Genomic DNA, 57257 nt, shown 5'->3' with positions numbered 1-57257 from the left:
GGAACCGAGACTATAGATGAAGTCAAAGCCGGGGTTCTTGCAGCACGCGAAGACAAAGCACGTGAACTAGGAGTCTCTCCGAACACCCGATTCGCTGAGTACAAGACTAAAGTCCCTACACGGTTCAAGCGAACCAGGTTCCCTAAGCCCAGGCCGGGAGACGACACCGTTAAGCATGACGAACGCACCTCGAAGGCAATCGCCGTATGCGAAAAAGAAGGCGCTGAGTTCTGGTCTATGGGTACATACAAAGGGTCCGTATGGGGTGTCAAAGACGGCAAATATGTAGAGATATGGGGAATGTAGTTGAGCGATGAATACCATGAAATAGTTGTCTACACCAAAGACAATTGCCAACCCTGCAAGGCAACAAAAATCTATCTCATGAAACACGGTATCCCGTATACCGAGATCAACCTTAGTAAGAACCACCTGATGATTGAAACGCTGGTGGAACAGGGACACACAGGTGTCCCGGTTGTCGAGTGGAACGTGAACGGCGAGCAAGGATCATGGTCCGGGTTCCGCCCGGACGATATCGAAGCATTGGCTTATCTCGTGAAGGGCGAAGAGTAGTGGATGACGATTACTTGTGTGACTGCCAGGACGACTCGGGGGATATCTGCTGGTGCTACGCGGATGACGGCTGGATGGACGAACTCGAAGACGATTACTACGACTACGGGATTGATTACGACTATGTAGGGGATTGTGAGTGAATCAAGTCAAGCTGACTACGGCTACGCCTGATGGCGGTACGGCAATCGTCACTGTCGAGTGGGACTCCGACCCGGTGTATGTGGTGGGAATCCTTATGGATCTCGGCTCACAGCGCGGGTTGAACGCGCTGGCGGATGCAATCGAGAATGATCAGGAGGTTGTGACGTTTTGAGTAACATCAACCCTTCGCACTACCGGTCGAAAACCGGCGCACAATTGATCGACATGATTGAGGATCTGCCCCATAATCGGGCAAGCGACGTGAAGTACACCGTGCGTGCCGGCGAGAAGAACCCGGATACCTTGGTTGAAGACTTGGGCAAGAGTCTTTGGTTCAAGCTTCGAGAGTTGTACCGGCTAGGGGTTACCACGTTCAACCCGGCAGCGCCGGATGCTGAGAACCAGCTCCGAATGTTCCTGGGTTGGGGTGATGCCACGAAGGCCAAGTCTCCGATGGAGAAGGCGTACGAAGAGATTCAGATCGGGTTCCAGGGAGCTCAATGGGAGGTCACCCCTAAGACGCAGCCTACGCCGCGTGTATGGGAGCGGTTCGCGGACATCCCGCGTGGAGTCTTCAGGGTTACGGATGCTGGCGGGGACATTTGGCTTGTCAGTGAGCCGCCGCACCGAGACGAGTGGGGACCGTATACGGAGGTCCTTGATTGACGAAACGGATCTTTATCGTCTCAGATATTCAGTACCCGTTTCATGATCGGAAAGCGCTCCGCACGGTAATCCAGTGCATCGGGGATATCCAACCCGATGAAGTCGTGTTCATCGGTGATGTCATGGACTTCCCGGCACAATCCCGGTGGTCGAAGGACACCCGGGCAGAGTTCGAGCGGGATCTTCGACAAGATGTAGACGAAGGTAAGCGGAAGATCTTCGAGCCGCTCCGAGCGGTGTATGCCGGCCCGGTCGGCTTCCACGAAGGTAACCATGATGAACGCCCGAGAACCTACCTCAACAAGTACTCTCCGGCGCTGGCATCGGTCAAAGCGTTCAACATCGAAACGCTTATGGACTTCGATTCGTTCGGGATCACGCTGTTGCCAGACTTCTACGAGATTGCTCCCGGGTGGGTTTCCACCCACGGGCATCTAGGCGGTATCCGCTTGTCTCAGGAAGCCGGTAAGACCGCGTTGACCGCGGCCAAGCGGTTCGGTAAGTCTGTGGTTATGGGTCACACTCACAGGTTGGGTGTCCAGCCGTACTCGTTCGGGTACGACTCGAAGGTCACGAAGACCGTGTACGGCTTCGAGGTGGGCAACTTGATGGACATGAAGCTTGCTGGCTACCTGAAGGGTGCAGCCGCGAACTGGCAACAAGGATTCGGGATCTTGGATATCGACGGACAGCACACTAAGCCGATGGCTGTTCCGATCGAGAACCGAAAGTTCATTGTTGACGGTTCCGTGTGGGCTATTAATTGACATTTAACGGGAGATTATGAACAACGAGGAACTAGACAAGGTCTTCAAGAAGGCTTCTGAATGGGTCACGTACTCGTGGCCGGGAGTTATCGAATCCGATGACTTGGCGCAAGAGCTTTGGCTCTGGTATCTAACCCGTCCGTCTGTCGCGGAGAGGTTTCAGCGGGCAACCCGGCGAGAATGCCTACAGCTTGCGGCTAGTCACGGGCACCAGATTGCAGCCGGGATCCGGACGGATAACGCGCGGTTCTCCAATCAGGTTCAGTACTCGGTGGGAGACATCAAAGACGCGCTAGCCGGCCGCTCACGCTGGCCGGAGATTCTCGAAGACATCACCCGGGGTATGGAAGCGTTGCGGGAACGCAACGACAACTACGCGGATGCTATCGAAAAGATCAAGCGCCCGGATGGCGAGACTATGACGCCGGCGGAGCGGAAGCGGCGTGAGCGCGCTATCGAAGCGCTGACCGAGGAAACGAACGCGGGTATCCGTCAGTTGTTCGACGGGTACACGCCGGAACCGGGTAAGACCCTGGGTGACGGACCCGGCAGTAAGCGCCGGGTGTTCCCGAATGACGTGAGCTCCAAGAACATCTTTGATTCCGAGTTCAACGGCATCCCGGGCATTGACATGTACCGGTCTTGGGTAGAGCCGGAGATGTACCCGGACGAAGGTCCGGCATTGGTTGACAACTGGTCTGAGTACGACCGAGAGGACTGCTGGAATGCATAACACTAACTCGGTGACCGTGTCCGCGGGCACGTCGCTTCCTTGGATTCTGTTCGGTGTGTTCCTGGCCTTCAAGCTGACTAACAACCTTGATTGGTCCTGGTGGTGGGTTACCGCACCGTTGTGGATTCCGTGGGCTTTCGCGCTTGTGTTGTTCGGGCTCGCGGGGATCATTAGGTTCGCGACTAAGTGACCGAGACGCAGCATCGAACGATGGAAATTACCGGTTTGGTGTATTCCCGACTCGGTTACCGAATCGAAGTCACTGACGTTGAAACCGGAGAGAAGTTCCGGTGGTTGCCAACCGACTTGATCAAGACGCTTCGCGGATACAAGTTCGATGGTGAATGGACGACGTACCGCCGGAGCGGTGTAGACATCGCAAAACTGGATAAGGAATAACTTGGAATTTACAGATACTGGGCGGCTTGTGTACGAGCGGACCTACTCCCGTACGAAGCCAGATGGAACTAAGGAAGACTGGCCGGAGACAGTTCGCCGGGTGGTTGACGGGAACCTAGCTCTGGTACCGGAGCGGTACCACGAGCCAGACGAGCGAGACCAGCTCGTATCGATGATGGAAGAGCTCAAGATCCTTCCTGCCGGCCGCCACTTGTGGGCTTCCGGCGTGAAAGGTGCTCAACATCTCTTCAATTGCTGGGTGAGTGGCTGGGACGAAAACCCTTGGGACCACTTTGAATTCACTTTTTTGCGGTTGATGGAAGGCGGAGGAGTCGGGGCGAACTACTCGAACCGGTTCCTTACCGGGTATGACCCGGTGCAGCTTCCTCTGTCAGTCCAGATCGTTTGTGACCCGTCGCATCCCGACTATCAGGCCATGAAGGCCGCGGGGCTTCTCTCCGAGCGGTACTCGCCGGAATGGGTTGGCTCATTCGTGGTGGAGGACTCCCGCGAGGGTTGGGCCTCCGCGCTGGTGGATCTCATCCAGACCCACTACCGCAAAGACGTCCAGAACTTCCACCGTGTGTACGACGTGACACACGTCCGGCCTGCCGGATCGAAGCTGAAGACGTTCGGAGGTACAGCAAGCGGCCCCGCTCCGCTTGCGAAGATGCTTCGTCAGGTCGGAGAGATCTTCTCGAACATCTCGGGTACGCCGCTCGATGGCATTACCGCGATGGAGATTGATCACGCTCTAGCCGAGTGCGTTGTGTCCGGCGGTGTGCGCCGGTCCGCTCGTATGGCAATGATGCACTGGCGAGACCCGCAGATCTACCGGTTCATCAACATCAAGGCTGATACGGGTTCGCACTGGACTACGAATATCTCAGTAGAGGTTGACTCCGAGTTCTGGGAGGCACTAACCCACCCGAGTGATGAACAGGGTTCGTTCGCAGACATGGTGATGCATGCCATCTCTACCGGCATGGTTCGGAACGGAGAGCCAGGTTTCTGGGACTCGTCACTGTCGAATGAAGACGAGCCTAACCCGGTTATCTGCACGAATCCTTGTGGAGAGATCACCCTAGAATCATCCGAACCTTGCAATCTCGGGCATGTGAACCTGGCCGCATTTGTTCAGGAAGACAGCACGGTAGCTTGGGATAAGTTGTTGGAAGCTCACTGGCTTATGACTCGGTTTCTGATTCGAGCAACATTCGCTCATGTGAATGACCCTAAGTCCCGTGAGGTTCTTGACCGTAACCGGCGTATCGGCGTAGGCCACCTGGGCGCAGCTTCTTATCTCGCTATGCGAGGGGTCAAGTACTCACAAGCGGGTGATACGAAGGAATACGAGGGGTATAGCTTCGCTATGACGCTGCAATCCCTCAAGGACGTAGTTGATCGAGCGGCCGGCGATTACTCCCATCAGCTCCGGATTCCCAAACCGGTAAAAACCACGACGGTTGCACCGACCGGGACGATTGCCAAGCTTGCCGGAGTCTCCGAGGGAATCCACCCGATTTTCTCGAAGTACTTCATCCGGCGTATCCGCTTCTCGAAGCTGGACGAAGACCAGATGCAGCAGGTTTGGAACCTGGTAGACCAGGGCTACACCTTCGAGGAAGACCAGTACGCGGACAACACGGTTGTTGTCTCGATCCCTACCAAAGACACTCTGGTTCAGGCGGTAGAGGACATCCACGGCGCTGAGATTGCCGAAGACGTGGTTGAAGGCGCTGATGACCTCACGCTTGGGGAAATGCTCGCAGTGCAAGCGCTGTACCAAGCCTACTGGGCCGACAACGCGGTGTCTTTCACAGCGAATATCGATCCGGATTGGATAACACCGGAAGGTGTTGCCCGCGCCCTCAAGTACTTCAGCGGACGGCTTAAGGGTGCCACGATTTTTCCGGAATCCTCGATGCCTCAAGCGCCGTATGAGCGAATCACCCGCGAAGAGTATGAAGCGTTTACCGCTACATCTATTGCCGATGGCGTGGACGAAGAGTGCCGGGGCTCTTCTTGCCCGATACGATAGGAGATAAGTTGAAGGTTTACACCGATGCGTTCCTGAATGCAGTTGCTAAGCACCTCGCTACTACCGAAGACCTCGATATTGCGGAGGTGTACTCGTTCGAAGAGAGGGTGATGTCCAGTGGAGGATGCGAGACATGCGCTTTTGACTGGGTAGTAGTGGATGTCACTTACAAGGACTCGCAGGGGCGTAAGCGGGAGTTCCGGTTCGATGATGATTTCGCAACGCTGGTTCGAGCCCTCACGGACTAGTCATGGATGACGTACGAGTAGTACTCGTCACCGGTTCCCGAAACTTCGAAGAGTTCCACATACTTAACGAGGCGCTACATGCCCAGCTGGACATAGCAATCCAGCAAGGGGAGCGGCTGATTGTCCGGCACGGGGATTGCCCCTCCGGGGCTGACGCCAAAGCTAGCCAATGGTGTAACTACTACCGTTGCAGTTATGTAGAGGAACAGAAGCGCCCCGCTGATTGGGATACCTACGGCAAAGCCGCTGGACCTAAGCGCAATACCGAGATGGTTCACGAGGACCCGAAGCCGGATGTGTGTCTCGGCTTCCCTCGCGGGGAATCCCGTGGCACCCGGCATTGCATGTCCGAAGCTCGAAAGGCAGGGATCCCGGTTATCGAATGCTGACAGGTAAGCAAGCGTGGACCTTGCTATTCGCCTTCGTTGCAGTCCACGAACTCACATGCAAACCCGGACAGCTGCTATCTGAGGAAGTAGATAGACAGCTGATCTCTAACCGGTGGACAACCGTTGCGTTCGGTGCGGTAACAGCCGCACATCTATACAACGTGTTGCCACCCCAGATTGACCCATACCACCAGTTTGGACGACTGGTGACTTTCATCCGAGGAAAGGTTATTTCTTGACCGACTACAACCCGTTTGATTCTGCCCCTGCTGATGAGGCCCAGGCCGCGGCGAATCCCGCTCCGATGACCGCCACCGTGGAGACTTCTGCGGATGGCAAGGTCACTGCGACCTTCAAGGGCAAGGGGTACGGGGACCCGTGGATCGTGGTTCATGCCAAGGACGTGTCTGACGCTCTTGATCAGATGATGGGTGACAACGGCAAGAAGCTTCTTGAGCTGATGGCGCAGACTGCCAAGGCTTCGAAGTACTTCGTTGAGCAGACCGGCGGTAACAAGCCGGAGAACGCGGATCGGCAGAGCTCCAAGACGAACGAGGCGGCTCAGAAGCCGCCGGCCGACTTCCCGGCGATTCCGGAGGGTTACGTGTACGTCACCGGTGTCAGCCAGAAGAACGGCAAGGTGTGGCACGCCTACGAGGATTCGAACGGCAATCGTCGTTTCATCAACCAGGACAAGGACGGCTCTTACAAGCTTCAGGCAGCGAAGTAGCCATACCCGGTAAGTAGACATTTAACGGCCCGGGTCACCCCCGGGCCTTTCGAAGGAACCTTATGAGTAGCGTCATTATCAATGACAATAAGATCCTAATCAACGGCGTGGATATCTCCGCCAAGCTTGCAGCGCTCGAAGCGGAGAACGCTTTGCTTAGGGCAGCGCTCCGGGCGGCGGAACCTTCGCACGCCCTACTGATCACTTCTAACCACTAGCCATTCGACGGACAGCGGAGCTGTCCATACGCGCCCAAGCTCTCGCTTGGGTCGGAGGTAGCGCAATGAGCTTCTACAACTCTTTCCCCGAGACTGTTTCTGTACAAGACCGAATCTCGGCTATGGATGCAGTAATCGCAAAGCTTGACGCGGAAGTCAATACGCTCAAGCGCAAGACCGACAACCGTAAGAAGTTGAGCCCCCGAGAGGTGGAGCTCATTCGACGGCTTGCCTCTCAGGGCTTCTCGCATCGGACGCTGGCGGATTCGTTTGATGTCAACAAATCCACCGTTTCCCGCACCGTGAACAACACCTATCACAAGGAGGATTGATATGCGTCCAGGTTCTCGTGAAGAGACGATGGCTGCAATCGAGTACGCCTCTCGTAGCTCAATGTTCTATCAAGGGATTCGTGATCGCCAACTAGCCGACGCCTATGCAAAAGTAGCCGACTTGCTAAGTAAGCGACTGGGGGACTAGTTGCCGGGCGGAACCCTCATCTTCGATATCGAGACACATTCCGCCGAACTCATGTATTCGATGGAGCCGGAAGAGTTCGTCCGGCTCATCGGGTATGCATGGAACGACGGAGACGTAGTACTAACCACGGACGTTGACGAGATCCGCGAACAGATCCGAAAAGCCCGATGGATCATCGGACACAACATCCACTCGTTCGATCTACGGGCAGTGTTCGGCATCAAGTCGGACGAGCCGCTAGAGCTCGCGATGCAGAAGCGGGTGTACGACACGTGGACTCATGCCGCTCTGGTGAATCCAGCACCGCATACGTTCATCAACCGGTTCGGGAAGAACACTCTTGCCGACAAGCCGGAGAAGATGAAGCGGTGGTTCTCCCTGGACGAGCAAGCACACCAGCTCGGAGTCCCGGGTAAGACCCATGACCTGAAAGAGCTAGCTCGTGAGTTCGGTGGATTCGGCAGTATCCCTATCGATGATGAGCGGTACCGCGAATACCTGGTAGGTGACGTTCAGGCATCACGGGTTGTTGCTCAAGCGTTGTTGAAGCTCGGTCCGTTGGATGTGTACGCGATGCGTGAGCAAGAGATCTCCGCTCGTGCAGCGGTCATCTCGTCCAACGGGTTCCGGGTTGATGTGCCGGTAGCGACTGCACGGGTTGAAGAGCTCAGGGCTCGTCGTGAAGTGATTCTCTCGGAGCTTCAGAGCAAGTACGGTTTGCCGACCGAGGGCGATTCACCTTGGGACACGCTCGAAGGCAAGGCCGCTATTCTGGCGGCTCTTGCCGATCATGGGATTACTCCGGAGTCCAAGCCTGATTGGCCGAAGACTCCGGTTTGGGAGAAGCGGAAAGAGAAGCGGGCGGAATCGCTTCTGAAAGCCACGGAGCTTGACGAACAAGTCCAGCAGTGGCAACGGGAGCTAGAAGCCGGAGAAGTCCCTACACGGTCGATTAAGGCCCGGGAACGATGGATCATCCGAGATACCGAGAAAGCGGCGGATCTCCGAGCGAATCCGCTTCCGCCAGCGTTCGGGTTGTCACTCGGTGGGGATGCACTCATTGACCTCACCAAAGGTACTCCGGCAGAGGACTTGGGCCGTGCGCTGTCCGAGCTGAAAGGCCAGCGTTCCCTAGCTCAACTCGCGTTGGATTCCACGCATCCTGACGGGTTTGTGCATCCGGATATCACGATGCTCCAACGGTCCGGCCGATGGAGCACCACAGAACCAGGTCTAACGATCTGGACGAGCCGCGGCGAGGGTGCTGTCGAGAAGTCGTACTTCATCCCGGATTCTCCGGATGATGTGTTGCTTGAACTCGACTACTCGAACGCGGATGCCCGGATTGTTGCAGCGTACTCGGGTGACCGGAAGTACGCGGAGCGCTTCGAGCCTGGTGCAGACGGGCACATGATCAACGCCTTATCTGCATGGGGAGAAGAGACCGTATCGAAGGACCCGAAGCATTACCGGCAACTCGCTAAGCCGCTCGGTCACGGGTGGTCATACGGTGGCCGGCCGAATGGATTGTCTCGTGCTTCAGGGCTTCCAGTCGAGACCGCTAAGACGTTCTGTGCTGGTATGGATTCCACGTATTCACAACTGGTTCGCTGGCAGAACCAGGTACGTAAAGAGTCCGCCCGCGGCTACGTCATGAACGAGTGGGGCCGGAAACTCTGGGTGGAGAAAGGCAGGGAGTTCACGCAAGCGCCGGCACTCAAAGGCCAGAACGGTACCCGAGAGATCGTCTGTGACGCGCTTCTCCGGATGCCTCCGAGTGTTCTCCGCCGGGTTAAAGCTCAGATCCATGACGCGATGCTGTTCTCGGTCCCGCGTCACAACTGGGAAGAGTGCCGTGACTATCTCATGGGTTTGATGGAAACCAGCTTCATACCCGCCCGTGGCGGACAAATTATCGAGTTCCCGGTGTCTGCTGGACCGCCCGGGGACAACTGGCAATCAGCAAGCCATGACTAAGAAACGAGATGAAGAGTTGATCATTACCACCGTGAAAACGCTGGCAGTACCGAACTACGGGGAGTTGACCGTAGGGGATATGTACCTTCTGTTGGAAGGATTTCCCTCGAATGCACAGCTAACCGCGCACTTGAACCATGACACGAATGAAGTCAGCTTCATTGCAACGTTTATGATGGAGGTTTAGTAATGACCCTTAATACTGCTGAACTGTTCGAGCTTGCCAAGATCTTCTCTGACGAGTGGGACCGGCACCTTCCCGAGGAAGATGTCTGGGTTTGGGAGGATCAGCCTCCGGTTGATCAGGCCGGACAAGCGGAAGGTGTCCGCGCTGTAGTCGAAGAGCTGGAGCGCCGGGGATGGGCCAAGCGCGCTAACGGCGGACCTATCGATCTGGGTAGCTTCGAGCACAACGAGAAGTTCGCTAACGGCGGTGTGATCACTGCTTCGGTTGACGGTAAGACGTTCCGGGAACTCGGATTCATTGACTCAGTTTCGGTCAAGGCTTCGTCCCCTTATTGGTACTCGGTAGGGTCTATCTCGAAGACCGAAGAGCTTGCCGATTGGGAGAAAGAGCTGGTCAACCAGACCACCTACAGCGACATTCAGACGGAGACCGTGAAGGACTCCTACGAGGGTCCGTGGCATCACTGGGCGGATGTCCCGGACATGGTGGGTTACACCGCGGAGGAAGCCGGAGTTGTGTGGGTCAACCTGCATGGTAAGCGCCACTTCATCCGCAGTGTTGACGGTGGTCTGACGAAGTCGCTCAATGATGAAGCGGCTATGATTATCCTCGCCCCGTTCACGGCGGTTGATACCGTGATCACCTGGACTCCTAGTGCCGATGTTCAGGTGATCCGTAATACGCCCCGCGAGTGGGAATCCCTCGATGACGTCCCCACCGATGTTCGGGTTAAGGACCACACGGGAGATTTTCTCAGCCACGACGGTGAAAAGTGGCTTACATACTCCGACCTGAGTTATGGGGACGGTTGGGATAACTTCAGCGCTACCGCTATGTACGGCCCGTTCACCGAGGTTCTTGATTGAGTCGTCCGACTTGGGATGAGTACTTCATAGGCATAGCGCGGGCGGTCTCCGCCCGCTCTGATTGCCATAGAGACAAAGTTGGAGCTGTAGTTGTACGAGATAAGAGGATTCGAGCTACAGGTTACAACGGAGCACCAGCCGGTAAACCCGGCTGTCTGGAATGCCCTCGAAGAACTTCGGAATGTGCCCCGGGATCATCATACGGAAATTGTGTGGCGGTACACGCCGAAGCTAATGCCCTGCTCTACTGCGACAGAGAAGACCTCGTAGACGCAACCCTCTACATCACCCGCAAGCCCTGCTATGCGTGTTCGAAGCTGATAGCAGGGGCCGGGATCTCCCGAGTTTGCACACCGGAGGACATTTGACACTTACAATTACAGATCTCTTCTGCGGGGCCGGTGGTTCAACTACCGGCCTTTCTTATGTCCCGGGCATGAGTGTCCGGGTTGCTTCTAATCACTGGCCGCTTGCAATCGATTCACACGGTGCTAATCATCCGCACACCGATCATGTGTGTGCGGATATCTCGCAGATCGATCCCCGGAGGTTTCCGAAGACGGATATCCTCTGGGGCTCCCCGGAGTGCACACACCACAGCCAAGCATCCGGTAAGAAGCGGAACCACGGGTCCAACCCGGACGAGAACGGTGAGGTTCTGCCCGATGACGCCGCGGAGCGTTCACGGGCAACGATGTGGGACATCCCGCGATTCGCAGAGCGTCACGAGTACCGAGCAATCATCACTGAGAACGTCGTGGATGCAGCGAAGTGGGTGATGTTCCCGGCGTGGCTGAACGCTATGGATCTTCTCGGATACAACCACCAGATTGTTTACCTGAACTCGATGCACGCTGGGGCGTACGGTGAGCCGGCCCCGCAATCGCGGGACCGGATGTACGTGATCTTCCATCGCAAGGGAGACCTTGCACCGGATGTCGAGAAGTGGACGCGACCTAACGCGTGGTGCTCAGGGTGCGGAACAATCGTTGCGGCTGTTCAATCCTGGAAGAAGCCGGATCAACGCTGGGGCCGATACAAGGCCCAGTACGTCTACCAGTGCCCGAATGCTCAGTGTCGGGCTGTGGTCGAACCCGCGTGGTTGCCCGCGGCTTCGGCTATCGACTGGACGATTCCGGCGGAACGAATCGGAGACCGGAAGCTCAAAGAGTTCAAGGACAAGAAGACCGGTCAAGTCACTCTTAGCCCCTTGGCTCCGAAGACGATGCAGAGAATTCGGGAGGGTGTAGAGAAGTTCTACGGAGTACCCCAGCTGGTTCCTGCGGGTGGTACGTGGCATTCGAACTCGTACCCGGTCACTGACCCGATGCGAACCAGGCTGACTCGGGAGATGGAAGGGTTGCTGGTCCCGGTCGAAGGTCGGGACGGTAAGCAAGCTCAGTCCGCTAGTTCGCCGTTGCGTACTCAGACAGCGCGGAACGAAACTGGTTTGTTCGTGGTCCCTCTCCGAAACCACAACACGGCCAAACCGATTACGGACCCGTTCGATACCTTCGCCGCGGCGGGTAACCATCACGGTGTCGCTGAAGCGCATTCACGAGCGATCGAGGATTGTGGTTTTCGGATGCTGCAACCGCATGAGATCTCTCGGGGTATGGCCTTCCCTGAGGGATACACGATTCTTGGCAACAAGCGTGAGCAAGTACGACAGGCCGGTAACGCGGTAACTCCGCCGGCCGCCCGGGACCTGGGTTGCGCTGTTGCGGAAGCACTTGGATACGAGATTGGAGATATAGCCGCATGATCAAGGGATGCGAGTTTACCGACGAAGCCCGTAAAGAGTTCGGGATCAAGGGAACAGCCGGTTACCCGATTGCGGTCATGGATGAGAACGGACGGATCTTCATTCCGACCGGTGAATTCATGACCGACCATGAGTCGGAAACAACCTTCATCAAGGTTACGGAGTACTGATTTGACTGCTGAACAACCGGACGTGCTCGAAGATCTAGCGACATGGGTGAAAGCGTTCGAAGACGATTTCGGGGTGGTGAAAATGAAGGCAAACCCGTTGTGCGCTCACTGGATGATTCAGGTACCAAGCTCTCTCGCCGCACGAGCGGACAAGGTTCGACGTAGGTGCATCAACCTGGGGTGTGACCACGAAGACTTGCTGGACCCGGACGACGAGCGATTGAAGTTCTCGGGTCCGAACTACGGGAGGTCGTGACGTTGAACCGTCTAACAGCTATTGGCCTGATATGGGAGCTTAACGAAGGCAAGAACATTCTTGTTGTCGGACGGTCCCGGGAGGATACCCGGCGCATGTTCGACACTGTTACCAAAACGGCTTTTGATCAGAAGGTCTCAGATCTGGTCCACCGGTTCAACCGTTCGAACGATGGTGGGGTTATCGAACACGTCTCCGGGCATTGGATGACGTTTGTACCCGCAGATCCGGGAGCGCTCCGGGGTTACGCCCCGGACGTTATCTATCTCAATGCCGCGTATACCGAGGACATTGCAGCGGTAAAGGCCAGTAAGGGGGCGGAGGTGATTTGTTCTTGAACCCGGACAATATGCCACTGCAAATGGTCATCTTCGATGGAGACTGGCACATAGTCATGACCGGCATGGTTGATGCATACACCATCAGCAATGTAACCCACCTATCGAAAGATGTCATTCAGTACACGGTTACCGCGTACCGGATACCGAAGGGGTTACAGGTTGAGTGACCTAACCAAGTCTGAGCGGATCATCGCGTACCGGATCGTTGATGAGATTCTAGGCCGGGATATCCCGGCCGTAGTTCTCCGGAGGCACCTTGAAGGGCCGGATATCCCGGCGATAGACCGCGAGGCGGTTATCGCTCGCGCACAACATATCCTTCGGAACCTCCGGGATGATGCCCGAGACCTTTGGAAAGAAGGGTGATGTACGGAACCACAGAGGTTTGGTTGCTGCCTAACGGGAACATTGCATACCGGATGGACATCTGGTATCGCGAGCTTGGTCCGGACGGTGAGGATTGGGGGAATTTCTTCAAGCTCCCGAAGGGCTCTGACTGCATTGTGTGGAGGAGTCGGCCCCAGTGAGATTCGAGATTCATGGAGATGAGACCGGGGTAACGATCACAACTGACCAGTGCACGTACGAACTGAAGCCGCGCGGGGGTATTGAACTCGACTTCAAGCGTGATCCGCGCTGGCGAGAAACCATCTATTCATACCCAACGCTTCGGGACTATGCGGAGTTCCTGACACTCAGTATGGAACTCGGAGACTACCGAGTCACTCACTACACCGAAGCCCCGATGAACTACGGCGAAGGGACTTGGGTCCATTGAATAAACCGTATATCGAGATTCACGGGAACGATATTGACGGATTCGACGTGAAGATCCGAGGTTTTCAAAACCCGTTCAAGATGGGCCTAGATCGAGCACCGCGTATTGACTTTGAGCGAACACACTGGATGCCCCCATTCCAGTTCGATCAAGTCCCTAGGACCGCGGTAAGTCTAACCGTGGTCGGGTACTCGGTTACAGAACCTCCTGCAGACGAGACAGACGAAGGGTACTGGCTGCATTGATTTGGCTTGCCCTCTGGGCAGGCATCATCGGGATACTTCTTATGGCCCTGTTCATTTTGGGCAGAGCCTTTCTTTATGCCTTCGATAAGAAGCCGAGTACTCCGCTGGTGATCCTGCGCACTCAAACAAAGTGGAAAGAACCTAAGCGATGACTGAGATTGTTGTGACCCGGGGTTACCCGGGTTCGGGTAAGACCACACGTGCCCGTGAATGGGTCAAGGAAGATCCATACAAGCGGGCTAAAGCCCCCTCACGTGATGACCTACGAGCGCTTCTCTGGAACGTCGAAGGGATCGGAACCTTCGAGCAAGAAGAGCACATCACCAAGGTTCAGACCGCGGCGGTTAAAGAGCTTCTCCGCCGGGGACACTCCGTCATCATCGATGACACACACCTGAAAAAGAAGTACGCCCAGCGCTGGGCGGACATCGCTGCCAACATGAACGTTGGCTTCTCGGTGATGGATGTACCTACATCGGTTGATAAGTGCCTGCACCGCAACATGGTGCGGTTCAACGACGGAGGAAGGCTTGTACCCCCGAACGTGATTCGAGAGCTCGGCAAGAAGTTCCCGATTGAGTCGTGGCCGGAGATCAAGCCGACCGATCATACGATGTTTGAGCCGTATGTCCCTGACGAGTCGAAACAGGAAGCACTCATCTTCGATATCGACGGGACGCTAGCGCACATGACCGGGCGCAGCCCTTATGACTACTCCCGGGTTAACGAAGATGTGATAGATCCGGTTGTTAAGTGGATTCTGCACGCGGCGAACAACTATGGTGCCCGTCCACTCATCGTGTCAGGTCGAAAAGCGGAGTGCCGAGAAACTACCCGAGAATGGTTGCTCTCTCACGGCATCTTCCCGAAAGAGCTCTTCATGCGCTCAGACGGTGACAACCGGGACGACTCCATCGTTAAGTACGAAATCCTCCGAGACGAGATCGCACCGAATTACTACGTGTTGGGGGTCTTCGACGACCGTAACCGAGTCGTCGACATGTGGAGGCGGATCGGATTGAAGTGCTTCCAGTGTGCTGAGGGCGATTTTTGACGGAAGAGTGGATAGATATTGACGATTGGAATGGTCTTTACCAAGTTAGTGACCTGGGTAGAGTCCGTTCCCTATCTCGGAAGGTCCCACAGAAGAGATGGCATAACGACGGAAAACGCACTATTCGTACCCGCATCCTGAAGCCCGGTTCTTCTAGGGGTTACCCGCAAGTGGTACTACAGCGGGACGGTAGACGAGTACGGTACCGGATTCACCGACTAGTAGCGGGTACCTTCCTGGCAGATAGCTATTTTGAGGGTGCGATTGTCTGCCACAACGACGGGGATAAGACAAACAACGTTGTTGGAAATCTCCGCTGGGACACCCCATCCGAGAACAATCACGACACAGTACGGCACGGTAACAACAAACAGGCTAACCGGGAACTGTGCCTACGCGGGCACGTTTTACGCGAACCGAATCTAATGACATGCCGTACCCGGGGATGTCTAGCTTGCAACCGTGCGGCGGGGGTTCTGCGATACCGACTCGTCACTTACGGGGAGAGCATTACGCCCGAATCGATGCAACTCATGTCGGATGAGAAGTACAAGGAAATAATGAGGGGTTTCTGATATGGCAGAACTTACCCAAGAGATGCGGGACATTGCCCGAGATATCGCAATAGGTCGTCTGTACGACGATATCGAGTTCTGCGATGTGTGTGAGCGCTACGACGTAGAGGATTTCGGCAACGACGAGTTGAAAGCGATCCACGGTGAGGCTACGAGGATGCTCGGAGTGATTGCGGACTATATAGCTTTTCGGCCCGCATTGCTGGGGCCGTGACAGGTCTATTCGATGGATCGAACACCGATACGGGGATGGAGCTTGGGAGCTTATCCGTAAGGCTCTTCAGACAATGAAGGATCTCGAAAGGGATTGTTGATGTATTGGCTCTGGTACGTGGAAGTCGCTATAGCCTCCGGACATTTCGGGTTAACCCTGGCCGATTGGCACTGGGACAGACTTTGAGCAAGACCGATCACGAACTACCGGAGTACGTGAAATACCACTCGAAAGAGAAACGGACAGCGAAGAAGATAACGCATCGTCTAGAACGAGCGCGGGCTAAACAACTGATTGAGACCTGCCGCTATGACAATGCCGGTTCCCGGCAGATCAAGCCTACACAAGGGTGTATGACGCATTGAAACACGTATACCCAATGTACTTCATTCTCTTCGGGCTAGCGCTGTCATGGCTGCTAGCCCTTTTCATTCACTGGACATAGTTAGGTAGCGACTTTGAATCTTGACAAGCCGAAGAACGACGACTACGCGGGTGTGGTCACCTCGATTAAGGCGATTGTGCCTTTGGCCGGCCGGGACCTGATCGTTGGTGTTCCCGTGTACGGTCACCAGGCAATCGTTCCTAAAGAATGGAACGTTGGGGACCTTGGCGTGTTCTTCCCGGCAGAGGTGCAGCTCTCGGACGAGTACGCACACGAGAACAACTTGTACCGTCACGAGAACCTGAACCGGGACCACGAGACCCGCGGTTACCTGGAGGACAACCGCCGGGTCAAGGCAATCAAGCTTGGTGGGCATCGGTCGAATGCGTTGTTCATGCCGCTCTCGTCCTTGGCGTTCACGGGCATTGATCCGAGTGAGCTCAAGGAAGGCGATACGTTCGACACCTTGCACGGTGTCCCGATCTGCCAGAAGTACGAAGTGAAGCGGTCCAAAGAGCCGAACAACCAGGCTCCGATCCACCGCGATTCCCGGGTGGACAACCGGATGTTCCCTCAGCATCTCGACACCGGTAACTGGTGGCGGATGCAGCACGTAGTCAACGACTTCGATTACGTGTACGTCACTCAGAAGCTTCACGGTACGTCTATCCGTATTGGCCGGCCGCTGGTTCAGCGAAAGCTGACGTTGCGGGACAAGTTCGGCCGGTTCATCGGTGCCAAGATCCAGGAGACCGAGTATGACTCGGTTTACGGCTCCCGCCGTGTGATCAAGGACGCGAACCTTGACCAGAACCACTTCTACGACTCGGACATCTGGACCCGTGAGGGTAGGAAGCTTGACGGTTTGATCCCGGACGGCTTCATCGTGTATGGCGAACTCGTAGGTTGGACACCTTCGGGTGAGCCGATTCAGCGGGGTTATACCTACCAGATGCCCAAGGGTAAGTCCCAGCTGTACGTGTACCGGGTTGTCCACGTGAACCCCCAGGGCATCGTTACTGACCTCTCTTGGAAACAGGTCACGGAGTTCTGCCGAGACTTGGGCCTGAAGTCTGTACCGCTTCTCTGGCAGGGCTTCGCGGGTGAATTCGATGTAGACGAGTACATGAACGAGCGGTACGAGGACTGGAGTATCTACCGAGGCTTCGCGGTCCCGATGGAGCCTGGCAAGCTCGTTGATGAAGGTGTTGTGGTCCGTATCGAGGGTCGTACGCCGCGGCTGTTGAAGGCTAAGTCTCCTGAGTTCCTGGAACACGAAACCAAGATGCTGGACGAAGACGTGATTGACCTGGAGTCGCTCCAGGCAGCGTAAACGAAAGAACCCCCTCCCATAGGAGGGGGTCTTTTGCGTATCAGGGCCGTTCGGGGAACGGAGACTCTCGGAGGGACCATTCCGCGAGATCCGTTGATGCCTGTTCGAGTTCAGCCACCCAATCAAGATCCGTCGCAGCATCCTCAATGTTGATAGGGCGGCGGAATCCGGCATCTACGAGCATCTTACGGCGCTCTTCGATGTCAGACCTACCCCAAATATCCGCATACGTTTCGTCACTGTACGAATCTACCCACCCGGACTTAACCACGGGCATACCCGACAAAGCTTCTTGTCGTGCAAGAAGCGATGTCATCTGAGACCGATAGAGTTCCTGATCCGCCGGCTTGTTGAACAAACCCAACCGGCGGTCTTCCCGGAGGTTCTCGATAGTCTGGTTGACCTGTTCAAGCTCGTGCGAATGATCAGAGCCTTCCCGCCACACTCGGACCTTGATCCGAAGATGACCATGCGTGCGCAGAAACAATGTCTCTACCGCCCGGTCAAACACGTCAGCAACTACCGCCTTACCCGCACACGGACGCGGTGTGTTCGCACACCGGTAGTACCTGTGAACCCGTCCAGCCGATGACTCTTGAATCCGTTGCCCAGCGTTCTTGCCACACTTCGGGCAGAACGCCACACCGAGTTGAGGGTTACTGCTGTGCCTCCGAGACCGTCCGCTCTGGGTACGCTCGGACATCTCGGATTGAATCCGGGCCCAAGTCTCATCATCGAATGACGGAGGGCCAACACGAACCGGGTTACCGTCCTTGTCGAGTGCTGGTTTACCGTCAAGAAGTTTGATGCCCTGAGTAGCCGGACTGGTCAACACCGTGGTTAAAGAGTTGTGCCCCCACCGAGTACCCTTCGGGTTCTTTCCCGCTCGGAGCCGCACCCACTCTTGAGGACTAGGCACGTCATCGGCTACCAGCTTCGAGACGATAGCCGTCTTAGACATACCAGAGAACAGCATCCGGGCAATCTCGTGCAGCTTCTCTTGCGCCTCCGGGTCATGCCCCAGCGCTTTACCCACCCCGGTAGGGTGGTCAACAACCAGGAACCCGTACGGAGGAATACCGTACCCCCAACGGTCGGTAGTCCGAAGGAAAGCGATACGGTCTTGTGCACGTTGCTGGAAGCGTTTGCCTTCCATCTCAGCGAAGAACGAAGCCATGAACAACCAAAGACGGGTCATCATCGAAGTCATCGGGTCTTGCTGGTCTTCAGGCGTGAAGAAATCAAGATAGATGTTGTCATCGATCAGAACCAGGATCTTCCGATGCTCTTTAGCCCACTTCGTCAATGCGAACGAGTCGTCAGCCTGCCGGAACACCCGGTCAGTCTTGGCGAAGATCAGTGCATCCCAGTCCTGGGGCCGGTCCAACCACGAACGGAGGTCCGGCCGCTCCCACGGGGACAGCTTGATAGCGGACACGTCCAGGTCTTCCACGTGGCCTACAACCGTCCACGATTTCGACTCGGCGTAGCCGTCACCTTTGTCTCTCTGGGTGTGGTGACTGGTCTTCTCTTCGCCCTGCACGTGCGAGACGCGGGCGGCTACCACCGCGCGGATACTCACAGAACACCCCCGCGTCCGGCGGTACGTACGCTTACGGCGTGGCTCCATATGAACATGTACAGAGTTTACAGATTCACCACCTGAACTGCGGCACCATGGGATTCGGCCTGATCGATCACTGCCTGCTCATCGAGACCCGGGACGCGCTCGTGCTCGTCGACACCGGGTTCGGGCTGGAGGCCGTGCGGCAGCCCGGCAAGATGGTGGGTGCCGGCCGTTTCCTGCTGGGGGCGAAGCCGGCCGAGGCCGAGACGGCGGTGCGCCAGATCCAGCGCCTGGGCTATGACCCGCGCGATGTCCGCCACGTCATCCTGACCCATCTCGACCTGGACCACTCCGGCGGGCTGTCGGACTTCCCCGAGGCCACCGTGCACGTGCACGGACCCGAATTCCGTGCCGCCACCGCCACACCCACCCTGTCCGAGCGGTTGCGCTACCGGGCCGCGCAGTGGGCGCACGGGCCCAAGTGGATGGTGAACGAGGTCGAGGGCGGTGAGGACTGGTTCGGGTTCACCGCGGTGCGTGACCTGCCCGGGCTGCCGCCGGAAATCCTGGTGGTGCCGCTGGCGGGCCACACCCGCGGGCACGCCGGGGTCGCGATCGACCACGGCAACGGGTGGCTGCTGCACGCGGGCGACTCGTTCTTCGCGGAGTCCAGCATCCATCCCGAGGAGCCGTTCACGCCGTTCTGGTGGAAGGTCTACGAGACCGGAGCCATTGCGGGCGAGGCCTATCGGGCCAATCAGCGGCGGCTGCGGGAACTCAGGAAGCTGCACGGTCACCAGGTGACGATCATCAACTCGCACGACGCGGGCATTTTCGCCCGTACGGCCGGCAGATGACCAGCCCCGACTCTCGGGAACTCCCCGCTCCGCTGCCCCGCGGTTCACGGTGGAGCCGATCGCGGTTACCGGCGGCGGGTGAGCCCCTGTTCGTCTACGGGACTCTGCAATTCGGCCCGGTGCTGACCGAATTGATCGGGCGGGTACCGGCCATGGAACGCGCGCGCTCGATCGGGCGGCGGGCGGCCGCGCTGCCCGGCCGCGCGTATCCGGGACTGGTGACCGCGACCGGCTCCGTGACCGAGGGGTACCTGCTCACCGGGCTGACCGCCGACGAGTGGCGGGTGCTCGACGCTTTCGAGGACGACGAATACGATCTGCTGCCGGTGTCCGTGCACGCGGGGGAGCGGGTCGGATACGCGTGGACCTATGCCTGGACCGCGGAGGTCGAGGACTTCGAGTGGTCGCCCGCGGCGTTCGCCTCCGAGCACCTGCCGCGTTACGTGGGGAAATGCGCTGCGTGGCGGCGAAATCTGGTCCTGCTCAGCGAGACTGTATGACGCCGGACACACTCGTGCGGTAGAAGTTGATCGCATGGATGCAGAGGGCACTGAGCTAGAAGTGGCGGGCGCGCGGTCGCAGGCGCTCGGAGATCTCCTGCGGCGCAGCGCCGCCCGGGTCCCGGACAAGACCGCGCTGGTCTGGCGGGAGCGGCGGGAGAGCTACACCGAACTCGATGCGGCGGTGAACCGGGTCGCGCACAGCCTGGCCGATCGCGGTGTGACGCAGGGCGATCGGGTCGCGATCTATTCACACAACTGCCGTGAGTTCGTGCTCGTGTACTTCGCGCTGGCGCGGCTGGGCGCGATCTCGGTGCCGATCAACTTCATGCTCACCGCCGACGAGGTGGCGTTCATCCTCGAACACTCCGGGGCTGTCGCGCTGATCACCGAGGACGGACTGGCCGGGGAGGCCGAGGCCGCGGTGAAACAGCTGGGCGACAGCGAGATCCGGCTGTTCGGCTGGATCGGGCTGGGCGGGCTGCCCGCGACAGCTGGGTGGGAGGACGTGAGCGCGTGGGAACACCACCCCGACGCCTCGGCGCCGCAGGTGTTCGTCGGCGACGACGACCCCATCCAGATCATGTACACCTCCGGCACCGAGTCCCGCCCCAAGGGCGCGGTGCTGTCCAGCCGCGGGCTCATCGCGCAGTACACCAGTGCGGTGGTGGACGGACGCATGAGCGCCGACGACATCGAGGTGCACGCGCTGCCGCTGTACCACTGCGCCCAGCTGCACTGCTTCCTCACGCCCGACCTGTGGCTCGGCGCGACCAGCATTCTGCTGCCGGGCCCCGATCCCGCGACGATCCTGCGCACCATCGAAACCGAGCGTGCCACGAAGCTGTTCTGCCCGCCGACGGTGTGGGTGTCGCTGCTGCGGCATCCCGACTTCGACGGCTTCGATCTGTCGTCCCTGCGCAAGGGCTACTACGGCGCCAGCATCATGCCCGTCGAGGTGCTGGTCGAACTCTCCGAGCGGCTACCCGGGGTGGGGCTCACCAACTTCTACGGCCAGACCGAACTCGCGCCGCTGGCCACGGTCCTCGCGCCCGAGGACCAGCTGACCAAGCCCGGTTCGGCGGGGCGGCCGGCCCTCAATGTCGAGACCCGCGTGGTCGATGACGACGACATCCCGGTCGGTGTCGGCGTGGTCGGCGAGATCGTGCACCGCTCTCCGCAGGCCATGCTCGGCTACTGGAACGACCCCGCGAAAACCGCGGAAGCCTTCCGCAACGGCTGGTTCCACAGCGGCGACCTCGGCGTCCTGGACGCCGACGGCTACCTCAGCGTCGTCGACCGCAAGAAGGACATGATCAAGACCGGCGGCGAGAACGTCGCCAGCCGCGAGGTCGAAGAGGTCCTCTACGAGCACCCCGAGATCTCCGAAGCCGCCGTGGTGGGCATCCCGCACCCGCACTGGATCGAAGCCGTCACCGCGATCGTGGTGGCCCGCAATGGAACCGACCCCGACGCCGCCACCGTCATCGCGCACTGCAAGCAGCGGCTCGCCGGCTACAAGGTCCCCAAGTACGTGACGTTCGTCGAGGCCCTCCCCAAGAACCCCAGCGGCAAGATCCTCAAACGCGAACTACGCACCGCCCACGCCCATCTCGCCACCGAGGCCTGATCCCGCGATCCCGTCCAGGCGCGCGATATTCGCGCGATCGCCGGGGTCCGCACTCGGGGCCCCGGCGAACCAGGCATCCAGAATCTCGGCCAGCTGCGCCCGTGAGGTGAGCCGCAGACTCAATGCCAGCACGTTGGCGTCATTCCACTTCCGCGCTCCCTCAGCGGTATACGCGTCCACGCACAGCGCCGCCCGCACCCCCGGCACCTTGTTCGCCGCAATGGAAGCGCCGGTCCCGGTCCAGCAGCACACCACGGCCTGCTCGGCCCGTCCCTCCGCGACATCCCGCGCCGCAGCCTCACTGGCCCAGGCCCAGTCGTCCCGTTCGGCGGGCTCCAGCGCGCCGTGCACGGTCACCTCGTGCCCGCGGGCCCGCAGCTCCTCGACCACGGCCGCGGCCACGCCGGTGTCCTCGTCAGCGGCAACCGAAATCCTCATGGATGCAGTATCCGCCGCTGCGGCGAGCGGACGGTCATCGACCGGCCGCGCGCGCCAGTTCCTCGGGGTATCGGGCGCCCGCGACGGCGCCTGAGGGGGCGGCGGCCTCGATCCGGGCCAGGTCCTCGGCGGTCAGCGTGATCTCGGTGGCCGCGACGTTCTGCTCGAGGTAGGTGCGGCGCTTGGTGCCGGGGATGGGGACCACGTCCTGACCCCGGGACTGGACCCAGGCCAGCGCCAATTGACCGGGGGTGACGCCCTTTTCGTCGGCGAGGCTGCGCAGTGCCGCGACGATGGCGAGGTTGGCGTCGAAGTTGCCGTCGGCGAAACGGGGCAGCCGGCGGCGCATGTCGTCGGCGGGGAGGTCGGCGGTCGAGGTGATCGCGCCGGTGAGGAAGCCGCGACCCAGCGGGGAGAAGGGGACGATGCCGATGCCGAGTTCGCGGCAGGCGGGAAGGATCTCGGCCTCGATATCGCGGGTCCAGAGGGACCATTCGGATTGGAGGGCCGTGACGGGGTGGACGGCGTGGGCGCGGCGGATGCTGTCCACCGAGGCTTCGGAGATGCCGAGGTAGCGGACCTTGCCCGCCCGGACCAGCTCCGCCAGGGCGCCCCAGGTCTCCTCGATCGGCACGTTCGGGTCGACGCGGTGCTGGTAGTAGAGGTCGATGTGGTCGACGCCGAGCCGTGCGAGGGATTCATCGCAGGACTGCTTCACGTAGGCGGCGTCGCCGCGGGCGCCCATCGCGCCCTTGTCGCCCCAGACGATGCCGAACTTGGTTGCGAGGACCACCTTGTCGCGGCGGTCGGCGATGGCGCGGCCCACCAGGCGCTCATTGGTTTCGGGGCCGTAGACATCGGCGGTGTCGAGCAGGGTGACACCGAGGTCCAGAGCGCGGTGGATGGTGGCGATGGACTCGGCGTCATTGTCGTGCACACCGTAGGCGTGGCTCATGCCCATGCAGCCGAGGCCCTGCGCGCCGACGGTCAGTTCGCCGAGCTTCCTGGTCGCGATCATGCGGTGAATCCTCCTCGGTAGGACTGGAATTCGCGGCGGGAGCCGCGCACGGACATGACGCTACGACCTGGAGTGTGCTCCAGGTCAACCTGGAAACCGCGGAGTCGCACCCTCACCGGCGGTTCGGCATGTGGTGGTGGAGCAGGACGGTGAGCTGGGTGCCTGCGTCGGTGAAGGGCAGGGCGGATTTCAGTGCCCGGCTCTGCACGATCGCGCCCTCGATCACCGACAGTGCGAAACCCGACAGCGAGCATGCCGTCGCCCGCTCGACCCCGGCCGCCACCAATCCGTCGGCCAGCCGCGCGGTCCATTCGGAGAACGCCTGCCCGGCCGCCGACTGCAGTGTCGGGTCGAGTTCGTCGAGAGCGGCGGCCATCATGAACGAGCCCGCCCGGAACTCGCTGGTCTCCAGCTGGCCGCGCCAGAAGCCGAGCAGTTCGTCCACCCACGCCGCCAGTGAGGGCGCGCCCGGCAGCGCGTCGGACATGCGGCTCACGTGCGAGTAGACCATGCGGGACACGATGCGGGCGGCGGTCGCCACCAATTCGCCCTTGCCGGACGGGAAGTGCTGGTAGAGCGAGTTTCGGGAGGCATTGCTGCGCTTGAGCAGCTCGTTCAGCCCGGCCGCGTGCACGCCGTGCTCCTGGACGGTGGTGATGGTGCTCGCGATCAATCGGGCGCGCGGTCCCGCCGTCATTGCAAATCCCTCCAGCCCTTGTGTGAACCGATCGGTCCATGTTAAACCTTTCCCATGTGGACCGATCGGTTCATATGGGAAAAGAGGAATTCCGCGCATGTCAGCCCAGATCGCCACCGCCACCCCGGTCGCCCACGCCGCGCTGCTCGGCCTGGGCGTGTACCGACCACGCCGGGTGGTCCCCAATGCCGAGATCGTCGACCGCATCAACTCCTCGGACGAATGGATCCGGACCCGCTCCGGCATCGAGGCCCGCCACTGGGCCGAAGCGGACGAGACCATCGTGAGCATGAGCACCGCCGCCGCCGTCGACGCGCTCGAGGCCGCGGGCGTCACCGCACAGCAGATCGACGCGGTCATCCTGGCCACGTCCTCCCAGATGGTGCTGGGACCGTCGGCCGGTGCCGTGGTCGCCACCGAACTCGGCATGCACGACACCGCCGCCTTCGACGTCTCGGCCGGCTGCGCGGGCTTCTGCTATGCGCTGGCCAATGCCGCCAACCTGGTGCGCGCCGGACAGGCCCGGCATGTGCTGGTGATCGGCGTGGAACGGCTCTCGGACCTGCTCGACCAGGAGGACCGGACCTGCGCGTTCATCTTCGCCGACGGCGCGGGCGCGGTCGTGGTGGGACCGTCGGAGGCCGAGGGTATCGGGCCGGTGGCCTGGGGTTCGGACGGCAGTCAGACCGCGGCGATCAAGCAGGACAAGGACTTTCAGCAGTACTTCGCCGAGGTGGCCGAGGCCGAGGCGACCGGCGGCACCACGGTGCGGCCGTACATCCGGATGAACGGTACGGCCGTATTCCGTTGGGCCGTCACGTTCTTGGAGAAGGCGTGCCGCGACGCGCTGGATCAGGCGGGCGTCACCGTCGAGGATCTGGACGCGTTCGTGCCGCATCAGGCCAACAGCCGCATCACCGATGCGCTGGTGCGCACCCTGCACATGCCCGAAAGCATCGCTGTCGCAAGGGATATCGCCGAGACCGGTAACACCAGCGCCGCCTCGATCCCGATGGCCATGGAGCAGCTGCTGCGCTCCGGCGCGTCCCGGCCGGGCGACACCGCGCTGCTGCTGGGTTTCGGTGCGGGCCTGGCCTACGCCGGTCAGGTGGTCAAACTCCCCGCCATCGCCTGACGATCGGCCCGCGGACAACGAAATCCGTTGTGTGAAACGACGGAAACCGTAGCAATGAGAAGCGCCCCCCACGGAAGTCCGTGCGGGGGCGCTTCTGGATGGAGCTGATCGACTAGACGCTCACGCCCACACGCAGCGCGTGCGGCTCGATCGCGCCGCGGACCAGGGCCTGCGCGTCGATGGTCTCGGCCCGGTAGGGCAGGGTCGCCAGCGTGGCGGTCATCTTGGCCACCGGATCCGCGATCGCCTTCGGGGTGCCGAAGATGAAGGTCCACTCGTGCTCGTCGCTGACGTAGGGCACGACGGTCTCGAACAGGTTGTGGAACCGGGTCCACGAGCGCTTCAGGGTCTCGTTGCGCCACATGGTCTGACAGCCGGCCTGCGCGGCGAGCACGCCGCCCTCGGCCAGCAGCGCCTTACAGCGGTTGAGGAAGTCGTCCTCGTAGAGGCGGTTGTGCTGCGCGTCCTCGACCCGCTCGTCCGGCAGGTCGATGCAGATCATGTCGTAGCGCACGCCCGCGGCCTCGGCCTTGGCCAGGAAGTCCCAGCCGTCGGCGTAGTGCATCTTGATCGGGCCGGTCTGTGCGACCGCCGCGGCCAGATCGGCCTGGCTGTAGCCGTAGGGGAGGTGCTCGGCGCACAGCTCCACCTCCAGCTGGTCGATGTCGACGTGGTCGACGAGCGAGGCGCCCGCGGCCACCGACATCTGCGAGGCGACACCCTCACCGGAACCGATGATCAGCACCTTGTCCAGCTTCTCGGCCAGCGCGTAACCCGGGACCAGCATGGCCTCGTGGTAGGTGAGCTGCGAGAACTCGGTGGACTGGCGGTCGTCGTCGGAGAACAGGGAGATGCCCTGCTCGGTGCGCGCGATCACCATGTGCTGGAACGGGGTGTTGGTGTCCACGATGGTTTCCGTGGTGTTCCACACCCGGGTCAGGCCCTCGCCGACCGGCTCGTGGATCCGGCGGGCGGTGTGGCCGCGCTGGATGACCTCGATGTTCACCGAACCCGGAGACAGCTCCTGCTGCAGCAGTTCGACGGCCTTGGTGGCGCCGGAACCGATGCTGCCGCAAGTGAACACGTCGACGAAGATGTCGCCGGACTCAGGGTAGGTGTGGATCGAGGCATGCGACTCGGCCAGGAGGGCCAGGATGGTGACACCCTGCGGCTCGAACTTCTTGCTCACGACATCGCAGATGGTCACCCCCGCGGCGACCAACGATTTTCGAAGCGCGGTTTCGAGTCGTTCGAGGTCGTCGCAGAGGCTGGCGTCGACACCACCGAACTCGGCCAGCACGTGCCAGCCGGTGAATTCTGCCGTGATCATGGCTAAAACTCACTCTCGCTCAGCGCCAGTGACATGGACAGTCAAAGGCGGAAAACCGTTGAAGGACACCGACGAATAGCTCGCCGTATAGGCGCCGGTCTCGAGGATCCGAACGGGATCACCGGCTCGCAACGTGGTCGGAAGGAGGACACGCGTGCGTTGATAGAGTACATCGTCGCCGTCACACGTAGGACCGGCTACCACAGCTTCGTCCTTCGGATCCGCGTCCCGATCGGTTTGGAATCGGTAGGCGATGTACTCGTTCTCGGTCTCGGCCATGCCGTTGTAGCGGCCGATGTCGAGGTATACCCAGCGCCGCCCGTCCGGCGCTACGCGAACATTCACCACTTCGGCGTGGATCACACCGGTGTTGCCCACCAGGGCGCGACCGGGTTCCACGACGAGTTCGGTGTGTTCCGGGAGACAGCGGCTCGCCGCCTCGGCGATGGCCGCGCCCAGCTCCGCGAGTCCGGGAGCCGGATCGGCGTACGAAATCGGAAGGCCCCCACCGATATTCACGGCCGTGACTGGAATGTCCTTGACCGCCAACGCTTCCGCGATGGCGCCTGCCTGCTCGATCCCGATGCCCCAGGCCTTCGGGTCCAGCTGCTGCGAGCCGACGTGGAAATAGGGGCCGACCACGGTCAGGCCGAGATCGTGCGCCCGCACCAGCAGCCGCTTGGCCTCACCCGGCGCGCAGCCGAACTTGGTCCCGAACGGCGTCTGCGACTGCGGAGCCGACGACAGGAACCGGCACTCGACCTCGGAACCCGGCGCGTGCTCGGCGATGCGTTCCAGGTCGTCCTCGGTGTCGAAAGCGTAGCGCCGCACGCCCGCCGCGTAGGCGGTGGCGATCTGGGAAGCCTTCTTGATCGGGTTGCCGTAGCACATGACGGCCGGATCGACACCTTGCGCCAGGCAGAGCTCGATCTCACCGACGCTGGCGACGTCGAACTCCGCGCCCTCGTCGTTCAGCAGCCGGATGATCTCCGGCACGGGACTCGCCTTGACGGCGAAGCGAATTCGTGCCGCGGGAAGTGCGGCGTGCAGTGCGCGGTAGTTCGCGCGGACCTTGTCGAGGTCGATGACCAGACAGGGTGACTCGGGCAGGTTTCGACCGGGCAATCTAAGGGAACTCTTTTCTGTCGGCCGCAACGGCAGGGACTCAGGCAACCTGCGAGACGATACACGCGTTGGGCCTCGAAAAACGAACCGGTGGACGATCGATTACGTCACTCTAACGCCGGGATTCGTTCGGCTGCCCCGCGCGTCGTCTTACGGGAGTGTGACCACGGACCGCCGGGAGCGGCCCGCCGCTCATCCCACCGTCACCGAAAGTCAGCCCGCGGTGACCGAAAGGTCGTCGAAGACCACTTCACCCGCGGCGTCGGACTCGGCCAGATCCACGATGGCGTCGATGGACCAGCCGTGGTCGCCGTTGGGGTCGTCGAGCACCTGCCGGACATCCCAGAATCCCGGCCGCTGCTCGACCCGGAACAGCTGTGGTCCACGGGCGTTCGGACCGGTCCCGATGGTCTGGTATTCGTCGAAATAGGGGCCGAGTTCGGCCGCCCAGTCCAGTTCGTCGCCCAGCTCGGCCAGCGCGTCCCAGCGCCGCAGCGCGGCCAGGTCCACCCGCCGGAACATGGCATTGCGCACCAGCACCCGGAACGCGCGCTCATTGGCGGTGATCGGCCGTACGGTCTCGGCCCCGAACGCCACCTGCTGATCGTCGGACTCCGCACCGGGATTGGTGAGCTGCTCCCACTCGTCGAGCAGGCTGGAGTCGACCTGCCGGATGAGTTCGCCGAGCCATTCGGTGATGTCGTCGAGTTCCTCGGTGCGCGCCTGCTCGGGCACGGTCCGCCGCAGCGCGCGATACGCGTCGGCCAGATACCGCAGCACCACGCCCTCGGAGCGGGCCAGCTCGTAGCCCGACACCAGTTCGGCGAAGGTCATGGATCGCTCGACCATCTCGCGCACCACGGATTTGGGGGAGGGCTCGAACTCCGACACCCAGGGGTGCCCGGCCTTGTAGGTCTCGAACGCGGGCTCGATGAGTTCGGCGGCCAGGGGCTTGGGCCAGGTGACTTCTTCGAGGAGTTCCATGCGCTCCTCGTATTCGATCCCGTCGGCCTTCATCTCCGCGACCGCCTCGCCGCGCGCCCGGTGCTGCTGGGCCATGAGCAGCTGGCGCGGATCCTCGAGGGTGGACTCGATCAGTGAGATCACATCGAGGGTGTAGGTCGGCGACTCCTTGTCGAGCAGTTCCAGTGCCGCCAGCGCGAACGGCGAGAGCGGTTGGTCGAGCGCGAAATCGCGCTGCAGGTCGACCATGAGCCGGGCATGTCGTCCGTACCGGTCGGGTTCGTCGAGCTGCTGGACCACGCCCGCGTCCCGCAGCGCCCGGTACAGCCGGATCGCTTTGAGGATGTGCTTGCGCTGCGCGGCCCGCGGCTCGTGGTTCTCCTCCAGCAGGTGTCGCATGGCGTAGAAGCAATTGCCTTTGCGCGCAATCACATTCAGCAGCATGGAGTTGGTCACGTTGAACCGCGACACCATGGGCTCGGGCGAGGCCGCCACCAGCCGGTCGAAGGTGTCCTCCGACCAGGACACGAAACCCTCGGGCGGCTTCTTCTTCTGGACCTTCTTCAGCTTCTTGGGGTCGTCGCCCGCCTTGGCGATGAGGCGCGCGTTCTCCACCTCGTGCTCGGGAGCCTGCACGACGACCGTGCCCAGGGTGTCGTAGCCCGCGCGCCCCGCCCGGCCCGCGATCTGATGGAACTCACGGGCATTGAGCCGGCGCGTGCGCACGCCGTCGAACTTGGTGAGCCCGGTCAGCATCACGGTGCGGATCGGCACGTTGATGCCGACACCGAGGGTGTCGGTGCCGCACACCACTTTCAGCAACCCGTCCTGGGCGAGCTTCTCGACCAGTCGCCGGTACTTGGGCAGCATGCCCGCGTGGTGCACGCCGATGCCGTGGCGGATGAACCGCGACAGCGTCTTGCCGAAGCCGGTGGCGAAGCGGAACTCGCCGATGGCCGCGGCGATGGCCTCCTTCTCGGTCTTGGACGAGACATTGACGCTCATCAGCGCCTGCGCCCGCTCCATGGCCGCGGCCTGGGTGAAGTGCACGACGTACACCGGCGCGAGGCTGGTGGTCACCAGATCCTCGAGCGTCTCGGTGATGGGTGTGCGCACATACGAAAAGCTCAGCGGCACCGGCCGTTCCGAACCGGACACCACGGCGGTCTCGCGGCCGGTGCGCCGGGTCAGATCCTCGGCGAAGAAGTCGACCTCGCCGAGCGTGGCCGACATGAGCAGGAACTGCGCGCCGGGCAGTTCGATCAGCGGCACCTGCCACGCCCAGCCGCGATCGGGGTCGGCGTAGTAGTGGAACTCGTCCATGATCACCTGGCCGATATCGGCGGAAGCGCCCTCGCGCAGCGCCAGATTCGCCAGGATCTCCGCGGTGGCGCAGATGATCGGCGCGTCCGGGTTCACCGCGGCGTCGCCGGTCACCATGCCCACCCGGTCGGCCCCGAAGACGTCGCACAGCGCGAAGAACTTCTCGCTCACCAGCGCCTTGATCGGCGCGGTGTAGTAGCTGCGCTGGCCCCGGTTGAGCGCGGCGAAGTGCGCGCCCAGCGCGACCAGCGACTTCCCGGACCCGGTCGGGGTGTTCAGGATGACGTTCGACCCGGTGACCAGCTCCAGCAGCGCTTCTTCCTGCGCCGGATACAGATTCAGGCCGGCCGAGCTCGCCCAATCGGCGAAGGTCTCGTACAACCAGTCCGGGTCCACGTCGGATACGGCACGGTCGGGAACCAATTCGGACAGCTGCACGCCGCCCAACGTTACCGGTCGCCACCGCGGACGCCGGTAGCGACCACTACCGCAGCGGCGGGTTCTCCGGTCCGTCGCCGTCGGCGTAGCCGGCCTGCTCGGCCAGGAAGCGCTCGAACTCAGCGCCCAGCTCGTCGCCGGTGGGCAGGTCGTTCTCGCTGGCCAGCAGGCTGGACTGGCGTTCCTGGGCGGTGACGAAGCTGTCGTACTGGCGTTCCAGCGCCGCCACCACGGTCTCCACCTCGGAGTTGCCGGCGATCTGCTCGTTGACCTGTTCGCGCACCCGCGCGGCGGCATCGGTGAGCGCGGCCAGCGGCAGTTCGAGGCCCGCGTTCTCGGCGACGTTCTCCAGCAGCGTCTGCGCGGCCTCCGGGTAGGCGGTCTGGGTCAGGTAGTGCGGCACGTGGACCGAGAACCCGACCGACTCGTGCCCGTGCTGGGCCATCCGGAACTCCAGCAGCGAGGACGCGCTGCCCGGCACCTGCAGCTCACCCGGCCAGCGCTGATGATCGCCGATCAGATCGGAGTCGGAGGCGTGCGCGGTGACGCCGAGGGGACGGGTGTGCGGAATCGCCATGGGAATCGCGCTCAGACCGATAGTCCGGCGCACGCCCAGCTGCTCGGCGAGCAGGCGCACCGCGGTGACGAACCGCTCCCAGCGCAGGTCCGGTTCCAGCCCGGCCAGCAGCAGGAACGGCGTGCCGGCGGTGTCCTTGAGCGCCCACAGGCTCAGTTCCGGCTCGGTGTAGTCGGAGAAGTGGTCGGTCTTGAAGGTCATCAGCGGCCGCCGCGAGCGGTAGTCGAGCAGCTCGTCCATGTCGAACGAGGCGACCAGTTCGTGCTCGAGGCTTTCCTTCAGATGCGTGGTGGCGAGGCGTACCGCGTGCCCGGCATCGGTGAAGCCCTCGAGACCGTGCACCAGCACCGGACCCGAGCCGTCGGCGGACGACAACTGCGGAGCCGGGAACTCCAGCTCGTACATTCGCGACTCGTAGTCCATCGCGTACTCCTTCCTGCGTGGCCCACTTTCGCGACCAACCCACATTGTCCCTCATCCGCATGACAGGTGTGCACCACCCGCATTGGGTGTGCAACACGCTGGGCCCGGACACGCATTCCCGGCAGTGCGCCGCGCGGCGTGGCATTCGGTGTGACGCGGCGTGGCATTCGGTGTGAACAGCCGATTTTCGGCATAGTGGGCGGAGTGATCGCGCCCTTCCGCACCCCCGCATGCAGCAGCCTCAGGACCGCGCGCACCGTGGGGATCGTGGCGCTGGGCGGGTTGCTCGCCGCATGCGGGACCACGGTTACGGGCCATCCGATCGCCGCCCGCAATCCGGTGCCGGCGGCCGGCTCCGACACCGGTCTGACCAAACTGCTGCCGGATCCCTCGCAATTCCCGTCGCGGTACACCGCGATCGTGCTGCCCGCCGAGGCCGCGAGCCAGGCCGCCAATGATCTCGAGGGCTACCTGCCGGGGGCACAGGTGGATCCGAACACCTGCGCACCGGCCACGCCCACCGCGGGCCCGGCCGTGGCCGTCGGCACCGACGACACCACCCGCGCCACCCTCACCGTGGCGCTCACCCGGTCGGGTCGACCGCTGTCGGCACTGCGAGATCAGTTGCAGCGCTGCGGAACCGTGCGTGTCGGGCACTCCGGAGTCACCTCGGTGGTGACCACGCAGCTGGATCCGCCGCCGCCGGTCGATGCCGACGACTCACTCGCGCTCCGCCGCACGGTCGGCACCGACAAGAGTGCGACCGGTCTCACCAGGACCATGCAGACGCTGGTGGGTCAGATCGGCGATGTGCGAATCGCGGTGACGTACATGACCTCCGGGTCCACCTCCGACAGCGAGGCTCTCGACGCCCTGTTCACCTCCGCGGTGCGCAAGGTTCGCAAGGGCTGAGACCCGAGGGAGCCGACCTCTGCCCATTTCGGCTCCCGGGCCCGATCAGCAGACGGGAAGCGGGGTGGCCGACCCCGACGCGGAACCGCTGCCCGCCGAACCGCTTCCGCCCGAGCCGCTGGCCGAGCCGCTACCCGCGGAACCGCTGCCGCCGGAGCCGCTGGCCGAGCCGCTGCCTGCGGACCCGCTGTTCGACGAGCCCGGGAACAGCGAGGAAACCGGCGGGCAGGAACCACCCTGGCCGACGACGTAGACGATGGTCGCCTGGGCCAGGCCCTGCCGGACGCCGATGGTGTAGGTGCCGTCGGAGGTCGGATGCCAGGGCATGTTCGCCGCGGCGCCGGCGCCGTACGAGGTCGGGGTGAGGGTGCCGATGACCGCGCCGTTCACCAGGAAGTCGACCGGGCTGAGCTGGTCGGAGCCGGACAGCGAGGCCTGGATGGAGCAGCCGTTGGCGACAGAGCACGTCTTGTCGCTGGTGAGCCCGGCGACATTGATGTTGTCGACCGCCGCCCCGGCCGGGGCGGCCAGTACCGACCCGGCCACGACCGCGAGCGCCGCGGCCGCGCAGGCGCCGGCGGCGGACCGTCGCAGATCCGGGGAGAGCTGATTACTCATGGGTGAATCCTTTCGGCGCGTTGAAGGGGTCGCGCCGGGCGGACTGTAACAGTGGCGGGCCGCTCAATTGAGCGAAATCGCCACTGCTGCAACATGATTCGGATATTGCATAACAGGGAAGCGGTTACTCGCCGGTTCGGTAGCGCTGCACCAGCTCGGCGCCCAGCCGGGCGAGTTCGGCGCGCACCGACTCCGGCTCGACCACTTCCAGGGCCGCGCCCCAGCCCGCCAGCTGCTGGGCGATCATGAGCGGCGTCGGCGCGGTGATCCGGGCCCGGACCCGCCCGTCGCCGGTCGTGCCGTCCAGAACGCAGTGCCGCCCTTGCTGTTTGCGCAGCACCGGCGCGAGCGCGGCTTGGATCAGCACGGTGGCCGAGAGGGCGGAGCGCTGCCGTTCGACCTCCTCGACCACCTCCGACCAGGCCGTCGACAGGTCGAAATCCTCCGGCCGGCGGGCGATCTCGTCGGTGATCGCCAGGGTGGCGATCCGGTCCACACGGAAGGTCCGCTGCCCGTGTTCGGTTCCGGCCACCAGGTACCAGTTGCCGTCCTTGTCCACCAGGCCCCACGGATCGACCGCCCGCTCGGTCCGCCGCCCGGCTCGGTCGTAGGCGAACCGGATCCGGCGGCGGCGCACCACCGCCCGCTGCAACTCGTCCACCAGCGCGGGCGGTCGCTGGTCCGATTCGCCCCAGCGGGCCGGGTCCACCACGATCGCGCCCGCCGCGGCCTCGGCCTCGGTACGGAAGGGTTGCGGCAGGGCGCGCAACAATTTCCGCAGGGCCGACTTGGTGGCGGGTGTGGCCGTCGCCACCGGGCCCAGCAGCAGGAACAGGGCTTGGGCCTCGGTGGCGGTGAGGCCGCTGAGATCCGTGCGCGCGCCGCCCACCAACGCCCAGCCGCCGCCGCGTCCGGGCTGCGGGTAGATCGGAATCCCGGCCGTGGACAGGGCCTCCAGGTCCCGGCGCGCGGTGGCCACCGACACCTCCAGCTCGGCCGCGACCTCCGCCGCGGTCACCCGGCCCCGGGTCTGCAGGAACAGCAGGGTGGCCACCAGTCGATCCGCGCGCATATCCGGAATTCTGCCGGGAAAAGTGCTCATTCGGTGAGCACTTTGAGCGCGATGATGGATTCAGATCGAGAACCACCCCCGACCCAGGAGAACGACCATGTTGCGTGGAATGGCCACCGTCAACTACTTCGCCGACGATCTGGAGGCGGCCAAGGACTGGTACAGCGAACTGCTCGGTGTCGCACCGTATTTCACCGTGCCGGGCGGGTACTACGAGTTCCGCATCGGCGACTACCAGGCCGAGCTCGGGATCATCAACAGGAAGTTCGCGCCTTCCCACCCGGATGTCCCGGGCGGGCAGATCGTGAACTGGCATGTCGACGATGTGGCGGCCACCTTCGGGCGGCTGCTCGACATGGGAGCCACCGTCTACGAGCCGATCATCGAACGCGGCGAGGGGACCGGGTTCGTGACCGCCTCGGTGGTGGACCCGTTCGGCAATGTCCTGGGCATCATGTCCAATCCGCACTACCTGGAGATCCTGGGTGAGTCCCGGCCGTGATGAATCGTGCTCGGCGTGGCGCGATATTCCTTCCGGCACTGTGTAGGACGCTCCTTCCGGCACTGCGCAGGACCAGTGCCGAGGCGGACTGTAACAGCGTGACCGCGCCCGCTCGGTCAAAATGAAACGAATCCATTTCAAGTTCAGGTCCGGCGGTCCGGGGGCACGGTAGCAGCGGGCACCGACAGCTCGTGGCCGTACCCGCCCGGGGCTCGCCGAGTAGTCCACGGCGCGCCGAAACATCCACAGCCTCAGCGAAACCCGAGGTCGGCCGCCCGGGGCGGTCTGCGGCGCGGCGCACTCTCGACGGCATGAACGCACCGATCGAGCCCACGCCACCCGTCGAGCCCACCCCACCCGTCGAGCCGAAGTCGGCCGTCGAGCCCGAGCCACCCGATCGCCCCGAACCTGCCGCCGATCCTCCCTTCGAAGATCCCGGCGAGCCCGGGGCGCGGCTGCGGGCGCCCGGCGATCTGATCGCGGCCGTCCCGGCCATGCTCGGATTCATGCCCGCACGGTCGCTGGTGGTGACGGTGCTCCGAGCGGATCAGGCGTCGCCGGATATCGCGGCGGTCGAGGTGGTGACCCGGATGGATCTGGACAATCCCGGGCGGAGTGCGATGGGGATGCTGGTCGAACGGGTCGCGGGCATCTGCGTGCGGCACCGGGCCGTCGCGGCGCTCGCCCTCGTCGTCGACGACCGGGCCACGGTGCCGACCCGCAAGCACCGGGGCGTGCGGGCGCGCAAGCACCACGATCTCGTTGCGGCGCTGGAACATCGGCTCGATGTCGACGCCGTGCCGCTGGCGGGGGCCTGGGCGGTGCAGGCCATCGGCGCCGAACTGCCGTGGTGGACGCTGTCCGGACCGTGGTCGCGCGGGCTGCAGCCGGATCCGGCGGCCTCGATGGTGACGCTGCGGCATGTGCTGGAGGGCCGGCCGCTGCGCGGTTCCCGGCGGGAGCTGACCGATATCCTCGCCGTCGACCCGGTGGCACGCGATGCCACCGCCGCCGCCCTGGAGGTGGCGGTCGCCGCCGCGGCCCGGCGGCTGGCCCGGGTTGTGCAGCACGGCGATTCGCGCGTGCAGCTGCGGCTCGAGGTGTGCCGGGTGCTGCGCTACCTGGAACGCGTCGAGGCCGGTGCCCGGCTCGCGCCGGCCGAGGTGGCGGATGTGGCCGTGGCCCTGCGGGATTCGGCGCTGCGCGACATCATGTTCGGGCTCGCCCCGGGCCCGCGCGCCGACGGTGCGGAGGCGTTGTGGCTGCAGCTGGCGCGGGCGCTGCCGGATCCGGATCGCGCCGAAGCGGCGGCGCTGCTGGGCTATTGCGCCTATGCGCGCGGGGACGGCCCGCTCGCGGGCGTGGCGCTGGACGCCGCGCTGGCCGCCGATCCGAAGCACCGCATGGCGACGCTACTGGACCTCGGCTTACAGACGGGTCTGCGACCGGAGCGGCTGGGCCGCCTCGCGGACTCCGGCCGGGAGGCGGCGGCCGAACTCGGCATCCACCTCGGGCCGGAGCCGCGATGACACTGCGGCCGGCGCAACGGACTCAGCGCGCGCTGTGCGCGCGGTCGCCCAGCGAGCGCAGGAAATCCCAGGCGTCGGAGACGATCTCGTCGAGATCGGTGTGCTCGGGTCGCCAGCCGAGTTCGGCGATGGCCTTGGCGCTGGAGGCGATCAGCACGGCGGGGTCACCGGCACGGCGCGGCGCGTCCACCGAATTGATCGGCAGGTCCGTCACCCGCGCGCACGCCGAAATGACCTCGCGCACCGAGAAACCGGTGCCGCTGCCCAGGTTGAAGATGCGGTGCACGCCCGGCTGCGACTGCGCCAGCGCCCGCAGGTGTGCCTGCGCCAGATCGCGAATGTGGATGTAGTCGCGCACCGCGGTGCCGTCCGGCGTCGGGTAGTCGGTGCCGAACACCGAGATCGACTCACGATGACCCAGTGCGGTCTGCAACACCAGGGGGATGAGATGGGTTTCCACCACGCGGTTCTCGCCGAGTCCGGCGTACGCGCCGGCCACATTGAAGTAGCGCAGGCTGGTCGCGGCCAGACCGTGCGCCGCCGCGTACGAGGTGATGGCGTAGTCGATGGACAGCTTCGACGCGCCGTAGGGGTTGGTCGGCTGCTTGGGTGCGTCCTCGACGATCGGCACCTGCTCCGGCTCGCCGTACACGGCCGCGGTGGAGGAGAACACCAGCCGCGGGGTGCCCGCGTCGCGCATCGCCTCGAGCAGCGCGAGGGTCTTCACCACATTGCCGTGCCAGTACTTCTCCGGCGCCACCACCGATTCGCCGACCAGCGACTGGGCCGCGAAATGCAGCACGCCGTCGAAGGATTCGGCCGCGATGAGCTCGGCGCCCGCGGTGGCGATATCGCCCTCGACGAACTTGGCCCCGGCCGGGACGCCGTCGGCATTGCCGGTGGACAGATCGTCGACGACCACGACCTCGTGGCCGTCCTCGAGCAGAACCTGCGCGCAGACGCCACCGACGTAGCCGGCGCCTCCGGTAACCAGAAGCTTCACGTATCAGACCAACTTCACTTGGACGGCGTGCGCCATCTCGTCGGACAGTTCGAATCCCTCATGGCCGGGCACCGAGATGATCACCGCACCCGGTTTGGTCTCCACGGTCACGCGGGCATCGGGCACCACGCCCGCCTCCCGGAGCTGATTGATGGTCTCCGGATCGGTCTGGATGTGCTCCGAGAGCCGGCGCACCACCACGGCCTGCGCCTGCCCGGTCGGCAGATCGCTGAGCCGGACCAGCTTCTCGTCGGCGGAGGCATTGGCCTGCAGGCCCAGTTCGTCCAGACCAGGAATGGGATTGCCGTAGGGGGAAGTGGTGGGGTGGTTGAGCACCTCGACCAGGCGGCGCTCGACCTCCTCGCTCATCACGTGCTCCCAGCGGCACGCCTCGGCGTGCACGTTCTCCCACTCCAGCCCGATGATGTCGACCAGCAATCGCTCGGCGAGCCGGTGCTTGCGCATCACGGCGACCGCCATGGCGCGGCCCTTCTCGGTCAGTTCGAGGTGGCGATCACCGGCGACGGTCAGCAAGCCGTCGCGCTCCATCCGCGCGACCGTCTGGCTCACCGTCGGGCCGCTCTGCTCGAGACGTTCGGCGATGCGCGCGCGCAGCGGCGTGACACCCTCCTCCTCGAGGTCGTAGATGGTACGGAGATACATCTCCGTGGTGTCGACCAGATCCTTCACCTGTTAAACCCCTTCGTCGGCACGAATTCTACCCATGCACGGCGGCTGCACCGGGCGACAGCTTATTTCGCGAACTCATTGTCAACACCCAGGACGGGCAGCGTGTTCCCTGCGGGTTCTCCGTGCGCACACAGCGTCGTCGATACCCTGCCATCCCGGTACGACAGCATTGCGGTGTCCAAAGCCTACGAACTCGTGCGACGCATTAGCGTGGCAGGTATGCCTGGCCGAGTTCGTGGTGACGGAACCCCCATTGGCGATGGAACCGTTGCCGGCGATGGAACCATCGTCTGGTCCGATCGGTTCCTCGATTACACCTGGACCCCGGAGCATCCCATGCGGCCGGTGCGGCTGCAGTTCACCATGGCGCTCGCCGAGGGACTCGGACTGCTCGACGGAGTGGAGCGGATCACACCCGGGGCGGCCGCGGAATCGGAACTGCTGCGGGTGCACACACACGATTACATCGAGGCGGTCAAGCACGCTCAGCAACCCCCCGGACCCGCTCCGACCGCACCGCCTTACGGACTCGGTTCGGCCGACAACCCGGTCTTCCCGCACATGCACGAGGCGGCGTCGGTGATCGTGGGCGGCACCCTGGCGGCGGCGCAGGAGATCGCGGCCGGGCGCACCCGGCGGGCGGTGAGCATCGGTGGTGGTATGCATCACGCCATGCCGGCCTCGGCAGCGGGGTTCTGTGTGTACAACGATGTAGCGGTGGCGATTTCGTGGTTGCTGGACAACGGGTTCGACCGCATCGCCTATGTCGATGTGGATGTGCACCACGGTGACGGTGTGCAGCGGGTGTTCTACGGTGACCCGCGCGTGCTGACCATTTCGGTGCATCAGCACCCGGCGACGCTGTGGCCCAACACCGGATGGCCGGAGGAGACGGGCTCGGGTCCGGCCGAGGGGACAGCCATCAATCTGCCCATCATGCCCGGCACCCGGGACCCGTTGTGGCTGCGCGGTTTCCATGCCGTCGTGCCGGGTGCGCTGGCGGCGTTCCGGCCGCAGATCGTGATCAGCCAATGCGGGGTCGACACCCATCGCGAGGATCCGCTGGCGGATCTGGAACTCACGGTGGACGGTCAGCGCGCGGCCTTCATCGCCATGCGCGATCTGGCCGACCGGTATGCCGAGGGCCGCTGGCTGGCGGTCGGCGGCGGCGGGTACGGGCTGATCCGGGTGGTGCCCCGGGCCTGGACCCATCTGCTGGCAACGGCTCTGGACCGCACCATCGATCCCGCCACCCCGACGCCGTCGCAGTGGCGTGAGCAGGTGGGCGCGTACGCGCCCATGGTCGCCGTGCCCGAGAGCATGGGCGACGGCGCGGATATCGGCTTCGCACCCTGGGACGGTCCCGGGGGCGGCCGCGACACCGGCGACGAGCGCGCCGACCGCGCCCGCCGGGCTCTCGACATATCCGTATTGGCTACGCGCCGGGCGAGTTTCGGCCTGCTCGGCCTGGATCCGGAGGATCCCCGTGACTGACTCCGCCGCCCCGCCCCTGCCCTCGGACACGCCCGGCACACCCGTGAATCCGCCTCCGCCGCCGGAGCATTGGTTCGCCGACGTGCTGGCCTCCGACGGTGGCGTGGTGGGATTGCGGCCGATCACCCCCGACGACGCGGAGGCGCTGGAGCGTTTCCACGAGGGGTTGTCGGACCGCACCCGGTATCTGCGGTACTTCGGTCCGTACCCGCGCATGACGCCGAAGGATCTGTACCGGACCACGCACGTCGACTATCGGGACCGGGTCGGGCTGGTGACCGAGCTCGGCGACGAGATCATCGCGGTGGGCCGCTACGAGTACCTGGCCGATCGGCCGGGACCCCGTGCGGCCGAGGTGGCCTTCGTGGTCGCCGACGGCCATCAGGGGCGTGGGCTGGGTTCGATCCTGCTCGAGCATCTGGCGGGCGCGGCGGCCGAGAACGATTTCGAGACCTTCGTGGCCGAGGTGCTGGCCGAGAACAATGCCATGGTGCAGGTGTTCCGGGACGCCGGATATCAGGTGCAGCGCAGCCGCGACGGGTCGGTGCTGCATCTGGAGTTCGCCATCGACCCCACCGAGGCGCTGCTGTCGGTGCGGGATTCGCGGGAGCGGGCCTCGGAGGCGCGCAGTGTCGGGAACCTGTTGTCGCCCAAGTCCATCGCGGTGATCGGGGCCACGCCGTCGACCAGCCGGGTGGGTGGCGCTGTGCTGGCCAACCTGCTGTCGGGGGGCTACCAGGGGCCGGTGTTCCCGGTGAACCGCAATCGCACAGCCGTGCGCGGGGTGCGGGCGTATCCGACGGTGCGCGACATTCCCGACGAGGTCGATCTGGCGGTGATCGCGGTGCCCGCCACCGAGATCGGGTCGGTGCTCGACGATTGCATGGCCAAGGGCGTCAAGGGTCTGGTGGTGCTGACCGCCGGATTCTCCGAGACCGGTCCGTACGGCTATCAGGCCGAGCGGGAGCTGGTCGACGCCGCGCGGGCGCACGGTATGCGGGTGGTGGGGCCGAGCGCGCTCGGTATCGCCAATACCGATCCGCGGATCGCGCTGAACGCCACCCTCGCACCGGTGCTGCCCGGGCGCGGGCGCATCGGATTCTTCTGCCAGTCCGGACCATTGGGCGCGGCCATTCTCGGTGAGGCGGCCGCGCGGCAGCTGGGACTGTCCACCTTCGTCTCCGCCGGCAACCGCGCCGACGTCTCCGGCAACGACCTGCTCCAGTACTGGGACAGCGATCCGGACACCGATGTGGTGCTGCTGTACCTGGAGACCTTCGGCAATCCGCGCAAGTTCTCCCGCATCGCGCGGCGGGTCGCGCACACCAAACCCATTGTGGCCGTGAACAGCGGCCGCAATGCCGCGCGGGTGGAGGGGGACCGGGACCTGGACCGGTCGCTGGTGCGCAATCTGTTCGCGCAGGCCGGGATCATCCAGGTCGATTCCATCACCGAGCTTTTCGACTGCGCCATGCTGCTGGCCTATCAGCCGCTGCCCGCCGGGCCGCGCCTGGCGGTGATCGGCAACAGCGCCGCGCTGAGCTGGCTGGCGGTCGACGCGGCGCGCGGGGAGGGACTCGAGGTCGATGAGCCCACCGACCTCGGGCCGCAGGCGAGTCCGGCGGACTACCTGACCGCCGTCGCCGCGGCGGTCACCGACCGGGCCGTGGACGCGGTCATCGTCATCTATTCGCCGCCGGTGCCGGCGGCGGTCGTCTCCTTTGCCGAGGCCATTCGCTCCGGCGCCCAATCCGATCCGGCCACACCGGTTCTCACCACCTTCGTCGCCGATCAGGGCATGCCCAACCTGCTCGCCATGCGCGGGCTGGGCGGAATTCTCGAGCGCGGTTCCATTCCCTCCTACGGGGATCCGGAGCGGGCCGCGCGGGCGCTGGCCCGGGCGCGCCGTTACGCCGACTGGCGTACCCGACCGCTGTCGCCGGTCGTCCGTCCGGGCGGCGTCGATACCGCGCGGGCACGGGAACTGGTGGCGGAGTGGATGAACGCGGACTCGGCGCACTGGCTCACCGACCTGCAGGCCGCGGAACTGCTGGGCTGCTACGGAATTCGCGTGGTGGAGTTCCGCGAGGTGCTCGACGCCGACGCCGCGGTGCACGCGGCCGAGGAGCTGGGTTTTCCGGTGGCGGCCAAGGCGACCGGCGAAATGTGGCGCAATCGGCCGGATCTCACCGGGGTGCGGCTGGATCTGTGGCGCTCGGACGCGGTGCGGCGCGCGTTCACCGACCTGAGCGAGATCTCGGGCAATCCGGTGCACATTCAGCGCATGGCGACCAAGGGCGTGGGCTGCACCTTCCGGGTGCAGGACGACCCGTCGTTCGGTTCGGTCATCAGTTTCGGGCTCTCCGGCACCATCATCGATCTGCTCGGCGACCGCGTCTACCGGGCGCTGCCGCTGACCGAGGCGGAGTCGGCCGAACTCATCGACGCGCCCCGCGCCGCCCCGCTGCTGTCGGGCACCGTGGGCGGCCGCGATATCGGCAAACCGGTGGACAAGGGCGCGCTGGCCGAACTGGCGCAACGGATCTCGGCGCTGTGCGACGACCTGCCGGAGGTGCGGGAGCTGCAGTGCGAACCGGTACTGGCCTCGCCGGAGGGCGCGGCCGTGCTGTACGGACGGGTGCGGATCGGGCCGGAACCCAACAGGTTCGACATCGGTCCGCGCCGGATGGGTTGAGCAGCCGCCCCGAGCGGCCCGGGACACCAGAAGCAGTGCTTCGGAGAGGTGAACGTAGTGCAGGCAAACCAGATCGAGACAGCGACCGCGCCACTGCGCGACGACATCCGGTTCCTCGGCGGGATCCTCGGTGACACCATTCGCGACCACGAGGGTGCGGAGATCTTCGACCTGATCGAGCGGGTCCGGGTGGAGGCCTTCCGGATTCGCCGGTCCGAGGTGGAGCGCAGCGCGGTCGCCGACATGCTGCGCGATGTCGACATCCGCACCGCCATCCCGGTGATCCGCGCCTTCAGCCACTTCCTGCTGCTGGCCAATCTGGCCGAGGACCTGCAGCGGGATCGGCGGCGCGCGGTGCACGTGGCGGCGGGGGAGCCGCCCCAGGAATCCAGCCTGGACGCCACCTACTGCAAGCTCGACGCCGCCGGACCGGACGGGGATGTGGTGGCCGACCTGCTCGCCGACGCCCTGGTGTCGCCGGTCATCACCGCGCATCCGACCGAGACCCGGCGTCGCACCATCTTCGATGTGCAGGCCCGGATCACCGAGCTCATGCGGCAGCGGCAGCGCTACAACAAATACGAGCCGGAGTTCGCCGAGCTCGAGGTCGACATCCGCCGGCAGGTGCTGCAGCTGTGGCGGGCGGCGCTGATCCGGCTGGCGCGCCTGCGGATTCAGGACGAGATCGAGGTCGGGCTGCGCTACTACGACCTGACGCTGTTCGATGTCATCCCGCGCATCAACGATCAGGTGCGGGCCGCGCTGCGATCGCGGTGGCCCGGACACGAACTGCTGGCGCGCCCGATCCTGCGGCCCGGCTCGTGGATCGGCGGCGATCGCGACGGCAATCCCTTCGTCACCGCCGACGTGGTGCGGCGGGCCACCCACCGCGCGGGTGCGGTCGCCTTCGACCGGTACCTGAAATCGTTGCTGGAACTGGAGAAGACGCTGTCGCAGTCGGCGCGACTGGTGCCGGTGACCCCGGAGCTGTCGGCCCTCGCCGACGCCGGATTCGACGATTCACCGCAGCGCGCCGACGAGCCGTACCGCCGTGCCCTTCGCGGTATCCGTGCGCGGCTGAGCGCCACCGCGTGCCGGGCGCTGGGGGAGATCCCCACGGACGGTATCGATGTCGGCGCGCAACCGTACGCCGGGCCCGCCGAGCTGCTGGCCGATCTGGGCGTGGTCGACGCGTCCATGCGCGCATCCGGCGACGGGCTGCTGGCCGATGACCAGCTGGCCACGCTGCGGGCCGCGGTGCAGACCTTCGGGTTTCATCTGCAGGGCCTGGACATGCGCCAGAATTCCGAAACCCACGAGCAGGTCGTGGCCGAGCTGTTCGCCTGGGCCGGAGTGCATTCCGACTACGCCTCCCTCGACGAGGCGCGGCGGGTCGAGCTGCTGTCCGCCGAATTGACCACGCGCCGGCCGCTGGTCGGGCCGAACGCGGCGCTGAGCGAGCTCGCTGCCAAGGAACTCGGAGTGGTGCGCGCCGCCAAGGCCGCGCTCGACGATCTGGGCCCGGACACCGTGCCCAACTACATCATCAGCATGTGCACCTCGGTGAGCGACATGCTCGAGGCCGCCCTGCTCCTGAAGGAGGCGGGCATTCTCGATCCGGGCGACGCGGACACTCCGCCGTCCAGTCCGGTCGGGGTGGTACCGCTGTTCGAGACGATCGACGACCTGCGCGACGGCGCCGAAATCCTCGGCGCCGCACTGGAAGTGCCCGCCTATCAGCGGCTGGTGGCCGCGCGCGGCATGCAGCAGGAGGTCATGCTCGGCTACTCCGACTCCAACAAGGACGGCGGGTATCTGGCCGCCAACTGGGCGCTGTATCGCGCCGAGCTGAACCTGGTGGAGGTGGCCCGCAAGACCGGAATCCGCCTGCGGCTCTTCCATGGTCGCGGCGGCACCGTCGGCCGCGGTGGCGGCCGCAGCTACGACGCCATCCTGGCCCAGCCCGCAGGTGCGGTGCGCGGTGCGCTGCGCCTGACCGAGCAGGGCGAGGTCATCTCCACCAAGTACGCCGATCCCGGCACCGCCTACCGCAATCTGGAGGCGCTCGTCGCGGGCACCCTGGAGTCCACCCTGCTCGATGTCGAGGGCCTGGGCACGGATGCCGAACCCGCCTACGAAATGCTGGACGAGCTGGCCGAATCGGCCCGCGCGGCGTACTCGAAGCTGGTCCACGAGACCCCCGGCTTCGTCGACTACTTCCGGGCCTCCACCCCGATCGCGGAGGTCGCCGACCTGAACCTGGGCAGCCGACCCGCCTCCCGCAAGCCCACCAACTCCGTCTACGACCTGCGCGCCATCCCGTGGGTCATGGCCTGGAGCCAGTCCCGCGTCATGCTCCCCGGCTGGTACGGCACCGGCACCGCGTTCGAGCAGTGGATCGGCGACGACCCGGCCCGCCTGGCCGCCCTCTCCGACCTCTACCGCCGCTGGCCGTTCTTCCGCACCGTCCTCTCCAACCTGGCCCAGGTGATGGCCAAGGCGGACATGGACATCGCCGCCTCCTACGCCGGCCTGGTCCCCGATAAAGCCCTGCGCGACACCGTCTTCCACATGATCTGCGACGAGTTCACCCGTACCGCCCGGATGCACGCCGCCATCACCGGCACCGACGAACTCCTCGCCGACAACCCGGCCCTGGCCGAGTCCATCCACAACCGGTTCCCGTACCTCGAACCCCTCAACCAGCTCCAGGTCGAACTGCTACGCCGCCGCCGGGCCGGCGACACTTCCGAACTGGTCGAGCGCGGCATCCTGCTCACCATGAACGGCCTGGCCACCGCACTCCGCAACTCCGGTTAGCCGCACTCGGCCCTGGCTCCCTCGACCACGGGTTGCGGCGGTGGCGGCGGCAGCATCGGCACCGGCAGTCTCGGGTTCTGAGTTCCGTCGTGTCGTTTCGATGGCCACGGTGTCCGACTCCGTGGCCATCTTCCGGTCAATTGGGTAGGAGAAATCCTACGGTTGACGGGTAGGTGGTTTCCTACCTATCGTGTGGTCATGCCGTACCGCTTGAAGTCCGGGACCGCCGATCGGGTGTTCGGGGCGCTGGCCAATCCGACCCGGCGCGACATTCTCGAGCTGCTGCTCGAGGGGGAACAGTCGGTGCAGGTGATCGCGGAGCGCTTCGATATGGCGCGGCCCAGTGTGTCGGAGCATTTGAAGGTGCTGCGGGATGCGGGGCTGGTGGCCGAGGACAAGCGCGGCAGGCAGCGGTTCTACCGGGTGGAACCCGAACCGTTGCACGACTTGCAGTCCTGGCTCGATCCGTTCGAACGGTTCTGGCGGGCCCGGCTGCGCGACCTGGGCGCGGTGCTGGATGCCATGCCCGACGATCCCGAGGAGAAGGACCGATGATGACCGACGACATCACCACGATCGAACTCGATCACTACTACCCGCATCCGCCGGAGAAGGTGTGGCGCGCGCTCACCACGCCGGAACTCATGGGGCAGTGGATGATGCGGCCCATCGGTTTCGAGCCGGTGGTGGGCACGGTCTTCGAGATGAGGACCCAGCCCATGCCCGGCCAGAACTTCTCCGGCGAGATTCGCGGCGAGGTGCTGGAAGTCGTTGCGCCGCAGCTGCTCAGCGTCAGCTGGAACGACGCGAAGTCCGATCGGGACAATGGCTGGGTGATCAGCTGGACCCTGCGGCCGGAGGGGCACGGCACCCGAATCCTGTTCAGCCACCGTGGTTTCGATCCGGAGGACCCGGTCATGCAGCGGGCGCGCAGCATCATGGGTGGCGGCTGGAAGGCCATGCTGGACCGGCTGGAGTCCGTCCTCGCGGACGCCGCGCCGGTCCAGCAGACCCCGGATTAGGCCCGGGAATGGCCGGGGCCGGGGTCGTCAGGCCGTGAAGGCGTCGGTGTGGTCGCGCACCCAGTCGGCGTAGCCGCGCGGCGCGCGGCCGAGCACCCGCTCGACATCACCGGTGATGATGGCGTTCGCGCCTGCGGCCACGTAGGCCTGACCGGCCAGCGCGCCGGCCGCGAATTCCTCGGGCATGCCCGCCCCTCGCATGAACTCGCGTGCCGCGTCGTGCGGAATATCGGTGACCTCGATCGGGCTGCCGAGCGCGGCGGCGAGGACGTCGGCCTGCTCGCGCGTGGTCAGCCAGGCCGGGCCGGTGAGCGTGAGCACCCGGCCCGAATGCGCGTCGGAGAGCAGCGCTTCCACCGCCACCGCCGCGACGTCACGCGGATCGACCACACCCTGCGCTCCCGTGCCGGTCATATTCGGCACCGGCTGCCCCGCCTTGATCGCTGCGCTCCAGCTCAGGGTGTTCGACGCGAAACTGCTGGGCCGCAGGATGGTCCATGCCACGCCGCTGTCCCGGACCGCCCGCTCGCCGGGCGCGTGCCAGGTGCCGACCCGGCCCAGATCGGGGTCGCCGGTGCCGATGGCGGACAGCTTCACCAGGCGCTGGACGCCCGCGTCGCGGGCCGCCTCGATCAGCGCGCGATCCAGTTCGACATAATCGGGTCCGAGCAGCCCGACGAGGAACGCGGCTTCGGCCCCGCTGAAGGCCGCGGCCATAGAAGCGGTGTCGGCGTAGTCGCCGCGCACCACCTCGACGCCGTCGGGGACCTGGGCGCTCTCCGGATTCCGGGTCACCGCGCGCACTTTCACCCCGCGCGCCGCCAGCTGCCGGACGACTTCACTTCCGATGGTGCCCGTGGCACCGGTGATAACGATCATGGGAATCACCCTGCCGACCCACCCCCGTCCGGCTATAGGAAAAACCGGCACACCCGCGACCGCCGAAGCTGCCTAGAGTTGATCGGGTGACCACTACGCAAACCCTGGCTCCCGTCGTGACCGCCGAGGATCTCGAACGCCGCCTGACCCCACCTGCCGCGCTGCGTCCGTGGATCACCGAGATCGCCCACATTCCGACCGTCCACCCCGGGTCCGCCGCCTTCACCCACATTCCCCAGGCGGTCATCTCGATCGTGCTGCGCACCGAGGAATCCGGCCGCCGGGACGCGTGGGTGCTGGGCCCGCGCACCCGCGCCACCTACTCCAGCCCGGACACGGCCGCGGGCTGCACCCGAATCCGCCTGGCTCCCGGTGCGTCCCAGTCCCTGCTGGGCATCGCGGCCGCCGAGCTGACCGACCGGATCGCCGTGCTGTCGGACCTGCCCGGCCCGGTCGCCGATCTGACCGACCGGCTGCTCGAGCTCGATCCCGACGAGGTCGCCCCCTTCCTGGAAGCCGTGCTCCCGCACCGTCTCTCGGAGGATTCGGTTCGCCGTGACCACCGCCGGCTGCTGGATTCGGCGGTCGCCGCCATGGATACCGCCGGCCCGGTCACCGCACTGGCCGCGGACCTGGCCGTCTCCGAACGCCAGCTGCGCAATCTGTTCGCCGCCGGAATCGGCGTGTCGCCCAAGCACTATGCCCGCATCACCCGGGTTCGTCAGGTCCTGGCCGCCGCGGGCAATACGCCGTGGTCACACGTGGCCACGGCCTCCGGCTACTACGACCAATCCCATATGACCGCCGATTTCCGCTCCCTCATGGGCGTTCCGCCCACCGCCTACTTCCGCGGCGACATCCCGGCCCCCAGCCCCTGCCAATCCCTGACCCGGCTCTGAGCCCTGGGCTGCAGGGGAAGCCGTTGCCCGGCAACCGCACTCGCATCGGAGGACCCGGGGCATGGAAACGCCGGCCGACTCTGCGCGCCCGGAGGGGACGTTCGGGCAGCGGAATCGGCCGGCGGGATCGGGCCAGCGCCTCGAAAGTGGCCCGACGATCAATGGTGCGGAGCCGGGCAGGGGGACCGGCTCCACGGGTGTGAACTAGCTGGCGTAGGCGCGCAGGCGGTCGGCGCGCTCGCCCTTGCGGAGCTTGGACATGACCTCGCGCTCGATCTGGCGGACGCGCTCGCGGGACAGGCCGAAGAGCTTGCCGATCTGGTCGAGGGTGCGCGGCTGGCCGTCGTCGAGGCCGTAGCGCAGGCGGATGACCTGCTGTTCGCGCTCGTCGAGGGTGGCCAGCACGCTGCGCACGTCGCGGTGCAGCAGACCGGCGATGACGGCGCTCTCGGCGGAGGTGGCCTCGGAGTCCTCGATGAAGTCGCCCAGCGGGGCCTCTTCGTCATTGCCGACCGGCATGTCCAGGGATACCGGGTCGCGGCTGTGGTCGAGCAGGTCGGCGATCTTGTCGACCGGGATGCCCGATTCGTTGGCCAGTTCCGCATCGGTGGCCTCCCGCCCGAGCTGCTGGTGCAGCTCCCGCTTGATGCGGGCCAGCTTGTTCACCTGCTCGACCAGGTGGACGGGGAGACGGATGGTGCGGGACTGGTCGGCCATGCCGCGGGTGATGGCCTGACGGATCCACCAGGTGGCGTAGGTCGAGAACTTGAAGCCCTTGGTGTAATCGAACTTCTCCATGGCGCGGATGAGACCCAGGTTGCCCTCCTGGATCAGGTCCAGCAGCGGCATTCCACGACCGGTGTAGCGCTTGGCGAGGGAGACCACGAGGCGGAGGTTCGCTTCCAGCAGGTGCTGGCGGGCAGCCTGACCCTCGCGAACCAGGATCGCCAGATCCTTCTTCTTCGCGGCGGACAGACGCTTGCTCGTCTCCAGCAGGTGCTGAGCGTAGAGGCCCGCCTCGATGCGCTTGGCCAGCTCGACCTCGTCGGCCGCCGTCAGCAGCGCCGTCTTACCGATCCCGTTCAGGTACACACGTACCAGGTCGGCGGCGGGGCTCTGGGCGTCGAGGTCTTGTTCGCTGGTGCGCACGTCAGTGGTGGCGGGGCTTGTCATGACTTGCCTCCTGTCGGTGGTGTCTCGCTCCGTTCAACGGACCCGACTTCAGGAAAGTTCCCCGCCAGACCACCGGTAAACCGCGCCTGATCTGCGGTTTTTACGGCGCACGGCTGAGAAGTTCCTGAGAAGCGCGCATCGCCGGGAACACGCGCCACCGGCGGACGACCCTCGGTGACCGGGTGGTTGCCCACCGCCGCGCCCGAACTTCCTGACGCGACAAGCGAATACGTGTGTACGGGCCTTGCCCGGACGTCGTGATTCGAGCACGTACTTGAACGAATCGCGGCTCGGGCGCATTCCCGCGCCCGCCCGTATCGGTATCTGGGCGACACGTGATCGTGACGGACCTCACCGCCCGTCAGCGGCGGTTTCCAGCGGAAATACCGACGGCCGCCGGGGCAGGCCCGGCGGCCGTCGGCGGGGGAGAGCCCTCGCTCAGCGCGGGTGAACGAGACCGTGCCGGACCAGTCCGGCCACCACGGTCATCGCCGCGCTCTCGAAGTCGGGGGTCGCGGCGTCGCCGGTTTCGCCGAAGGCCAGCAGTTCGAGGAGTTCGCGCAGTGGGAGGCCGTCGGGGCGCATCCCGGCCAGCAGTGCGGCGGTGGTGTCGTCGACCTCGTGCTGCCAGCGCGGGCCGTCGCCGCGGTGCAGCCGGGCCACCGCCTGCGCCCAGCCCGCGTCGCCGGGGAGATAGACGCGTTCGAGCGCGGTGGCCGGATCGACCTGGTAGCGCGAGTCGAGGAGGAGGTCGGGATCGGCGGCCGCGGCGCGCAGCCAGGCCGAGCGCTCGAAGTAGGCGATGGCCTCGGGGCCGAGCGGGTCGTCGAAGCTGTGGGTGAGGTCCTCGGCGAGCAGTTCGGTCGGGCCGTCGGTGGCGCGCAGGTAGACGAAACCGAAGCCGATGCCCGCGACATCGGCGTCACGGAAGGCGTCGAGCCAGCGTTCGGCGCGGGCCTGGGCGGCGCCCTCGCGCGGATCCAACCCGGCGTCGCGCAGCCAGGTACCGACGTAGAGGGCCGGATCGGCGATGTCGCGCTGCACGATCCAGGCGTCGATACCGTGGTCGGGCAGCCAGCTCGCGACGCGGCTGCGCCAGTCCTGGCCGTCGAGGTGCACCCAGGAGGCGAGCAGTGCCGCGGTGCCGCCCGGGTTCAGCAGGTCCGGGAGGCCGGAGATGACGAGTTCGCTCGCGCCGTCGAGGGCGAGGCCGGAGTCGCGGTAGGTGTGCTCGACGCGGGCCGGGCCGACCACGAACGGGGGATTGGCCACCACCTGGTCGAAGCGGCGGCCGGCCACCGGTTCGAACCAGGAGCCTTCCAGCAGTTCGATATCGAGGTCGTTGAGCGCGGCGGTGGCCTCGGCCAGCCAGAGGGCGCGCTTGTTCACGTCGGTGCCGGTGACGGTGCGGCCGTAGGCGGCGGCGTGCACGGCCTGCACGCCGCAGCCGGTGCCCAGATCCAGGACGGTGCCGACCGGGCGGGTCGGGGTGGCGCGCAGCAGCGACAGCGAGGCATGGCCGACGCCGAGCACGTGATCGGCGTCGAGGCTGCGGCGGCGCATGGAATCGTCGAGGTCGGACAGCACCCAGCGGGTGCCCTCGCCGAGATCGAGGGGACGCAGATCCAGTGCGGCGCGGACCTCGTCGCCGTCGCGCTCCAGCAGCCCCGCCGCGGTGGCGCGGTCGATGCTCACCGGCGAAAGGGCTGCTGCCGCTTCACGTTCGGGGACCGGATCGCCGAGCAGCAGCAGGCACACCAGGGTGCCGAGCTCGCCGAGATCGGCGGCGGCGCGGCGGACGGGGACCGGTTCACCGCGGCCGAGTGCGGCGTGGGCGGCGTCGCCCAGCGCCTCGAGCAGGGTGTCCGCGTCGTAGCGGACGCGGGTCAGCGCCGCGCGTAGGTCGGGCGCGAGGTCGGCGAGCAGGGACGAGGTGGTCGTCTGATTCGTCGGCATGACATCGAACTCTGCCACCGCAACCGATGGGCATCCGGCAGCGGGCCCGGTTTGCCCGACCGGATCGCGGGGGAACCGGTTGGTAGCTGGCCGCCGGACCCAATGAATTTCGGCTCACTTATCGATGAATTTGCGATCTCACCTGCGGTTATTCGACCCGCTCGCAACTACCTTCGTTGCTACTGTGACCGGGATCACCAGGAGGTATCGCAGTTGACAACTGAATCCCAGACCGGCCGTCCGGATCCCGACTGGACCGAGGTCTACGACAGCCCCGAGTTCCAGCGCCTGCGGCATCGCTTCCGGCGCTTCGTCTTCCCCATGACCGCTCTGTTCCTGGCCTGGTACGCGCTGTACGTGCTGCTCGCCGACTACGCGCACGACTTCATGTCGCACAAGGTGGGCGGGAACATCACCGTCGGGCTGATCTTCGGCCTGCTGCAGTTCCTTTCCACCTTCGTCATCACCGGCCTCTACGTGCGCTACGCCGACCGCACCCTCGACCCGATGGCCGAGCAGATCCGTGCCGAACTGGAAGGACCGACCCGATGACCGTGTATCTGGCAGCGGCCGTGGAGGGCAGCCGGCCCGGGCTCAACATCACCATCTTCGCGATCTTCGTGGTCATCACGCTGGGCATCGTGGTGTGGGCCAGCCGCGACAACCGTACGGCCGCAGACTATTACGCCGCCGGGCGCGCCTTCTCCGGGCCGCAGAACGGCATCGCCATCTCCGGCGACTATCTGTCGGCCGCCAGCTTCCTGGGCATCGCCGGGGCCATCGCGGTGTACGGCTACGACGGCTTCCTCTATTCCATCGGGTTCCTGGTGGCCTGGCTGCTGGCGCTGCTGCTGGTCGCCGAATTACTCCGCAATACCGGCAAATTCACCCTCGGTGACGTGCTGGCCTTCCGGATGCGGCAGCGGCCGGTGCGGGCGGCGGCGGCCACCTCCACGCTGGCGGTGAGTCTGTTCTATCTGCTCGCGCAGATGGCCGGAGCGGGGGTGCTGATCTCGCTGCTGCTGGGCGTATCCGGTTCGGCGGGACAGAACCTGGTGATCGCCGTCGTCGGTGCGATCATGATCGTCTACGTGCTCGTCGGCGGTATGAAGGGCACCACCTGGGTGCAGATCGTCAAGGCGGTGCTGCTGATCGGCGCGGCCGCGGCCATGACGGTGTGGGTGCTCGGGCGCTACGACTTCAATTTCTCGAGCCTGCTGCACGATGCGGTGAACCATGGCGGCAAGACCGGCGCGAAGCTGCTCGAGCCGGGCTTCAAGTACGGCAAGAACGGCACCAGCAAGCTCGACTTTCTTTCCCTGGCACTGGCTCTGGTACTGGGGACGGCGGGGTTGCCGCACGTGCTGATGCGGTTCTACACGGTGCCGACGGCCAAGGAGGCGCGCCGGTCGGTGGTGTGGGCGATCGGCCTGATCGGGGTCTTCTATCTGTTCACGCTGGTGCTCGGGTACGGCGCGGGCGCGCTGGTGGGGCCGGAGAAGATCGCGAAGGCGCCGGGCAAGGAGAACGCGGCCGCGCCGCTGCTGGCCCTGGAACTGGGCGGGCCGGTGCTGCTGGGATTCGTTGCGGCCGTGGCGTTCGCGACGATTCTGGCGGTGGTCGCGGGCCTGACCATCACGGCGTCGGCGTCCTTCGCCCATGACGTGTACGCCAATGTCATCAAGCGCGGGAACAGCGACAGCAGGGACAGCGAGGTGCGGGTCGCGCGGATCACCGCGGTGGTGATCGGGGCGCTGGCCATTGTGGGCGGCATTCTGGCAAAGAATCAGAATGTGGCGTTCCTGGTGGCGCTGGCCTTCGCGGTGGCGGCCTCGGCAAACCTACCGACCATTCTGTATTCGTTGTTCTGGCGGCGCTTCAACACTGCCGGCGCACTGTGGAGCATCTATGGCGGACTGGCCGTCACGATCGTGTTGATCGTGTTCTCCCCGGCGGTCTCCGGAGCTCCCACCGCGATGATCAAATCCCATGACTTCCACTGGTTCCCGCTCGCCAACCCGGGGTTGGTGTCCATCCCGGTTTCGTTCGCTCTGGGCTGGCTGGGAACCGTGCTGTCGAGGGAACATGACGATGTCAAGTACGCCGAGATGCAGGTGCGGTCGCTGACCGGCACCGGAGCGGAAAAGGCTGTGCAACACTGACGTCCGAATAAAGTGGCGGAAAGTTCGCTGAAAAGCGTTTCGGAATTTCAAGATCAACAATTTGAAGATCAAAAATACTGCCCCGCAACGAGGTTGGGCTGTGTATGCTATTGATCATGCACGGCCCCACTACGAGGTGGGATGACGGCGAGGCGGTGTCGTATTGGACCTCAACAGGCTACGGATGCGTAGAGCGAGTGCTATTGCAATCGCTGTCGGCATACTGGCATTGATGGTCACAGGGGCGTTCGATCGATTGTTGCTGGGTGTTTTCATGGCCACCGGTCTGACGCTCGGCTGGGTGAACGCCCGGCTTACCTGGATGTCCATCGTGCGCATCACGGATGCGGAAACACCCAGCAAACAGAAATTGGCGCTGTCCTCGGCGTCGCGGTTGCTCATTCTGACCGCGTTGTCGATTGTGGTGGCATTCCTGACCCGGCCCTACGGCGTCGGAATCTTCTTCGGGCTGGCGGCCTTTCAGCTGATTCTGGTACTCCATACCGCTCTGCCCGAGGTGAAAGGGCTTCGACAGCAGTCATGAGCATTCCCGTCGCTTCCCTCGCCCATTCGTCGGCGCCGGCGCTGCTGGCCGCCGAGGATTCCTCGGGGGAGTCCAAGATCCATGTCGGCGACCACGCCCAGGCGCATCTGCTGGGCATGACCTTCAATGTGGACACCATCGTGTCCACGGGGGTGGCCGCGCTGATCGTACTGGGCCTGGCCTTCTACCTGCGTGTGAAGATCACCTCCGGGGTGCCCAACGGGGTGCAGCTGTTCTTCGAGACAATCACGGTCCAGATGCGCAGCCAGGTGGAGACTGCGATCGGTATGAAGGTCGCGCCGTTCGTGCTGCCGCTGGCGGTCACGCTGTTCACCTTCATCCTGCTCTCGAACTGGTTGTCCGTCTTGCCCGTTCAGTACGGCTCGGGGGAATTGATCGCGCCGCCGGCGTCCGATTTCAATTTCACGCTGTCGCTCGCGTTGTTCGTGTTCCTGCTCTATCACGCCGCGGGCGCGTGGCGGCGCGGCCCGGGCGGGCACGTGAAACAGTTGCTGAAGGGCCACACCGGCTGGGGCCCCATGGTTTTCATCAATGTGGTCGAGGAAATCGCCAAACCGCTGTCGCTCTCGTTGCGACTGTTCGGCAACATGTTCGCGGGCGGCGTCATGGTTTCGGTGATCACGTTGTTCCCCTTCTGGATCAGCTGGGGCCCGAATGCCATCTGGAAGCTCTTCGACCTGTTCGTCGGAGCCATTCAGGCATTCATCTTCGCTCTGCTGACCATCCTCTACTTCAGCCAGTCGATGTCGCTGGAGAGTGAAAACCACTGAGCGGCTTCAGCTGTTCAGCGCTATAACCCTTTGTCAAAGGAAGTGAAAAATGGCAGACCCAGCAACCGCGAGTATCGTCCAGGGCGCTCTCATCGGCGGCGGCATCATTCTGGCGGGCGGTGCCATCGGCGCGGGTATCGGTGACGGTCTGGCCGGCGCCGCTCTGATCAACGGTGTCACCCGGCAGCCGGAGGCGGAGGGCCGCCTGCGCGTGAACTTCTTCCTGACCGTGGGTCTGGTCGAAGCGGCATACTTCATCAATCTAGCGTTCATGGCATTGTTCGTATTCGCTACTCCCGGTAAGTAGACGTCATCATGTCTCCCAGAACGGATGTGGAGGCCGCGGGGAACTTCCTGGTTCCCAACGGCACCTTCTTCGCTGAGTTATTGATCTTCCTGGTCGTGCTCGGAGTCATCTGGTTCTTCGTGGTTCCGCCCATACGAAAGGTGCTGGCGGAGCGGGAGGCACGTGTCGAGGTCACGACGGCGACCGCCAAGGAAGCCAGCGAAACCTTCGCCGAGGCCGAGGCGCGCTACGAGTCCGCGCTCGAGAAAGCCCGTACGGAAACGGCCGACATCCGCAACCAGGCCCGGGCTCAAGGGCGCGCGATTCTCGAGGAAATGCGCGGCGAGGCACAGAAAGAGGCCGACCAGATCGTGGCCGAGTCCACGGCGCACCTCCGCGCCGAGGCCGACCAGGTCGCCGCCGAACTACGCGAAGCCGTCGAACCACTCGCTCAGGACCTGGCCGGCCGGGTCCTGGGTGGGAACGATCGTGCCCGGACCAGCGCGGGCCAGCAGAGAGGACGGGGGTCTGCATGATCCTCACCGATACCCATCTCGCCGAGGGTATTTACAACATCACCTTCGATTGGCCCGTCTTCTTCAGCCAGCTGTTCGGCTTCGCTGTCATCGTGTGGTTCTTCGTGAAATACGTTGTGCCACCGGTGAAGAGGATCATGAACAACGCTCAGGACCAGATCCGGCGGCAACTCGAGGAGAGCGAGGCGGCGGCGCAGCGACTGGCCACCGCCAAGGCTGCCTACGACAATGCCCTCGCCGAGGCGCAGGCCGAACTCGACCGCATGCGCGAAGAGGCCCGGGCCGACGCCGACCGCATCATCGTGCAGATGCGCGAGGCCGCCGCGGCCGAGGTGGAGCGGGTGCGCAAGCAGGGCCGCGATCAGATCCTGCAGTACCGCAGGCAGATGATCCGCGACCTGGAGCAGGATCTGGCCGCCGCCATGCTCGCTCTCACCGAGGAGAAGGTGCGCGAGCAGATCGGTTCGCCCCAGGCGCGGGCCGACAGCATCGAGAAGTTCCTCGAGGACCTCGAGGCGCTGGCCAACTCCGGCGAAGCGGCACGCCGCCAGCCGCAGACCGAGCGCAAGTAGCAGGTTCGGCTACGTCGAAGCCCCTGCGTGCTTCCCGGCTCCTAGGAGCCTCGGAGCATGCGGGGGCTTCGGCGATCCCGCGTCTCAGGCCGGCCGGCGGCCGGTCAGGCAGTAGGGCTGGCCGGCGGGGTCCGTCATGACGATCCAGTACTTGCCGAGTTCGGCGCGGTGTGCGCCCAGCTGCTCGTGCCAGGTCGCCGTGGCCTCGATGTCGGTGCAGGCGATGTCCGGGTGCGCGGACATGGGGCGGTCGTCGCCGAGGCGTTGCAGCAGCAGGTCGATCGGGAGGCCGGGACGCGCGGAGAGGCGGGCGAATTCCGGCAGGGTGCTGGGGCGCCAGGACCATTCGGTCAGGTCGGTCCAGAAGCGGGCCTCGGTCCCGTAGTCGCTCGCGCCGATGTCGAGGCAGATCTGGTCGAGCCGGCTGCGGTCGCCGGCGGGGCCGGTCACGGTCGGGGTGAGCGGGCCTGCGGAATCGCGGAAAGGCGTGAAGCAGAAGGGCATTCCGGCGGGGGAGTGCAGGACGGCGTACCCGATGCGCGAGGTGAGGATGTAGTCCGCGGCGAGAGTGGCGCCCAGCTCCTGGGCACGGTCGGTGGCCGCGCCGACATCGTCGACGTCGAGGTCCAGATGTACGCGCGCGGGGCCGCCGATCGCCTGCATCTTGACCGTCGCGGCCCCGGAATCCGGTAGCAGCGTGACGAATTCGTCGCGTTCGCCCCGCGTCGCCGAGAGCTCGGTGCCGGTGACCGTGGTCCAGAATCGGGCGCTGTCGTCGAATTGTGCGGCGGGACGGTCCAGGAAGGCCCACATCCAGCGAATCGTCATGCTGTCTCCAGGGTTTCGCGCTTGCGGAAGGTCTTGCGGTAGGTCAGCGGCGGCACGCCCAGCTCCAGGCGCATGTGGTGGCGCAGCGAGGCGGAGGTGCCCATGCCCGCACTGCGTGCCACCTCGTCGACGGTCAGGTCGGTGGTCTCCAGCAGGTGCCGGGCGTGCCGGACCCGCTGCTGCAGGATCCACGCGCCCGGCGCCATGCCGGTCTCGGCCTTGAACCGGCGGGTGAAGGTGCGCACGCTCATATGAGCATGCGCGGCAAGGGAGTTCAGGTCCAGCTCGCGGTCCAGACGGTCCAGCGCCCAGCGGCGGGTGGGCGCGGTGCCCTCGCTGCCCGACTCCGGGACCTGCCGCTCGATGAACTGCGACTGCCCGCCGTCACGCCAGGGTGGCACCACGCAGTAGCGGGCCGCGCCATTGGCGGCGGCGCTGCCGTGATCGGTGCGGATCAGATCCAGGCACAGATCGATGCCGGCCGCCAATCCGGCTGAGGACCAGACGTTTCCGTCCTGCACGAACAACAGGTTCTCATCGAGCAGAACCTTCGGGTAGAGGGCGCGGAACCGGTCGGCGAACTGCCAGTGGGTGGTGGGGGGGGGGGGGGCCCGCAGGACCACCCCCCCAGCCACAAAAAAAACAGTGCAGGCGGAAGAGAGAAAGGGGGCCAACCAGACGGTTGTCAACCCCTCCCCCCCCCCCGGGGGTAGCAC

Annotated in this window: 58 protein-coding genes; 41 read left to right on the top strand and 17 right to left on the bottom strand. The window is 64.5% G+C overall.

The window, feature by feature from the left end:
• The first annotated feature begins 306 nt into the window (after window positions 1-306).
• From ACFXN1_RS04775 to ACFXN1_RS04675, 21 genes are all read left to right on the top strand, one after another.
• Complete coding sequence (locus ACFXN1_RS04775) at window positions 307-576, top strand: glutaredoxin domain-containing protein (RefSeq protein WP_379440635.1); 270 nt, start codon at window positions 307-309, stop codon at window positions 574-576.
• Between the two features lie 139 nt (window positions 577-715).
• On the top strand, window positions 716-892 hold the full coding sequence (locus ACFXN1_RS04770; protein ID WP_379440633.1) for a hypothetical protein: 177 nt from the start codon (window positions 716-718) through the stop codon (window positions 890-892).
• A gap of 53 nt (window positions 893-945) precedes the next feature.
• Window positions 946-1386: a hypothetical protein gene (locus ACFXN1_RS04765; protein WP_379440631.1), complete on the top strand. Its 441-nt coding sequence runs from the start codon at window positions 946-948 to the stop codon at window positions 1384-1386.
• Window positions 1383-2153: a metallophosphoesterase gene (locus ACFXN1_RS04760; protein WP_379440629.1), complete on the top strand. Its 771-nt coding sequence runs from the start codon at window positions 1383-1385 to the stop codon at window positions 2151-2153. Before ACFXN1_RS04765 ends, ACFXN1_RS04760 begins: the two co-directional genes overlap by 4 nt.
• Before the next feature lie 16 nt (window positions 2154-2169).
• Window positions 2170-2886 (top strand): hypothetical protein, encoded by a 717-nt coding sequence (locus ACFXN1_RS04755; RefSeq protein WP_379440628.1) that lies wholly within the window; start codon window positions 2170-2172, stop codon window positions 2884-2886.
• A 186-nt stretch (window positions 2887-3072) separates the two neighbouring features.
• A complete protein-coding gene (locus ACFXN1_RS04750) occupies window positions 3073-3285 on the top strand; it encodes a hypothetical protein (protein WP_379440626.1) in 213 nt (70 codons plus the stop codon).
• A 1-nt stretch (window position 3286) separates the two neighbouring features.
• A complete protein-coding gene (nrdJ, locus tag ACFXN1_RS04745; protein WP_379440625.1) occupies window positions 3287-5326 on the top strand; it encodes a ribonucleoside-triphosphate reductase, adenosylcobalamin-dependent in 2040 nt (679 codons plus the stop codon).
• Window positions 5327-5334: 8 nt separating this feature from the next.
• Entirely contained in the window at window positions 5335-5574 is a 240-nt protein-coding gene (locus ACFXN1_RS04740; protein WP_379440623.1) for a hypothetical protein, read from the top strand.
• A gap of 624 nt (window positions 5575-6198) precedes the next feature.
• Entirely contained in the window at window positions 6199-6693 is a 495-nt protein-coding gene (locus ACFXN1_RS04735; RefSeq protein WP_379440622.1) for a hypothetical protein, read from the top strand.
• Window positions 6694-6976: 283 nt separating this feature from the next.
• The gene (locus ACFXN1_RS04730) at window positions 6977-7243 is read left to right on the top strand and encodes a helix-turn-helix domain-containing protein (RefSeq protein ID WP_379440620.1); all 267 of its coding nucleotides are present in this window, start codon (window positions 6977-6979) and stop codon (window positions 7241-7243) included.
• Between the two features lie 148 nt (window positions 7244-7391).
• Entirely contained in the window at window positions 7392-9368 is a 1977-nt protein-coding gene (locus ACFXN1_RS04725) for a DNA polymerase (RefSeq protein WP_379440619.1), read from the top strand.
• A 189-nt stretch (window positions 9369-9557) separates the two neighbouring features.
• Complete coding sequence (locus tag ACFXN1_RS04720; protein ID WP_379440616.1) at window positions 9558-10421, top strand: hypothetical protein; 864 nt, start codon at window positions 9558-9560, stop codon at window positions 10419-10421.
• On the top strand, window positions 10418-10789 hold the full coding sequence (locus ACFXN1_RS04715) for a deoxycytidylate deaminase (protein ID WP_379440614.1): 372 nt from the start codon (window positions 10418-10420) through the stop codon (window positions 10787-10789). The genes ACFXN1_RS04720 and ACFXN1_RS04715 overlap by 4 nt, the downstream gene beginning before the upstream one ends.
• Entirely contained in the window at window positions 10729-12186 is a 1458-nt protein-coding gene (locus ACFXN1_RS04710; protein ID WP_379440613.1) for a DNA cytosine methyltransferase, read from the top strand. The genes ACFXN1_RS04715 and ACFXN1_RS04710 overlap by 61 nt, the downstream gene beginning before the upstream one ends.
• Complete coding sequence (locus ACFXN1_RS04705) at window positions 12183-12356, top strand: hypothetical protein (RefSeq protein WP_379440612.1); 174 nt, start codon at window positions 12183-12185, stop codon at window positions 12354-12356. Before ACFXN1_RS04710 ends, ACFXN1_RS04705 begins: the two co-directional genes overlap by 4 nt.
• 252 nt (window positions 12357-12608) lie before the next feature.
• Window positions 12609-12950, top strand: a complete 342-nt coding sequence (locus ACFXN1_RS04700) for a hypothetical protein (RefSeq protein ID WP_379440610.1) — start codon at window positions 12609-12611, stop codon at window positions 12948-12950.
• Window positions 12951-13476: 526 nt separating this feature from the next.
• A complete protein-coding gene (locus ACFXN1_RS04695; protein ID WP_379440609.1) occupies window positions 13477-13731 on the top strand; it encodes a hypothetical protein in 255 nt (84 codons plus the stop codon).
• A gap of 393 nt (window positions 13732-14124) precedes the next feature.
• Window positions 14125-15030: an AAA family ATPase gene (locus tag ACFXN1_RS04690; protein ID WP_379440607.1), complete on the top strand. Its 906-nt coding sequence runs from the start codon at window positions 14125-14127 to the stop codon at window positions 15028-15030.
• Window positions 15027-15605 carry an NUMOD4 domain-containing protein gene (locus ACFXN1_RS04685; RefSeq protein ID WP_379440606.1) on the top strand — a complete coding sequence of 193 codons (579 nt, stop codon included), beginning with the start codon at window positions 15027-15029 and terminating at the stop codon, window positions 15603-15605. The genes ACFXN1_RS04690 and ACFXN1_RS04685 overlap by 4 nt, the downstream gene beginning before the upstream one ends.
• 1 nt (window position 15606) lies before the next feature.
• Window positions 15607-15819: a hypothetical protein gene (locus ACFXN1_RS04680; protein ID WP_379440604.1), complete on the top strand. Its 213-nt coding sequence runs from the start codon at window positions 15607-15609 to the stop codon at window positions 15817-15819.
• 458 nt (window positions 15820-16277) lie between these two features.
• A complete protein-coding gene (locus tag ACFXN1_RS04675) occupies window positions 16278-17537 on the top strand; it encodes an RNA ligase family protein (RefSeq protein WP_379440603.1) in 1260 nt (419 codons plus the stop codon).
• A gap of 40 nt (window positions 17538-17577) precedes the next feature.
• Here ACFXN1_RS04675 and ACFXN1_RS04670 read toward each other — a convergent pair whose 3' ends face one another.
• Window positions 17578-19119, bottom strand: coding sequence for a recombinase family protein (locus ACFXN1_RS04670; protein ID WP_379440601.1), 1542 nt, complete (start codon window positions 19117-19119; stop codon window positions 17578-17580).
• Between the two features lie 95 nt (window positions 19120-19214).
• Between ACFXN1_RS04670 and ACFXN1_RS04665 the strand changes: the two genes are divergently transcribed.
• From ACFXN1_RS04665 to ACFXN1_RS04655, 3 genes are read left to right on the top strand one after another with little or no spacing between them, the layout of a single operon-like run.
• Window positions 19215-19961 carry an MBL fold metallo-hydrolase gene (locus ACFXN1_RS04665; RefSeq protein ID WP_379463489.1) on the top strand — a complete coding sequence of 249 codons (747 nt, stop codon included), beginning with the start codon at window positions 19215-19217 and terminating at the stop codon, window positions 19959-19961.
• Window positions 19958-20461, top strand: a complete 504-nt coding sequence (locus ACFXN1_RS04660) for a gamma-glutamylcyclotransferase family protein (RefSeq protein ID WP_379436639.1) — start codon at window positions 19958-19960, stop codon at window positions 20459-20461. Before ACFXN1_RS04665 ends, ACFXN1_RS04660 begins: the two co-directional genes overlap by 4 nt.
• A gap of 34 nt (window positions 20462-20495) precedes the next feature.
• Window positions 20496-22091, top strand: a complete 1596-nt coding sequence (locus ACFXN1_RS04655; protein WP_379436638.1) for an acyl-CoA synthetase — start codon at window positions 20496-20498, stop codon at window positions 22089-22091.
• Here the strand turns inward: ACFXN1_RS04655 and ACFXN1_RS04650 are convergent.
• The 3 genes from ACFXN1_RS04650 to ACFXN1_RS04640 all read right to left on the bottom strand — a co-directional run bounded on the left by ACFXN1_RS04650 (window position 22053) and on the right by ACFXN1_RS04640 (window position 24244).
• Complete coding sequence (locus ACFXN1_RS04650; RefSeq protein WP_379436637.1) at window positions 22053-22529, bottom strand: RpiB/LacA/LacB family sugar-phosphate isomerase; 477 nt, start codon at window positions 22527-22529, stop codon at window positions 22053-22055. The two genes, ACFXN1_RS04655 and ACFXN1_RS04650, sit on opposite strands and share 39 nt — an antisense overlap.
• A gap of 34 nt (window positions 22530-22563) precedes the next feature.
• Window positions 22564-23547, bottom strand: coding sequence for an aldo/keto reductase (locus ACFXN1_RS04645; protein WP_379436635.1), 984 nt, complete (start codon window positions 23545-23547; stop codon window positions 22564-22566).
• A gap of 112 nt (window positions 23548-23659) precedes the next feature.
• Entirely contained in the window at window positions 23660-24244 is a 585-nt protein-coding gene (locus ACFXN1_RS04640) for a TetR/AcrR family transcriptional regulator (protein ID WP_379436634.1), read from the bottom strand.
• A gap of 97 nt (window positions 24245-24341) precedes the next feature.
• Between ACFXN1_RS04640 and ACFXN1_RS04635 the strand changes: the two genes are divergently transcribed.
• Window positions 24342-25379: a beta-ketoacyl-ACP synthase III gene (locus ACFXN1_RS04635; protein ID WP_379436632.1), complete on the top strand. Its 1038-nt coding sequence runs from the start codon at window positions 24342-24344 to the stop codon at window positions 25377-25379.
• Window positions 25380-25491: 112 nt separating this feature from the next.
• On the opposite strand, the gene speD is transcribed toward ACFXN1_RS04635, so the two are convergent.
• From speD to ACFXN1_RS04615, 4 genes are all read right to left on the bottom strand, one after another.
• Window positions 25492-26706, bottom strand: a complete 1215-nt coding sequence (speD, locus tag ACFXN1_RS04630) for an adenosylmethionine decarboxylase (RefSeq protein WP_379436687.1) — start codon at window positions 26704-26706, stop codon at window positions 25492-25494.
• Between the two features lie 12 nt (window positions 26707-26718).
• Window positions 26719-27819: a type III PLP-dependent enzyme gene (locus ACFXN1_RS04625; RefSeq protein WP_379436686.1), complete on the bottom strand. Its 1101-nt coding sequence runs from the start codon at window positions 27817-27819 to the stop codon at window positions 26719-26721.
• Window positions 27820-28047: 228 nt separating this feature from the next.
• Window positions 28048-30516 (bottom strand): DEAD/DEAH box helicase, encoded by a 2469-nt coding sequence (locus ACFXN1_RS04620; protein ID WP_379436684.1) that lies wholly within the window; start codon window positions 30514-30516, stop codon window positions 28048-28050.
• A gap of 88 nt (window positions 30517-30604) precedes the next feature.
• The gene (locus ACFXN1_RS04615; protein ID WP_354837060.1) at window positions 30605-31558 is read right to left on the bottom strand and encodes a PAC2 family protein; all 954 of its coding nucleotides are present in this window, start codon (window positions 31556-31558) and stop codon (window positions 30605-30607) included.
• A gap of 204 nt (window positions 31559-31762) precedes the next feature.
• Here ACFXN1_RS04615 and ACFXN1_RS04610 point away from each other — a divergent pair, with 204 nt between their 5' ends.
• A complete protein-coding gene (locus ACFXN1_RS04610) occupies window positions 31763-32470 on the top strand; it encodes a sensor domain-containing protein (protein ID WP_379436631.1) in 708 nt (235 codons plus the stop codon).
• A gap of 45 nt (window positions 32471-32515) precedes the next feature.
• On the opposite strand, the gene ACFXN1_RS04605 is transcribed toward ACFXN1_RS04610, so the two are convergent.
• Together ACFXN1_RS04605 and ACFXN1_RS04600 are read right to left on the bottom strand one after the other, a co-directional pair.
• Window positions 32516-33088 (bottom strand): hypothetical protein, encoded by a 573-nt coding sequence (locus tag ACFXN1_RS04605; protein ID WP_379436629.1) that lies wholly within the window; start codon window positions 33086-33088, stop codon window positions 32516-32518.
• A gap of 124 nt (window positions 33089-33212) precedes the next feature.
• A complete protein-coding gene (locus ACFXN1_RS04600) occupies window positions 33213-34160 on the bottom strand; it encodes a helix-turn-helix transcriptional regulator (protein ID WP_379436628.1) in 948 nt (315 codons plus the stop codon).
• Window positions 34161-34257: 97 nt separating this feature from the next.
• Between ACFXN1_RS04600 and ACFXN1_RS04595 the strand changes: the two genes are divergently transcribed.
• Together ACFXN1_RS04595 and ACFXN1_RS04590 are read left to right on the top strand one after the other, a co-directional pair.
• A complete protein-coding gene (locus ACFXN1_RS04595; protein ID WP_356998227.1) occupies window positions 34258-34662 on the top strand; it encodes a VOC family protein in 405 nt (134 codons plus the stop codon).
• A gap of 311 nt (window positions 34663-34973) precedes the next feature.
• On the top strand, window positions 34974-36191 hold the full coding sequence (locus tag ACFXN1_RS04590) for a DUF4192 domain-containing protein (protein WP_379436627.1): 1218 nt from the start codon (window positions 34974-34976) through the stop codon (window positions 36189-36191).
• A gap of 22 nt (window positions 36192-36213) precedes the next feature.
• On the opposite strand, the gene galE is transcribed toward ACFXN1_RS04590, so the two are convergent.
• Window positions 36214-37194 (bottom strand): UDP-glucose 4-epimerase GalE, encoded by a 981-nt coding sequence (galE, locus tag ACFXN1_RS04585; protein ID WP_379436626.1) that lies wholly within the window; start codon window positions 37192-37194, stop codon window positions 36214-36216.
• 3 nt (window positions 37195-37197) lie between these two features.
• Window positions 37198-37884, bottom strand: a complete 687-nt coding sequence (locus ACFXN1_RS04580; protein WP_354837046.1) for an iron dependent repressor, metal binding and dimerization domain protein — start codon at window positions 37882-37884, stop codon at window positions 37198-37200.
• Window positions 37885-38103: 219 nt separating this feature from the next.
• Here ACFXN1_RS04580 and ACFXN1_RS04575 point away from each other — a divergent pair, with 219 nt between their 5' ends.
• The 5 genes from ACFXN1_RS04575 to ACFXN1_RS04555 all read left to right on the top strand — a co-directional run bounded on the left by ACFXN1_RS04575 (window position 38104) and on the right by ACFXN1_RS04555 (window position 45915).
• Complete coding sequence (locus ACFXN1_RS04575) at window positions 38104-39378, top strand: acetoin utilization protein AcuC (RefSeq protein ID WP_379436624.1); 1275 nt, start codon at window positions 38104-38106, stop codon at window positions 39376-39378.
• Window positions 39371-42073, top strand: a complete 2703-nt coding sequence (locus tag ACFXN1_RS04570; protein ID WP_379436623.1) for a GNAT family N-acetyltransferase — start codon at window positions 39371-39373, stop codon at window positions 42071-42073. The genes ACFXN1_RS04575 and ACFXN1_RS04570 overlap by 8 nt, the downstream gene beginning before the upstream one ends.
• Window positions 42074-42130: 57 nt before the next feature.
• Complete coding sequence (gene ppc / locus ACFXN1_RS04565; protein ID WP_379436621.1) at window positions 42131-44893, top strand: phosphoenolpyruvate carboxylase; 2763 nt, start codon at window positions 42131-42133, stop codon at window positions 44891-44893.
• Window positions 44894-45091: 198 nt separating this feature from the next.
• Window positions 45092-45448, top strand: coding sequence for a metalloregulator ArsR/SmtB family transcription factor (locus tag ACFXN1_RS04560; RefSeq protein WP_354837038.1), 357 nt, complete (start codon window positions 45092-45094; stop codon window positions 45446-45448).
• On the top strand, window positions 45448-45915 hold the full coding sequence (locus ACFXN1_RS04555) for an SRPBCC domain-containing protein (protein ID WP_379436620.1): 468 nt from the start codon (window positions 45448-45450) through the stop codon (window positions 45913-45915). Before ACFXN1_RS04560 ends, ACFXN1_RS04555 begins: the two co-directional genes overlap by 1 nt.
• Window positions 45916-45942: 27 nt before the next feature.
• Here ACFXN1_RS04555 and ACFXN1_RS04550 read toward each other — a convergent pair whose 3' ends face one another.
• Window positions 45943-46794, bottom strand: a complete 852-nt coding sequence (locus ACFXN1_RS04550; RefSeq protein WP_379436619.1) for an SDR family NAD(P)-dependent oxidoreductase — start codon at window positions 46792-46794, stop codon at window positions 45943-45945.
• Between the two features lie 86 nt (window positions 46795-46880).
• On the opposite strand from ACFXN1_RS04550, the gene ACFXN1_RS04545 reads away from it, so the two are divergent.
• Window positions 46881-47693: a helix-turn-helix domain-containing protein gene (locus ACFXN1_RS04545; protein ID WP_379436618.1), complete on the top strand. Its 813-nt coding sequence runs from the start codon at window positions 46881-46883 to the stop codon at window positions 47691-47693.
• 204 nt (window positions 47694-47897) lie between these two features.
• On the opposite strand, the gene ACFXN1_RS04540 is transcribed toward ACFXN1_RS04545, so the two are convergent.
• Window positions 47898-48866: a sigma-70 family RNA polymerase sigma factor gene (locus ACFXN1_RS04540; RefSeq protein WP_354837030.1), complete on the bottom strand. Its 969-nt coding sequence runs from the start codon at window positions 48864-48866 to the stop codon at window positions 47898-47900.
• Between the two features lie 438 nt (window positions 48867-49304).
• A complete protein-coding gene (locus tag ACFXN1_RS04535; RefSeq protein ID WP_379436616.1) occupies window positions 49305-50822 on the bottom strand; it encodes a methyltransferase in 1518 nt (505 codons plus the stop codon).
• Window positions 50823-51035: 213 nt separating this feature from the next.
• Between ACFXN1_RS04535 and ACFXN1_RS04530 the strand changes: the two genes are divergently transcribed.
• The 7 genes from ACFXN1_RS04530 to ACFXN1_RS04500 all read left to right on the top strand — a co-directional run bounded on the left by ACFXN1_RS04530 (window position 51036) and on the right by ACFXN1_RS04500 (window position 55713).
• Window positions 51036-51374, top strand: coding sequence for a DUF485 domain-containing protein (locus tag ACFXN1_RS04530; RefSeq protein WP_379436614.1), 339 nt, complete (start codon window positions 51036-51038; stop codon window positions 51372-51374).
• Complete coding sequence (locus ACFXN1_RS04525; protein ID WP_379436613.1) at window positions 51371-52984, top strand: cation acetate symporter; 1614 nt, start codon at window positions 51371-51373, stop codon at window positions 52982-52984. Before ACFXN1_RS04530 ends, ACFXN1_RS04525 begins: the two co-directional genes overlap by 4 nt.
• Window positions 52985-53216: 232 nt before the next feature.
• The gene (locus ACFXN1_RS04520; protein ID WP_379436612.1) at window positions 53217-53528 is read left to right on the top strand and encodes a hypothetical protein; all 312 of its coding nucleotides are present in this window, start codon (window positions 53217-53219) and stop codon (window positions 53526-53528) included.
• Window positions 53525-54319: a F0F1 ATP synthase subunit A gene (gene atpB, locus ACFXN1_RS04515; protein ID WP_379401593.1), complete on the top strand. Its 795-nt coding sequence runs from the start codon at window positions 53525-53527 to the stop codon at window positions 54317-54319. Before ACFXN1_RS04520 ends, atpB begins: the two co-directional genes overlap by 4 nt.
• Window positions 54320-54368: 49 nt before the next feature.
• Window positions 54369-54626: a F0F1 ATP synthase subunit C gene (locus ACFXN1_RS04510; protein ID WP_040810042.1), complete on the top strand. Its 258-nt coding sequence runs from the start codon at window positions 54369-54371 to the stop codon at window positions 54624-54626.
• 8 nt (window positions 54627-54634) lie between these two features.
• The gene (locus ACFXN1_RS04505; protein ID WP_379463488.1) at window positions 54635-55141 is read left to right on the top strand and encodes a F0F1 ATP synthase subunit B; all 507 of its coding nucleotides are present in this window, start codon (window positions 54635-54637) and stop codon (window positions 55139-55141) included.
• The gene (locus ACFXN1_RS04500) at window positions 55138-55713 is read left to right on the top strand and encodes a hypothetical protein (RefSeq protein WP_379436611.1); all 576 of its coding nucleotides are present in this window, start codon (window positions 55138-55140) and stop codon (window positions 55711-55713) included. Before ACFXN1_RS04505 ends, ACFXN1_RS04500 begins: the two co-directional genes overlap by 4 nt.
• Before the next feature lie 84 nt (window positions 55714-55797).
• On the opposite strand, the gene ACFXN1_RS04495 is transcribed toward ACFXN1_RS04500, so the two are convergent.
• Window positions 55798-56541, bottom strand: a complete 744-nt coding sequence (locus ACFXN1_RS04495; RefSeq protein ID WP_379436609.1) for a VOC family protein — start codon at window positions 56539-56541, stop codon at window positions 55798-55800.
• The gene (locus tag ACFXN1_RS04490) at window positions 56538-57176 is read right to left on the bottom strand and encodes a GlxA family transcriptional regulator (RefSeq protein ID WP_379463487.1); all 639 of its coding nucleotides are present in this window, start codon (window positions 57174-57176) and stop codon (window positions 56538-56540) included. The genes ACFXN1_RS04495 and ACFXN1_RS04490 overlap by 4 nt, the downstream gene beginning before the upstream one ends.
• Window positions 57177-57257 lie beyond the last annotated feature (81 nt).

The sequence above is a fragment of the Nocardia sp. NPDC059154 genome, assembly GCF_042755705.1.
GTDB lineage: Bacteria > Actinomycetota > Actinomycetes > Mycobacteriales > Mycobacteriaceae > Nocardia.
The sequence above is the reverse complement of the archived record's forward strand: the minus strand, read 5'-3'. Positions and strand labels throughout refer to the sequence as shown.

What these genes read in the sequence shown, in the direction of transcription:
- ACFXN1_RS04765 (WP_379440631.1), top strand. Translation starts at nt 946, where the DNA reads ATGATTGAGGATCTGCCCCATAATCGGGCAAGCGACGTGAAGTACACC.
- ACFXN1_RS04755 (WP_379440628.1), top strand. Translation starts at nt 2,170, where the DNA reads ATGAACAACGAGGAACTAGACAAGGTCTTCAAGAAGGCTTCTGAATGG.
- ACFXN1_RS04730 (WP_379440620.1), top strand. Translation starts at nt 6,977, where the DNA reads ATGAGCTTCTACAACTCTTTCCCCGAGACTGTTTCTGTACAAGACCGA.
- ACFXN1_RS04720 (WP_379440616.1), top strand. Translation starts at nt 9,558, where the DNA reads ATGACCCTTAATACTGCTGAACTGTTCGAGCTTGCCAAGATCTTCTCT.
- ACFXN1_RS04705 (WP_379440612.1), top strand. Translation starts at nt 12,183, where the DNA reads ATGATCAAGGGATGCGAGTTTACCGACGAAGCCCGTAAAGAGTTCGGG.
- ACFXN1_RS04690 (WP_379440607.1), top strand. Translation starts at nt 14,125, where the DNA reads ATGACTGAGATTGTTGTGACCCGGGGTTACCCGGGTTCGGGTAAGACC.
- ACFXN1_RS04680 (WP_379440604.1), top strand. Translation starts at nt 15,607, where the DNA reads ATGGCAGAACTTACCCAAGAGATGCGGGACATTGCCCGAGATATCGCA.
- ACFXN1_RS04665 (WP_379463489.1), top strand. Translation starts at nt 19,215, where the DNA reads ATGGGATTCGGCCTGATCGATCACTGCCTGCTCATCGAGACCCGGGAC.
- ACFXN1_RS04660 (WP_379436639.1), top strand. Translation starts at nt 19,958, where the DNA reads ATGACCAGCCCCGACTCTCGGGAACTCCCCGCTCCGCTGCCCCGCGGT.
- ACFXN1_RS04655 (WP_379436638.1), top strand. Translation starts at nt 20,496, where the DNA reads ATGGATGCAGAGGGCACTGAGCTAGAAGTGGCGGGCGCGCGGTCGCAG.
- ACFXN1_RS04650 (WP_379436637.1), bottom strand. Translation starts at nt 22,529, where the DNA reads ATGAGGATTTCGGTTGCCGCTGACGAGGACACCGGCGTGGCCGCGGCC.
- ACFXN1_RS04645 (WP_379436635.1), bottom strand. Translation starts at nt 23,547, where the DNA reads ATGATCGCGACCAGGAAGCTCGGCGAACTGACCGTCGGCGCGCAGGGC.
- ACFXN1_RS04640 (WP_379436634.1), bottom strand. Translation starts at nt 24,244, where the DNA reads ATGACGGCGGGACCGCGCGCCCGATTGATCGCGAGCACCATCACCACC.
- ACFXN1_RS04635 (WP_379436632.1), top strand. Translation starts at nt 24,342, where the DNA reads ATGTCAGCCCAGATCGCCACCGCCACCCCGGTCGCCCACGCCGCGCTG.
- ACFXN1_RS04615 (WP_354837060.1), bottom strand. Translation starts at nt 31,558, where the DNA reads ATGGACTACGAGTCGCGAATGTACGAGCTGGAGTTCCCGGCTCCGCAG.
- ACFXN1_RS04605 (WP_379436629.1), bottom strand. Translation starts at nt 33,088, where the DNA reads ATGAGTAATCAGCTCTCCCCGGATCTGCGACGGTCCGCCGCCGGCGCC.
- ACFXN1_RS04600 (WP_379436628.1), bottom strand. Translation starts at nt 34,160, where the DNA reads ATGCGCGCGGATCGACTGGTGGCCACCCTGCTGTTCCTGCAGACCCGG.
- ACFXN1_RS04595 (WP_356998227.1), top strand. Translation starts at nt 34,258, where the DNA reads ATGTTGCGTGGAATGGCCACCGTCAACTACTTCGCCGACGATCTGGAG.
- ACFXN1_RS04590 (WP_379436627.1), top strand. Translation starts at nt 34,974, where the DNA reads ATGAACGCACCGATCGAGCCCACGCCACCCGTCGAGCCCACCCCACCC.
- ACFXN1_RS04575 (WP_379436624.1), top strand. Translation starts at nt 38,104, where the DNA reads ATGCCTGGCCGAGTTCGTGGTGACGGAACCCCCATTGGCGATGGAACC.
- ACFXN1_RS04560 (WP_354837038.1), top strand. Translation starts at nt 45,092, where the DNA reads ATGCCGTACCGCTTGAAGTCCGGGACCGCCGATCGGGTGTTCGGGGCG.
- ACFXN1_RS04555 (WP_379436620.1), top strand. Translation starts at nt 45,448, where the DNA reads ATGACCGACGACATCACCACGATCGAACTCGATCACTACTACCCGCAT.
- ACFXN1_RS04550 (WP_379436619.1), bottom strand. Translation starts at nt 46,794, where the DNA reads ATGATCGTTATCACCGGTGCCACGGGCACCATCGGAAGTGAAGTCGTC.
- ACFXN1_RS04540 (WP_354837030.1), bottom strand. Translation starts at nt 48,866, where the DNA reads ATGACAAGCCCCGCCACCACTGACGTGCGCACCAGCGAACAAGACCTC.
- ACFXN1_RS04535 (WP_379436616.1), bottom strand. Translation starts at nt 50,822, where the DNA reads ATGCCGACGAATCAGACGACCACCTCGTCCCTGCTCGCCGACCTCGCG.
- ACFXN1_RS04525 (WP_379436613.1), top strand. Translation starts at nt 51,371, where the DNA reads ATGACCGTGTATCTGGCAGCGGCCGTGGAGGGCAGCCGGCCCGGGCTC.
- ACFXN1_RS04520 (WP_379436612.1), top strand. Translation starts at nt 53,217, where the DNA reads ATGGTCACAGGGGCGTTCGATCGATTGTTGCTGGGTGTTTTCATGGCC.
- atpB (WP_379401593.1), top strand. Translation starts at nt 53,525, where the DNA reads ATGAGCATTCCCGTCGCTTCCCTCGCCCATTCGTCGGCGCCGGCGCTG.
- ACFXN1_RS04510 (WP_040810042.1), top strand. Translation starts at nt 54,369, where the DNA reads ATGGCAGACCCAGCAACCGCGAGTATCGTCCAGGGCGCTCTCATCGGC.
- ACFXN1_RS04505 (WP_379463488.1), top strand. Translation starts at nt 54,635, where the DNA reads ATGTCTCCCAGAACGGATGTGGAGGCCGCGGGGAACTTCCTGGTTCCC.
- ACFXN1_RS04500 (WP_379436611.1), top strand. Translation starts at nt 55,138, where the DNA reads ATGATCCTCACCGATACCCATCTCGCCGAGGGTATTTACAACATCACC.
- ACFXN1_RS04495 (WP_379436609.1), bottom strand. Translation starts at nt 56,541, where the DNA reads ATGACGATTCGCTGGATGTGGGCCTTCCTGGACCGTCCCGCCGCACAA.